At 37.4% G+C, this 40,631-nt stretch carries 36 protein-coding genes and 2 pseudogenes; 28 read left to right on the top strand and 10 right to left on the bottom strand.

Features of this window, described 5'->3' with window-relative positions; translation table 11 throughout:
• Positions 1-42 precede the first annotated feature (42 nt).
• Genes H9631_RS17685 through H9631_RS17675 form a run of 3 tightly spaced genes read right to left on the bottom strand, consistent with a single transcriptional unit; the run spans position 43 to position 1,227 of the window.
• Positions 43-366, bottom strand: coding sequence for a DUF7010 family protein (locus H9631_RS17685; RefSeq protein WP_191815150.1), 324 nt, complete (start codon positions 364-366; stop codon positions 43-45).
• A gap of 10 nt (positions 367-376) precedes the next feature.
• Positions 377-790: a hypothetical protein gene (locus H9631_RS17680; RefSeq protein ID WP_191815148.1), complete on the bottom strand. Its 414-nt coding sequence runs from the start codon at positions 788-790 to the stop codon at positions 377-379.
• Positions 787-1,227, bottom strand: coding sequence for a LytTR family DNA-binding domain-containing protein (locus H9631_RS17675; RefSeq protein ID WP_191815146.1), 441 nt, complete (start codon positions 1,225-1,227; stop codon positions 787-789). Before H9631_RS17675 ends, H9631_RS17680 begins: the two co-directional genes overlap by 4 nt.
• Before the next feature lie 718 nt (positions 1,228-1,945).
• On the opposite strand from H9631_RS17675, the gene H9631_RS17670 reads away from it, so the two are divergent.
• From H9631_RS17670 to H9631_RS17655, 4 genes are read left to right on the top strand one after another with little or no spacing between them, the layout of a single operon-like run.
• A complete protein-coding gene (locus H9631_RS17670) occupies positions 1,946-2,998 on the top strand; it encodes an iron-siderophore ABC transporter substrate-binding protein (RefSeq protein ID WP_191815145.1) in 1,053 nt (350 codons plus the stop codon).
• A complete protein-coding gene (locus tag H9631_RS17665; protein ID WP_191815143.1) occupies positions 2,988-4,031 on the top strand; it encodes a FecCD family ABC transporter permease in 1,044 nt (347 codons plus the stop codon). Before H9631_RS17670 ends, H9631_RS17665 begins: the two co-directional genes overlap by 11 nt.
• Positions 4,028-5,065: a FecCD family ABC transporter permease gene (locus tag H9631_RS17660; protein ID WP_191815141.1), complete on the top strand. Its 1,038-nt coding sequence runs from the start codon at positions 4,028-4,030 to the stop codon at positions 5,063-5,065. Before H9631_RS17665 ends, H9631_RS17660 begins: the two co-directional genes overlap by 4 nt.
• Positions 5,065-5,868, top strand: coding sequence for an ABC transporter ATP-binding protein (locus tag H9631_RS17655; RefSeq protein ID WP_160708466.1), 804 nt, complete (start codon positions 5,065-5,067; stop codon positions 5,866-5,868). The genes H9631_RS17660 and H9631_RS17655 overlap by 1 nt, the downstream gene beginning before the upstream one ends.
• A 486-nt stretch (positions 5,869-6,354) precedes the next feature.
• Here H9631_RS17655 and H9631_RS17650 read toward each other — a convergent pair whose 3' ends face one another.
• Complete coding sequence (locus H9631_RS17650; RefSeq protein WP_191815140.1) at positions 6,355-6,822, bottom strand: GNAT family N-acetyltransferase; 468 nt, start codon at positions 6,820-6,822, stop codon at positions 6,355-6,357.
• Between the two features lie 267 nt (positions 6,823-7,089).
• On the opposite strand from H9631_RS17650, the gene H9631_RS17645 reads away from it, so the two are divergent.
• Together H9631_RS17645 and H9631_RS17640 are read left to right on the top strand one after the other, a co-directional pair.
• Positions 7,090-7,674 carry a winged helix-turn-helix domain-containing protein gene (locus H9631_RS17645; protein WP_160708470.1) on the top strand — a complete coding sequence of 195 codons (585 nt, stop codon included), beginning with the start codon at positions 7,090-7,092 and terminating at the stop codon, positions 7,672-7,674.
• A 16-nt stretch (positions 7,675-7,690) separates the two neighbouring features.
• Positions 7,691-8,974, top strand: a complete 1,284-nt coding sequence (locus H9631_RS17640; RefSeq protein ID WP_191815138.1) for an MFS transporter — start codon at positions 7,691-7,693, stop codon at positions 8,972-8,974.
• 441 nt (positions 8,975-9,415) lie between these two features.
• Here the strand turns inward: H9631_RS17640 and H9631_RS17635 are convergent, their stop codons facing one another.
• Entirely contained in the window at positions 9,416-10,948 is a 1,533-nt protein-coding gene (locus H9631_RS17635) for a multicopper oxidase family protein (protein ID WP_191815152.1), read from the bottom strand.
• A 1,160-nt stretch (positions 10,949-12,108) separates the two neighbouring features.
• Between H9631_RS17635 and H9631_RS17630 the strand changes: the two genes are divergently transcribed.
• The 8 genes from H9631_RS17630 to H9631_RS17595 all read left to right on the top strand — a co-directional run bounded on the left by H9631_RS17630 (position 12,109) and on the right by H9631_RS17595 (position 22,672).
• A complete protein-coding gene (locus tag H9631_RS17630) occupies positions 12,109-12,330 on the top strand; it encodes a heterocycloanthracin/sonorensin family bacteriocin (RefSeq protein WP_160708474.1) in 222 nt (73 codons plus the stop codon).
• Positions 12,331-12,671: 341 nt separating this feature from the next.
• On the top strand, positions 12,672-14,627 hold the full coding sequence (locus H9631_RS17625) for a putative thiazole-containing bacteriocin maturation protein (RefSeq protein ID WP_191815137.1): 1,956 nt from the start codon (positions 12,672-12,674) through the stop codon (positions 14,625-14,627).
• The gene (locus tag H9631_RS17620; protein WP_191815135.1) at positions 14,627-16,570 is read left to right on the top strand and encodes a TOMM precursor leader peptide-binding protein; all 1,944 of its coding nucleotides are present in this window, start codon (positions 14,627-14,629) and stop codon (positions 16,568-16,570) included. The genes H9631_RS17625 and H9631_RS17620 overlap by 1 nt, the downstream gene beginning before the upstream one ends.
• A gap of 22 nt (positions 16,571-16,592) precedes the next feature.
• Positions 16,593-18,155: a SagB family peptide dehydrogenase gene (locus H9631_RS17615; RefSeq protein WP_191815133.1), complete on the top strand. Its 1,563-nt coding sequence runs from the start codon at positions 16,593-16,595 to the stop codon at positions 18,153-18,155.
• 911 nt (positions 18,156-19,066) lie between these two features.
• The gene (locus tag H9631_RS17610) at positions 19,067-19,765 is read left to right on the top strand and encodes a response regulator transcription factor (protein WP_191815131.1); all 699 of its coding nucleotides are present in this window, start codon (positions 19,067-19,069) and stop codon (positions 19,763-19,765) included.
• Entirely contained in the window at positions 19,766-20,704 is a 939-nt protein-coding gene (locus H9631_RS17605) for a sensor histidine kinase (RefSeq protein WP_191815129.1), read from the top strand. It abuts the gene before it with no gap.
• Positions 20,705-20,800: 96 nt separating this feature from the next.
• Positions 20,801-21,724 (top strand): ABC transporter ATP-binding protein, encoded by a 924-nt coding sequence (locus tag H9631_RS17600; RefSeq protein ID WP_191815127.1) that lies wholly within the window; start codon positions 20,801-20,803, stop codon positions 21,722-21,724.
• Positions 21,725-21,973: 249 nt separating this feature from the next.
• The gene (locus tag H9631_RS17595) at positions 21,974-22,672 is read left to right on the top strand and encodes an ABC transporter permease (RefSeq protein ID WP_191815125.1); all 699 of its coding nucleotides are present in this window, start codon (positions 21,974-21,976) and stop codon (positions 22,670-22,672) included.
• Positions 22,673-22,986: 314 nt separating this feature from the next.
• Here H9631_RS17595 and H9631_RS17590 read toward each other — a convergent pair whose 3' ends face one another.
• Complete coding sequence (locus H9631_RS17590) at positions 22,987-23,334, bottom strand: winged helix-turn-helix transcriptional regulator (protein ID WP_191815123.1); 348 nt, start codon at positions 23,332-23,334, stop codon at positions 22,987-22,989.
• A gap of 255 nt (positions 23,335-23,589) precedes the next feature.
• Here H9631_RS17590 and H9631_RS17585 point away from each other — a divergent pair, with 255 nt between their 5' ends.
• The 10 genes and pseudogenes from H9631_RS17585 to H9631_RS22450 form a co-directional block, all read left to right on the top strand.
• Positions 23,590-24,327, top strand: a complete 738-nt coding sequence (locus tag H9631_RS17585; RefSeq protein ID WP_191815121.1) for a 3-oxoacyl-ACP reductase family protein — start codon at positions 23,590-23,592, stop codon at positions 24,325-24,327.
• A gap of 582 nt (positions 24,328-24,909) precedes the next feature.
• Positions 24,910-25,026: a MerR family DNA-binding transcriptional regulator gene (locus tag H9631_RS17580; RefSeq protein ID WP_191815119.1), complete on the top strand. Its 117-nt coding sequence runs from the start codon at positions 24,910-24,912 to the stop codon at positions 25,024-25,026.
• Positions 25,027-25,041: 15 nt separating this feature from the next.
• The gene (locus tag H9631_RS17575; protein WP_404801755.1) at positions 25,042-25,662 is read left to right on the top strand and encodes a MerR family DNA-binding protein; all 621 of its coding nucleotides are present in this window, start codon (positions 25,042-25,044) and stop codon (positions 25,660-25,662) included.
• A gap of 620 nt (positions 25,663-26,282) precedes the next feature.
• Positions 26,283-26,855: an HAAS signaling domain-containing protein gene (locus tag H9631_RS17570; protein ID WP_191815115.1), complete on the top strand. Its 573-nt coding sequence runs from the start codon at positions 26,283-26,285 to the stop codon at positions 26,853-26,855.
• Positions 26,856-26,857: 2 nt separating this feature from the next.
• Positions 26,858-27,451, top strand: coding sequence for an NDxxF motif lipoprotein (locus H9631_RS17565; RefSeq protein WP_191815113.1), 594 nt, complete (start codon positions 26,858-26,860; stop codon positions 27,449-27,451).
• Between the two features lie 422 nt (positions 27,452-27,873).
• Positions 27,874-28,245, top strand: coding sequence for a GntR family transcriptional regulator (locus H9631_RS17560; protein WP_191815111.1), 372 nt, complete (start codon positions 27,874-27,876; stop codon positions 28,243-28,245).
• A gap of 5 nt (positions 28,246-28,250) precedes the next feature.
• A complete protein-coding gene (locus tag H9631_RS17555) occupies positions 28,251-29,111 on the top strand; it encodes an ABC transporter ATP-binding protein (protein ID WP_191815109.1) in 861 nt (286 codons plus the stop codon).
• A 574-nt stretch (positions 29,112-29,685) separates the two neighbouring features.
• A complete protein-coding gene (locus H9631_RS17550) occupies positions 29,686-30,555 on the top strand; it encodes an ABC transporter ATP-binding protein (RefSeq protein ID WP_191815107.1) in 870 nt (289 codons plus the stop codon).
• Complete coding sequence (locus H9631_RS17545) at positions 30,548-31,159, top strand: ABC-2 transporter permease (RefSeq protein WP_191815105.1); 612 nt, start codon at positions 30,548-30,550, stop codon at positions 31,157-31,159. Before H9631_RS17550 ends, H9631_RS17545 begins: the two co-directional genes overlap by 8 nt.
• A 415-nt stretch (positions 31,160-31,574) precedes the next feature.
• Positions 31,575-31,749 (top strand): annotated as a pseudogene (locus tag H9631_RS22450) (IS110 family transposase); the annotation flags it as partial.
• A 264-nt stretch (positions 31,750-32,013) separates the two neighbouring features.
• Here the strand turns inward: H9631_RS22450 and H9631_RS17540 are convergent.
• The 3 genes from H9631_RS17540 to H9631_RS17530 all read right to left on the bottom strand — a co-directional run bounded on the left by H9631_RS17540 (position 32,014) and on the right by H9631_RS17530 (position 34,826).
• Entirely contained in the window at positions 32,014-33,471 is a 1,458-nt protein-coding gene (locus H9631_RS17540; RefSeq protein WP_191815103.1) for an ABC transporter ATP-binding protein, read from the bottom strand.
• 11 nt (positions 33,472-33,482) lie between these two features.
• The gene (locus tag H9631_RS17535; protein ID WP_191815101.1) at positions 33,483-34,154 is read right to left on the bottom strand and encodes an energy-coupling factor transporter transmembrane component T; all 672 of its coding nucleotides are present in this window, start codon (positions 34,152-34,154) and stop codon (positions 33,483-33,485) included.
• Between the two features lie 66 nt (positions 34,155-34,220).
• Positions 34,221-34,826, bottom strand: coding sequence for an MptD family putative ECF transporter S component (locus H9631_RS17530; RefSeq protein ID WP_191815099.1), 606 nt, complete (start codon positions 34,824-34,826; stop codon positions 34,221-34,223).
• Between the two features lie 314 nt (positions 34,827-35,140).
• Here H9631_RS17530 and H9631_RS17525 point away from each other — a divergent pair, with 314 nt between their 5' ends.
• A complete protein-coding gene (locus tag H9631_RS17525; protein WP_191815097.1) occupies positions 35,141-36,121 on the top strand; it encodes an AraC family transcriptional regulator in 981 nt (326 codons plus the stop codon).
• Here the strand turns inward: H9631_RS17525 and H9631_RS17520 are convergent.
• Positions 36,111-36,335 (bottom strand): annotated as a pseudogene (locus tag H9631_RS17520) (MptD family putative ECF transporter S component); the annotation flags it as partial. The gene H9631_RS17525 and the pseudogene H9631_RS17520 overlap by 11 nt on opposite strands.
• Positions 36,336-36,416: 81 nt before the next feature.
• Here H9631_RS17520 and H9631_RS22920 point away from each other — a divergent pair.
• The 3 genes from H9631_RS22920 (at position 36,417) to H9631_RS17505 (ending at position 40,183) form a co-directional block, all read left to right on the top strand.
• Positions 36,417-36,545, top strand: coding sequence for a helix-turn-helix domain-containing protein (locus H9631_RS22920; protein WP_191815094.1), 129 nt, complete (start codon positions 36,417-36,419; stop codon positions 36,543-36,545).
• A 169-nt stretch (positions 36,546-36,714) separates the two neighbouring features.
• Positions 36,715-38,481 carry an ABC transporter ATP-binding protein gene (locus H9631_RS17510; protein ID WP_191815092.1) on the top strand — a complete coding sequence of 589 codons (1,767 nt, stop codon included), beginning with the start codon at positions 36,715-36,717 and terminating at the stop codon, positions 38,479-38,481.
• Positions 38,453-40,183: an ABC transporter ATP-binding protein gene (locus H9631_RS17505; protein ID WP_191815090.1), complete on the top strand. Its 1,731-nt coding sequence runs from the start codon at positions 38,453-38,455 to the stop codon at positions 40,181-40,183. Before H9631_RS17510 ends, H9631_RS17505 begins: the two co-directional genes overlap by 29 nt.
• Positions 40,184-40,631: the final 448 nt, after the last annotated feature.

Here is a 40,631-nt window from a genome sequence, read left to right as displayed (position 1 = left end):
ACTTGAGCAGTGGTTCTCTGGCCTTCCCAACTACATCAAGGCTTATTTGCCAATTTCTCTCTGCGAAAGTTGAGTAATTAAATATAAAACTTGATTGTTTGTTGCCATCAATAGTCCATTAATTAATGGATTTTCTTTATAAAATAAATCAACATTTAATATTTTGGCACAAAGAATTGAAACTGGAAACAGCAATGCACCACAAGATAAAATGCCTATATTCTTTATTATTAAATCTAAAGGCAGCAAAGTGATTATTGTAATAACTCCCCAAATAAATATCGAGGCCATAATAAAAGGAAGCCCCTTCTTTTGTTTCTTTGCAATGTCATTTAATAGTATTTGTAAGCTAGTATTGATGTTCATTTCCGACTCCTTATTTTTTTAGCGCTTTATTCAAACTATCCGCTATTTTTTTATTTTCATATTTTGAGAAAAAGTAAAATCCGATGATATGACCAATCAACGTTATCACTAAAATTAGCAACAAATAGGGTTTGACAAATTCAAATACTTTCGGTGAGAAAAGATATACGCTTTCTATACCACAGAAAAAATTCAATAAAGTACTAATAATAATTTTAGTTGTTACTTTGAATGTAGAGTAGTTCCACAAATAGGGATAAGCTATACCAAAAACAATCCCCATCAGAATACTGATTCCAATTAAATTCCAAATATAAAGAAATGGGATTTCTTCATGAAGGTTAAAAATAGTAATTAAAAAAACAATCCAAATCATCCCCAAAAATGAACCCTGCAAAAAGCTATTTTTTAGGTCTTTTATCATATCAATCTCTCCTTAATAGACTTTGCATAGTGTCTACTGACAATATACTTATTTTGTTGTTTTGTAATAACTTCCAATCTCGCATGGCTTCCCGAAGCAAACGAGCGTATTTGATTCAAATTCAAAATCATCGAATTGTTGATTCTAACTAATCCGAATGACTCCAGGTGAGCTAATTCTTTTAAAATTTTATTGAGAAATAGTTCTGTACCATCTATTAAAAAGATTTTGGTGAAATGGCCTGATGCTTCAATTACTTCGATGTCATTTAGTTCAATCATAACCTGACGATTTGTTTTGAGATCTGTTGCGAATAATGTCATAGGTTGAAAAAAACGTTGTTCAAACGTCGAAAGCAATTCTTTATTCGATGGATTACTAGTAATTTCAATTTCAGAAGATGGTTGATTGTTTTTCCAAATATAGTTGAATTTCATGTTGATCTCCTTTCTGTTTATAGCGTAGCAACACTTCTCAGAACTTACGATGATTTTTCGTTTTGTTGCAAAAAAAATAGACTTTGTTGCAACATTGAATCAGTAAATTGAAAACGACAGTATCCGACCATCAAAAGCCCCAAAGATATTCAGTTAGTGCTAAAGTCAATGATTATTAAAACTGAAGTATTTTTGCGAAATGTTTAATGCTTTGGATAGTGCTATATAAATTTCTCTGTAGATATTTGATTAGAAGATACCTTCTGCTTTATAAGCTACCTCAAAATTACTAACTATCCATATGCGACTATTGTTGTTTAAATATCTTCACGTCCTAGTCGCTCTTCGATAACCTGCGAGTTTTCATCCATACGGACAAACGGGAGAATAATGATAAACCCCAGCACTTTTGAATAGAGTGTAACAGCACTCTATAACTTTCCAAGATGCAGTACTTGTAGTCAATAAAACTAAAATGTATATCAATCAGTAAGCCGATAAATATGCTGTGGTCTCTTCATAATAATAAAAAATCCAAGGAGAAAAATAAGCACTTTTAAAAGAGGTATTTAATCTAGTAATCATATAAATAGCATTGACAGTTCATTATATGTGGGGTAAACTTTCGATAATGATAATCATTATCAATATATGGTGTTAATGGATTTTATCATGACTGATGCACCTCAAATACATATAGAAATAGGAAGGATTATATATGCAAAACAAAAAAACGTTTTTATTAATGTTGATGTTGATTATTACAGTTTCCCTTGCATTATTAGGTTGTTCTAGCCAGTCTTCAAAAGATGATGTAGAAAAACCAAAGACAGCTGCATCAAAGGAAACAGACTCTCAATATCCAATTACTATTACCCATGCTTTAGGTGAGGCTGTTATCAAAAGCAAACCAGAACGAGTTGTAACAATTCAATGGGCAAACCATGATATTGCTTTAGCATTAGGTGTAGTGCCAGTTGGTTTTTCAGCTGCAAACTTTGGTGTTCAAGATGATAGTGGATTATTACCATGGACAAAAGAAAAGTTGGATGAACTTGGAGAAACTAATCCTAATGTATTTCAAGATACGGATGGTTTAGATTTTGAAGCAATTGCTGATGCTAATCCAGACGTCATCCTTGCTGCATATTCTGGTATTACAGAAGAAGAATATGAAACATTATCTGAAATTGCCCCTGTTGTTGCCTACCCAATTGCCCCATGGGCAACTACATGGCGTGAGCAAGTTGAGCTCAATGCTACAGGTATGGGTATGAAAGAAGAAGGTGAGCAACTTATTAAAGATACAGAGCAATTAATTGCTGAAAAACTAAGTGCTTACCCTCAAATTGATGGTAAAAAAGTCGTATGGGTTAACTTTTCAGCGAAAGATTTATCTCAATTACACATTTATACTCCAGTTGATTCACGTGCAGCGTTTTTAGAAGAGTTGGGTTTGACTTATCCAGAAAGTGTGACTGCACTAATTAAAGATCCAAAGAGCTACTCATTAGAATTGAGTGCTGAGAATACAGAAGCTTTATTTGATGCAGATTTAATTGTTGGTTATGGTGATGATGCGCTTTATGAAACAATTAAAGCAGATCCAATACTAGGAAAAATTCCAGCAATTGAAAGAGGTTCTGTGGCATTTATTACAAGCGAGTCACCATTAGTAGCAGCAGGAACTCCAAATCCACTGTCCATAGCTTATACAATTGATGAATATCTAAAATTAATCGGTGGAGCTATTGATAAAATTGAAGAATAGCACTTCGGCTTCTAAAACAAAGCAACTTGAATTACAAGTACCAAAGCATTTTTCACTTATTTTAGTGGTGGGACTAATTTTATTAATAGTCACAATCATAGCTTCTTTTGTCTTAGGGGCTAGGGTGGTCAGCGTTCAGGAATTAATCGATGGGTTGTTTTATCAAAATCATGATTCCTATGGTGCAAACGTAGTGCAAAAGCGAATTTCGCGTACGATTTTTAGTTTGTGCTGCGGTGCAGCGTTAGGTATTGCGGGTGTACTTATGCAATCTGTGACACGTAATCCATTAGCTGACCCGAGTATTTTAGGTGTTAATACAGGTGCAGCTCTGTTTGTAGTGGGTGGTATTACATTTATAAATATTACTACAGCCAGTGAGTATATTTGGTTAGCTTTAATCGGAGCAGCCGTAACAACAGTTTTCGTTTTTGGAATAGGCTCTATGGGGCGTGGTGGCGCAACGCCAATAAAATTAGTTTTAGCTGGAGCTGCAACCACTGCAGCTCTTTCTTCACTTGTAACTGCAATTATGATTCCAAGTCAATATGCGATGGATCAATTTAGGTTTTGGCAAGTAGGAAGTGTTGGTTCAGGGTCATGGAATTCAATCACTATTTTTATTCCTTTTTTACTAATAGGGATGATACTAGCGTTCGTATCAGCGCCAGCACTAAATGCATTAGCATTAGGTGACGATGTTGCAAGAGGTCTAGGTGTACGACCTGGTTTATTGAGAGTATTTGCAGTTTGCGCAGGGGTTATTTTATGTGGAGTAACTACTGCTTTAGCCGGTCCAATCGGTTTTATCGGTCTTTTAGCTACTCATGCAATGCGTTTAGTTATTGGGCCAGATTTACGCTTTTTAATTCCTATGTCAGCATTAGCAGGAGCGATTATTTTAACATTTTCTGATGTGGTAGGCAGGCTCTTGGGAAGTCCAGGGGAACTTGAAGTAGGTATTATTACAGCGTTTATTGGTGCACCAATCCTCATCTTATTAGCAAAGAAATCGAAGGTGAGGTCATTATGAGAAACCAATCTGGTGAAGTAATTTTTATGATGGTAGGTATGCGTAAAAGAAAAAGACGCTGGGTTTTTGTTACCTCTTTATTAGCCATTTTAGCTGTCGTACTTTGTTGTGCGATGTTATTGTTAGGAAACACGATTTATCCGGCGAATGTGGTTATTCGATCTTTAATGGGAGAAGAAATTGCTGGAGCTAATTTTGCAGTTAATACGATTCGACTTCCAAGAATGATTACAGGACTATTTGCAGGGTTTGCTTTTGGCGTGGCAGGTTATATTTTTCAAACCATTTTACGAAATCCATTAGCCAATCCAAATATTTTAGGCATTACATCAGGTTCTAGTGCGGCAGCAGTATTTTGTATTACAGTATTACATTTAAGCAATACAGCTATATCTATTGCGGCGGTTATGGCAGGATTAATTATTGTAATCGCCATGTATTTTTTATCTCGTGGTCGATCATTTTCGATTGGACGTTTAATTATTATCGGGATTGGGATGCAAGCGATGTTAGATGCGGTCATTTCATATTTGATGCTAAAAAGTGCGCAACAAGATATTGCAGGGGTACTTAGATGGTTAAGTGGTAGTTTAAATGGTTCAAAAATGAGTGAAGTACTTCCTTTAATTATCATAGTAGCTGTATGTACGCCTATTATGCTATTACTTGGCAAACAGTTAAGTATGCTAGAATTAGGTGACCAAATGGCAGCATCACTTGGTGTAGCGACCGATAAAATACGAATCATTTTAATTGGAAGTTCCGTATTTATAATTGCAATTGCTACAGCAACGACTGGGCCAATTGCCTTCATATCTTTTTTAGCAGGACCAATTGCAAATCGCCTAGTTGGTGTCAGTGCGTCAAATATTCTTCCAGCAGGTTTAGTCGGAGCCAATCTTGTATTATTTGCAGATTTAATTGGACAGTTTGCATTTGAATATAGGTTCCCAGTAGGTGTTATTACGGGATTACTTGGAGCACCATATTTAATTTACTTACTAATCCGAATGAACCGAAAAGGAGAATTGTAATGAGCAATACACATGTTTTTCGAGTAGAGCAGCTTGTTGCTGGCTATGATGATAAAACTATTCTTCAAGGAATAGATCTTGAAGTACCCAAAAATAAAATTAGCGTTATTATAGGTGCAAATGGTTGCGGAAAATCAACACTTTTAAAAACAATGGCAAAACTTATTAAACCAACGGAAGGTAATGTCACACTTGATGGCAAAGCTATCAACAAATACCCGCCAAAGCAACTGGCACGTTTATTAGGAATCCTTCCTCAGTCTCCTGTAGTACCTGATGGAATTACTGTCGCCGACTTAGTTGGTCGAGGAAGGTTTCCACACCAGTCTTTATTCAGTGGATGGTCGAAAAAAGATTATGAAGCTGTAGAAGAAGCTATGGAGTTTATGAATATCCAAGAATTTGCGAATCACGATATTGATGAGCTTTCAGGTGGCCAACGCCAGCGTGTATGGATTGCAATGGCACTTGCGCAACAAACAGATATTTTACTTCTAGATGAACCAACGACTTTTTTAGATATAACTTATCAGGTAGAAATACTGGACTTACTTACAAATTTAAATCGTAAGTACGGTACAACTATTGTTATGGTATTGCATGATATTAATTTATCAGCACGTTATGCGGACTGTATTTTTGCAGTGAAAAAAGGACAGCTTATAGCAGAAGGAACACCTACTGAAGTTCTAACAAGTGATCTAGTAAAATCAGTCTTTGATTTAAATTGTGTTGTCATTTCAGATCCAATTTCCAATACTCCATTAGTTATTCCAAAAGGGCGGTATCATGTAGTTGATTGAGAAATATCTGAACGGTTCTCGAGTCTATAATAATAAAGTTTCTCTAGGTTATCCGATAAGTTGCAAAAGCATAAGCACGCAAACCCAAAATCATATCTCAATTTAGGGTTCAGATAGCCTGAAAAGGAAGTTATAGGATGTGAAATCATTTTAAATAGCCTTTTAATTTCAATTACAATAGATTTAACCAGACGAAGCAACATGTGGTAAGTGATTAACTAACCTTTCAGCAATGCCCCCATTAATCAAATTTACAGTTTCTTAATTCCTACTAGGTTAAAGGATCTGGGGGGGCAGGATGTAATGGAATATGGAAATTCAAAGGAGGTATAGGCGATTTAAGAGAACAAAGGAATAGAGGGAATCGGCTTTCCAGCAGCCATCCCAACTGCATTTGCTCTCTTTTTAATTAGAAAAATAGTGTAGAGATGTTCTTTTTAGCCCCTTGTTGCACTAACGCTTCGTCTTCCTACATTAATTGAAAATCTAAAGAAGTTTCTTCATAGAACCAACTTTAATACTTGTACCATTAGGTTTATGTACGACTTCCTCGTCATAATGGATGTAGCCTATCGATCTATATAGCTTTATATTTTTCGGAACCGTCAAACGCACTTTGCACAGTACTGTAGTTACTCCTATTTTGGTTGCATAATCCTCTAGTGATTTTAATATTTTTTTCGCAATACCTTGCCCTTGCTTCTCTGGAATAACGGAAAGCCTGTAAAAATATAATCCCTCGTCTTTTACCTGAAAACGTACCATCCCAACCGGTTCAGTATTGTCAAATCCAATTAAAGCTCTTTCTCCGTTTTTTAACGCATTGGATATTGATTGCACGGTCTCCTCTAAGGCACTTGAAGGAGGATTTTCATCTCTATATTCCATAAAAGCTTGAATCATTAAATCATGTATTAATGGTGCATCAGAAACATTTGCGATTTTTACTTTCATAATATTCCTCCTTCCTATCAATAAATATAGATCATATTAATCAACCTGTCCCGTTTGACCTTATTCAGCCGAAATCTCTCACTCCCGTAAATGCATATCGGTATTCCATTCAGTGGGGGTAAATTCGCCTTGGAGAATTTAATTAATAACAATTTATGTTAATTTCCACAATAATCCGAAATACCTTTACAACTATTTTATTATGTGCTAATATACCGTCAAATAAAACTGACCGTTTGATTTTTTTAAACGTCAGGAGGTCTTTATATGAAAAATAATATGATTATTGATAATCTCCAACAGCTTAAGGCATTAAGTGACCCGCTTCGTGCAAAAATCATGATGCAGTTAGTAATGCGTCCTTATACTGGGAAACAGCTATCAGAAATACTAGATATCCCTCGGGGAAAGGTACATTACCATCTCAAAGATTTGGAAAAAAATAAGTTAATAGAAATCGTTAAAACAGAAGAAAAAAATGGGATTGTACAGAAATTTTATCAGGCAGTGGCTTCTGATTTTCAAATTTCTGAGGAACTTCTTCCCCAAAGAACGGAAGTCGGTAATGCAACAAAACAATTAATGTATGGGATTCTAGAAAGAGCAAAGCAAGCAGTTAAAACTGCACCTCTTGATGCATTTGAAACAAAGAAACCGAATGAAGATCCTCTAGAACGAAGCTTTATTTCAACTACTTGGGAGCTTGAAGCGACGGAAGAACAATTTAAACAATGGAAAAAGAAATATGAAGCCTTGATAAAAGAATTAGATCATATGGGAAAGAATACCAGCTCAGTTAAGAACAGCTATTATATCACCACCATTGGCTTTCAGACAGATAAAAAAGAATAGAGTGGGAGGCGTTGAGATGCCCCTTTTCAAAAATAGGAACTACCTGTTTTTGCTATTTGGCAGGGTGGTCACAAACATTGGGGATAGCCTGTATTATGTCGCAACGATGTGGCTTGTCTATAAACTGGGGGGAAATGCCTTTTACTCTGGTCTCGCTGGATTTTTAACTCTTTTGCCTTCATCTCTACAATTTATTACTGGTCCGTTTGTTGATACCTGGCCAGTCAAGAAAACATTAATTACAACCCAAATTCTGCAGACGTTGCTTATCCTCATCATCCCTATAACCTATCATTTTGATTTGTTAACGGTCCAACTTGTATTATGTATTATGCCTATCGCTTCATTTATTCAGCAATTTGCATATCCATCTCAAACAAAGGCACTGCCGATGATCTTAGAAAAAAAAGAACTTATCAAAGGGAATTCTTATTTTGCATTTGCCTATCAGGGAATCGATTTAGTCTTTAATGCCATCTCAGGTATACTTGTTGCTTTTTTAGGAGTTACCTTCTTATATATATCAGATTCCATTATTTTTGCCATTGCAGCAATGTTGTTTAGCTTATTAAAATTTCCTTCTATAAAGGATGAACAAAAGGAATATAAAACTGGTAAGATTCCTAAATACTTGACTGACTTAAAAGAGGGGTTCGCCATCGTCTTTCGCTCATTAATTGCAACATTTTTAATTGCAACATTTTTAATTGGATCGATTGTGGCAAACTTTTGTATTGGAGCCGCAATGGCTATATTGCCATCTCTTGCAGATGCTCAGGGTGGTCCAATCTATTATGGTTTTTATTTGGCGGCTATGTCTGTAGGCGGATTAATAGGTGCATTGTGCGGAGCTTGGATGGGGAAATTCCGACTAGGTTTTTTTGTAATAATTTCCTTTTGCATTAGTGCAGTATTTTGGATACTTGCCGCTTTGGTTCCATCAACATATATTGCTATAATATGCTTCGCCCTTGCCTGGATACCAATTGGTGGCACGAATGTCATTTTTGCAACAACAATGCAAACCGTTGTCCCACAACACCTGCTAGGACGATTAAATACAGTATCTGGCAGTATGAGTGCAGTTGCGATGCCAATTGGTTCACTTGCAGGTGGCTATGTATCTAGTATAACAAGCAGTACACTAACATTCTCCTTGACCGGAATTGGTTTATTAATTGTTTCTATTGTTTGGATGCTTCATCCGCGCTTAAGAGACTTACCGGAAGTAAAATTGCTGTCTGGGGATATTATGGGAATTGATTTACCTAAATCCTCTAGAACAGCAGAAGCAGAATAAAAGGGATTAAAAACTTAACAAGTCAAACATAAAAAGTCGATTCCTTAGCGTGCAGGAATCCGATTTTTTTAGGCTGAAATTCACTAAGCTTACAAAGTTTCTGAAACTTGCTCGTTGTCCAATATCAAGTGTTAGCCAGTTTCAAACCATAGGAAGAAAATATCCTTTGATAAGCAATATGAAGGTAAGGAAATAATTAAATGGAGAAATAGAGTATTACTGGAAAACGGTTGAGGCATAGATAAGGCTGCGAATGATTGTTTTTTTCAAGAGTTATTTAATCCAATTTTCTCCATCGAAGGTTGGTTTGAAATGCATCAAGACATAAAAAATAAGAGATGTTCCATATTATACAAGACTACTATGGGACATCTCTTTCTCCTCCTGTTTCACAATCTCGCTATATCGAAGAGAGAACCTTCTATAAGTTTGCCTGTTTTGTCAACGGACAACAATATACGGTCTCATCATTTCATAATCCTCATGCTCCAAGATGTGACAGTGCCAAACATATAGTCCTGTAAAAGGACCAAACTTCATAATAATTCGAGTGACTTGTTTGGGATTGGCTCTTACGGTATCCTTCCATCCTCGTTCTTGCGGCTCGGGAGGCATCGCTGGACTCGTATAATGGATCACTCCCTCTTTGTTAAACTTGTCTACGTCGAAATTTCTCCGATCTATTATTTGGAAATCGATTAAGTGAAGATGGATAGGATGTGTATCGCTAGTTAAATTAATAAGATACCATATTTCGGTCGATCCCAGTTTTGGATTTTCAGATATGGGGGCTCTCCACTCCTTATTATCGAGCAGCATGAATTCCCGATCATAACGGTCTCTGTTGTCATTTAATGTAAGGTACCTTGACTTTGAAGATAACTGTTCATTTATCTTAGGAAAAGGAGCCATATTAGTCGGAATAGTGCTGGTATCGACACTAGAAAGGGGAAGAGTTACTGCAAACTTCATGACTGTTCCAGTGTTTTCATCCGGTGGAGTTCCTGTAGGGAAAGGGGTAGGAGCATCGTTTTTCATAATAATATGTTTGTCCTCGAGATTTGTAAAATCAACTATTATCTCCGCTCGTTCTGCAGGTGCTAATAAGATTTCTTTGACACCTATCGGATATTCCATGAACCCTGAATCTGTTGCAATTTGATATAGAAGCTGTCCCGAATCGAGCTTAATCCTAAAGAATCGGCTGTTGGATCCGTTTAGCAGTCTGAAGCGATATTTGCGCGGTTCAACTTTTAAAAACGGATGTACTTTGCCGTTTACTACAATTGTATTCCCAAAAAATTCAGGAATAATCGATGTTTCTAATTCTGGAACAGGTGGGTCCGGTTGTTTCGGATAAAAAAGAGAGCCATCTTTATTTAAAGATTTATCTTGCAGCATAAGAGGAATCTCATACTTGGCGCACGGTAAATTTAATAATCGCTCACGTTGGTCCCTAATAAAATAAAACCCTGCTAATCCCGCATAAATATTGAGCCTGGTGATACCGAGAGTATGATCATGATACCAAAGTGTGCAAGCCGAGTTGCAATTATCATATCGATAAATTTGTTTTCTGAAATAGGGACCGACTTGCTGAAATCCTTTTGTAAACCAAGCCTCTGGATAGCCGTCGCTTTCCCACTCCACACAAGCACCGTGGAGGTGAACTACTGTGCGGACTTCCGGTACATCCATACCAGCGCCATGTACTGTATAGTCTACAGGGAGCAAGTGCTTATCTGGAAGGTTGTTCATCCATTTAATAAACACGATTTCTCCACTGTTTACTTCAATTGTAGGCCCTGGATAATTGCCTTCATATCCCCAAACTGTTGTATCATTTAATTCCTTGTGAAGTGATTGCTTGAACTCAGTCATATTTACTTCGTAATAAGTATAAAATTTATTTTTCTCGCGGGGTTGTAAAACAGGTGGGATGGGAAGTTCGTCTACAAATTTAGTAAGACCTATTTGGAGAGAATGGTCATCCATTGCGCTACATTGGTTATCAGATGTGCATTTACATTGTTCACCGCATCGACAATTTGGATTATTACAGTATGGATTGCTGCAGTTCCTCCTGAAATTGGGTGAAATATCATCATTTATACTCATCCAGATTCCCCCATTTTTTGTATTTCCCCACAGATTTTCAAATAGATGAAAAACTAAGACATTCCCACCACAAGTTCCAGCTTTCGTGCCAATTCCTCTTATCTTGAACTATTCTTAAATTATGCATATGGGGCTTGGACAAATACGAACACTGGGGAAAAAGAAAAATGTCAATCCCAACCCCAACTCTTACGGCATACTGACTAAAAACAGCAAAAAAAGGTCGGATTTCATGGGGAATAATACGCGTAATTTCATATATATGGCTTGAACAAAAGAGTTGCACTTTACAGAGGATGATTTTGAAACAAGTGCAGTAGGATTTCCTGGTTTCAGACAGTATTTTGGGATCCCGGATAGTATTTTTGATTTCTGGATTATATTCTTGAATCCTGGACAGTATTTTTGAATCCCGGATAGTATCCTCCAATCTTTGGACAGTATATGCCTAAATTCAGACAGTATTTTTATATGCTGTGTCTTTTTGACTGAAAAATCTTTAATTGTACGGAACTGAACCCAAATATGGGCAGTAGAAGAAGAAAACTTCAGTTCAACTTATATAGATGAAAAAAGTTTATTTTCCCCACAACATGTTGATCTATTTACTTTGTTCAACAGAAGTCTTCGACTTCTGTAAGTGGTGCGATGAAAGCATAATGGTATCCATTCAGTAGGGTTTCAAAACCAGGCTGAATACGGTTAAAGCTTCCAACGGATGCCATAGATTTTCAGAGGGAAAATTTATTGAGCGGAGCTCGATAAAACCTGGGTGCAAATATACCAAGGCGCAGTTGATTAAAAATTATTTGGAATAGCTAATGCCCCGTTATTAAGAATTAAAACGGCCTTTTTTAATACGGTCAACGGGAAATAGGCTCTTACATTAGTAACAACAACCTAAAAGCATCATATTTTGTTGAAGAGATAGACGTTAATTAATTACGCAAAACACTCTATTATTTAAGTCAACTCTCCGGTTTGCCCTAATTTTTAAATACAAAGGGGGGAAACAAATGCAGCAGTTTCAAAATGATTTACAGGGATTGCCAATGGGTAATTACCATGTCGGTGAATTAATTCCTATGGATTATTACAGCCAAGTTCCGCTTCAGTTTGACAGTAGGCAATTTGGTCGTTGTGGTGGTTGTTTTCGTTGTGGCGGTTGTTTTCGCTGCGGTGGTTGTTTTGGTTGCTTTGGTTTTGGTCTTGGCTGTTTTGGAGGATTCTTTATTTAGGTCAAAAGAAAAAAATGGTTATTTTATGAAAAGAAATTGCCTTTGCATGATCTCGTGCAAGGCATTTCTTTTCTGAAGTGTATGGGAAACTGAAAAGTTTACTACTGTGCATAACTTTTCCCTGTGTAGTTCCAGCACTCAGCGACTGGTAAACTTCGTGTTTTCTTCTTACAACAAGTCAACATCGGCAGCTTTGTCCATGTTTCCTTTATCTCGTCGGAGTTACTTCAGTATACATCGCTAATCGGGCGCTTGCACTTTTCCTTTATCATATTGGACAGCTAAAAGTACATAAAATGATAGTGAACAATTCGTAATGATGAGGAATAAGGAGGAGCTGAATGTCAAAACTTAACTCGTTCACACGGTTGAAGGTGAAAAGGGATACATTTTTCCTCCCTGATTCTAAGGGCGGTGTGTATTTTCGAAATAATTTAAGCTCATTCAGGTTAGAAGGAAATACAATTTATCAGTGGATTGAAAAGTTGATACCGATGTTTAACGGAGAGAAAACAATGGGAGAATTAACAGATGGACTAACGTCACCATATCGGAACAGGGTTTATGAAATTGGGGAAACTCTGTATAAAAATGGTTTTGTTGGGGATGTAAGCAAAGATACTCCCCATCAATTAAATAGTTCTGTTCTTGAAAAGTATGCATCGCAAATTGAGTTTATAGAAAGTTTCGTGGAATCCGCTCCGTATCGTTTTCAAAAATACCGTCAGGCTAAAGTGCTGACTGTTGGATCAGGCCCTTTTCTAGTTTCATTGGTTTCAGCATTATTAGAATCAGGAATTCCTAAAGTGAATGTCATGGTAACGGATTCCATTCCTACAAATCGTCTGCGGCTGAACGAACTGGTGCAGAATGCCAAGAAGACGGATTCAGATGTAGAGTTAACGGAGGTGCAATGTCAAAAAAAGGCGGGAAATTGCTCTTGGAGGGAAGTTGTGCAGCCTTATGATTGGATTGTGTACGTTTCGCAGAATGAAAATGTAAATGAATTAAGGGAACTTAACCTAGTTTGTAAAGAGGAAGGGAAGTCGTTTATCCCGGCCATATATTTACAGCAGGTGGGGCTCAGTGGTCCAATAGTTCACCCGGAATTGGAAGGGTGTTGGGAGTCCTCATGGCGTCGAATCCATCAATCTTCATTGCGTGGAGAACAGCGGTCTCAGCCATACTCTCCAACAACGGGATCCATCCTAGCGAATGTCACTGTCTTCGAATTATTTAAGAATGCTATAGGAATGGCTGATTCAAATAAGAGTAATCAAATTTACCTGCTTGATCTCGAGACGCTGGAAGGTGATTGGTTTTCATTCCTCACACATCCGTTGGTTACATCTAGAAGTTTTACTCCCGAACTTGTTGAAGATCTTGGTGTAAGGCTTAAACAGGAATCGCACAGGGATAACCCGCGGAGTAACCTCCTGGGACATTTCGCCCAATTAACATCCGAAAAGACGGGCATTTTCCATACATGGGAGGAACGAAATCTGCCACAGCTTCCACTTGCACTGTGCTCTGTTCAACCTGTTAATCCAATGTCTGAGGGACCGGCAGAGCTCCTGCCAGAAGTTGTTTGTGCCGGCCTAACACATGAAGAAACAAAAAGAGAAGCGGGCTTAATTGGCATTGAAATGTATGTTTCACAAATAATCGATTCGTTGGAATTCAAAAAACAGAATGATCGGATTAGCATGAGTATAACTGAGAGATTTGTAGGGATCGGAGCAGGGGAAACAATAGAAGAGGCGGTTTGTCGAGGGCTGCAAGTCTATTTAAATGAAGAATTGAGAAAAAGAAAAAGTGATCAACTGAATACGATATTTCATATGCAAATAGGATCAATAAAAGATAAATCATGCAGATTTTATTTAAATACCCTGACTACCTTGAACAGTTCCCCAACAATCGGCTTGAAAGAGGATATATTAGGCTTCCCGGTGATAAGTGTAAGATCGAATGGCCGTTGGTATTCAAGTGTAGGTTTAAATACGACAATAGCTATGCGAAATACACTAAAACAAGCACTTTTGGACTTTCAAAGCCAGGAGCATTCCATCATGAGGCAAGAGATAGAGTCAGCGGTTTTTCTGAAAAATAAGGAGAGCAAACTGGATATCCCTTCTTCTGATCAATTGTCGCAATCTGAGCTATTGCAATCTTCCATTCAGATCCTGAACCAAAACAACAAACGTTTATTAGTTTATGATCTTACATTCGAACCTTTTTTAAAACAGAAAATGGCAGGGGTGTTTGGTGTGCAGGTAAGAGAGGGGGTATCCTAATGGCTACCCAGATTTTAATTAAAGGACAGGGATTATTGGCGGATTTTGTTCAGGATCAATTGTCTGAAAGCTTCATCGTTAAGCGTCAAAAAAGCATAGTGGAAGAGGTTCCCGAAGACACAAAACTAGTTCTGGTGCTGCACGATGCCTGGCATCCATCAGTTCATCAACAGGCGGAAGAAAGATTCCGATCCATGGGCATCCCGTGGTTTCGGGGTTTCGTTTTGTTTGGCGAAGGGATCATAGGTCCATTCGTACACCCGAATAAACCGGGATGTTCCCGCTGTGCTGACTTACGGCGCATGATAGCTGGAGCAGATAGCCAAGAAATGTGGGAGCTTCAGATGGGAATGGCAGCAAAAGAAAGTGCGATGCGGGATGCATGGGCATCACGGCTGGGATTATCGCAAATGGCAACTTTGATATGTGACGAAGTGCAGAGGTTTTTTCAAAGACAAACCAGCTATTTGGAAGAAAAGGTCTTCATTACTAACTTGAGAACATTAACGAACTCTAGTCACCTTTTTTTGCCTGACCCACTATGTCCGATCTGTAGTCAATTACCTGATGACACACCAGATATAGCCCAAATTCGCTTAAAATCTAGTCCTAAAATTCCCGCTAGTGGCTATCGCTGCCGTTCGATGGATGAATTAAAAGAAGGGTTAGTCAGAGATTATCTTGATCATCGTACAGGTATTATGAATAGAAAAATACAGGATTTCACGTTGCCGTTTGCTGATGTTATAGTCAACATGCCGCTATTTGGAGCGGATGAGGGAGTGGCAGGAAGGTCTAATTCTTATGAAATGAGTGAGCTGACTGCAATCTTAGAAGGTCTAGAGCGATATTGTGGGCTTGGGCCCAAAGGAAAAAGGACGGTAGTACGTGAGAGTTATCAGCAATTAGAGAATCAAGCGCTAAATCCTACAAGAGTAGGCTTACATGATAAGGAACAATATGAAAAACCTCATTTTCCATTTAAGCTGTTTCAGCCTGATATCCCAATAAATTGGGTCTGGGGCTACTCGTTTTTACAAGAACGCCCTATTTTGGTGCCAGAGTTGCTTGCCTATTACAGTTTGGGCTATGGAGAGGGCTTTGTTTATGAAACTTCAAATGGGTGTGCGGTGGGAGGGAGTTTGGAGGAAGCCATATTCCATGCCATTATGGAGGTCGTCGAACGTGACTCATTCTTGTTAACCTGGTATGCTCAGCTTCCCCTTCCACGCATTGATCTTAGCTCTGCGGGTGACAAGGAATTACAGCTCATGGTCAATCGGGTGCATGAGGTGGCGGGATATGACCTTCATTTATATAATTCGACGATGGAACATGGGATTCCGAGCGTTTGGGGACTGGCAAAAAACAGAAAAACAAAAGGGTTAAACCTCATTTGTGCAGGAGGAGCTAATCCTGATCCTGTAAGGGCTATAAAAAGCACGATTTACGAGCTCGCAGGAATGATGTCTAGGCATGACAAAAAACTGGAGGAGAGCCGACAAAAGTATGAAGGGATGCTGAAGGATCCATTTGCTGTGCGGACGATGGAAGACCATGGCTTGCTGTATGGTCTCCCGGAAGCAGAGGAACATCTGAATTTTTTATTGCATGACCAACGTCCTTTACGTACATTTGCTGAGGAATTCAAGCAACCACCGATAAATAATGATTTAAAGGATGATCTCCAGGATATTCTTAATAGGTTCCGTCGATTAAATCTTGAAGTCATTGTGGTTGACCAAACAAGCCCAATAACAGAACGGAACGGGTTATTCTGTGTAAAGGTATTGATTCCTGGAATGTTACCAATGACATTTGGACATCATCTAACCCGTGTGAAAGGGCTCGAGAGGGTGCTCAGGGTACCAATGCAACTAGGATTTATGAAGGAACCGTTATCGTACGAACAGTTAAATCCAAATCCCCATCCATTCCCATAATGGTAGAGCAGGAGGCTAAATAGTGGAGCTGGAAACGTATCTGCATTATCTGCATTTTGACACGGAAAAAGTCTCTCCGCCAGATTGGCAAGTGGATTGGGAAGACGCACCGCTCCCCTATAAACTGTACCGGGGATTATCAGAGATTCCGCTTACCGCAGATATGCCTTTGACACTTGAGAGAAGGGGAGAATATCTAAAGCCTGGACTAGAGGAGGTTGGTCATTTTCTATGGTATGTATACGGGCTTACTCAATACTCTCAATCCGCTTTGTATGAGGGAAAAGCCCAGTCGGTACGGAGGTTTGTTCCCTCTGGAGGGGCACTGTACCCTAATGAATTATACGTGTATATTAAGCTGGAAGAAGCTCCAGAGGGAATTTACCATTACGATGTTGCACATCACCGCCTTATATTAGTGCGCGAAGGAAATTACGATTTCTACTTATCCAGAAGTTTGGAGAATGGCTTTGGTATTGCTGACTGTTTTTGCACCGTTTTTGTCTCGACGGTTTTTTGGAAAAATTTCTATAAATACAATAATTTTTCTTACAGGCTTCAAGGGCTGGACGCAGGTGTGGTAATTGGGCAATCGTTAGAAGTTGCCAGTCGGATGGGCTTCTCTTCACAGGTATGCTACCAATTTCTTGATCGGGCGATCAATCATTTGCTCGGGCTGTCCGATCAGGATGAAAGTGTATATGCGGTGGTCCCATTGTCTATAAAACAGCTGAACGATTGTCTGGACGCCGATTATCACAGAGAAGAAGCTTCTTTAGCCAATGAACTGTGCCGGGAAATACCACCATTGAAGCATGTTACCTATAATCGTTCAAAGAGAGTCATTGATTATCCGATGCTGAGGAAAATTAATGAAGCTTCACTGATTGAAACAACGGAGTCATTTGTGAAGATTAGGAAAGATAATAGTCCGAGACATATCTTTGGTACAGAGATGATCTTGCTACCGTTTACGGAGAGCTTTTCATACGATTTCGCATCCATTTGCAGGAAACGGCATTCACCAGATATCGATTTTATGATGGGGAAAGTGAGTCAAACACAATTATCCACTTTATTGAAAGAAACACTTTCTTTCTCGTATCAGAATGACCTTGATGAAACGGATGGAAATATTGAGACTCGTATTTCTTTGTACGGCAGTTTTTATAACGTAGAGGGAGTTCCAGATGGTGCCTACTCTTATGACAATAACACTCACACACTTCGAAAAATAAACCAAGGGGATCACCGGGGGTTTTTTCAAAATGGATTAACAATGCCCAATGTGAATTTGTATCAAGTTCCGCTTTGTTTGCATGTTGTTGGAGAAAGGAATCATCTCAGGGAAGAATGGGGATATAGAGGATATCGTATTCAACAGATGGAAGCAGGCATCCTCGTACAACGCTTGCTCTTGGTATCGTGTGCTTTAGGGATGGGAGGGCATCCACTGCTAGGATTTGACGTGAACCATTGTGATGAACTTTACAGGATTGATTCGAAAGGAAAAACCTGCTTGATCCAAATCCCGGTAGGACCATACCGTCCACGCGCCTGGTTGAAAGGGAGTTTGCATAGCTAGAAAGGGATTTAGAGTGGAATGTGGGCGCGCGTCCCCCAATCTATATGGTTCTTTGGAGTATAACACCGCTTTTTACGGCTTTGCCCTATTGGATATGCTGAAAAACTCACGAGAGTTTTCATACTTTCCCAATGCTGTTTCATTAAAGGAAATGACAAAAGATTGTTCTATCATAACATCTTTATAAAAATGAACGGCCCTTAAAAAAACATAATGTTTTAAACCCGAAGGTTCTTCTTGTTTGTTCTCCGACATGCCTTCGGTTTTTTTATGGAAAAATAGGAAGGCATCCTATCGGCATTATTCATCCAATATCCATTTATCCTTTGTCCGGTAAGTTCCATGTCTTTTTCTCTTGTGTTCGGTATTTTTCCAAATATTTTAGGATGGAAAAAGAAGAAATAGAATCGGAGGTCATCCGACCATCATTCTAAAATGAACGTCATTATATCAAAAACCATGTAAGTAGGTAAAATAACCTATTTTACAAATATTATATAGTATGGTAGTTTCACTATGATTCCGTCAGAAGAAATAAATACGATGACCAATACAAATAGACCGCCGAATGCTGATTTGTATGCAATTTGTACCCATAAAGTAAGTTATTTTTAGTTATATTAATAAAAAACTAGTGAATATATGAAGCGAAACGATGCTGTTGATTGAATTTGGAAATTAAGAATATAACTTCATTCAGCAGAAGTCTCCCACATGTGTAAGGAGTGGTGAGATGAATGCACATTGGTATTCCATTCAGTGGGGGTTCAAACCCTGGCTGAATAAAGTTGAGGCCTCCGGCGGATGACACAGATTTTCAGAGGGAATTTATCGAGCTTAAGTTCGATAACATCTGGGCGCAAATCGTCAAGGTGCATTTGATAGTATTACAGGAAAGGCGTTGCTTTTGGATGCAGAAAACTATTTTACTTGTTGAAGACGATCCGGCTATTAGTAATATGGTAAAAACATATTTAAATAATGAGGCTTTTCATGTTAAATGTGTTTTTGATGGAGAGGAAGCTGTGAATGCCTTTCAGCATGAGCATTATGACTTGGTTTTATTAGACCTAATGTTGCCAAAGTTAAATGGTATGGACTTTCTTCAAATGGTGCGGACTAAGAGTTACATTCCCGTCATTATTATGTCAGCAAAAGATAGCGAAGTAGATAAAGCCCTAGGACTAGGTTTAGGAGCAGATGATTATATCACTAAACCATTTTCAATGGTTGAGCTTGTGGCAAGAGTGAAAGCAGCTATAAGAAGATCCACGCAGTACATAGTTCCTCAAATAGAACGAAATACAACAATAATCAAAGTTCATGAGATTGAATTGGACACCGAGAGTCATTGTGTGACAAAGAACGGCATTGAGATCAACTTAACATCAAAGGAATGGAAGATTCTTTGTTTGTTCTTTGAAAATCAAAAGAAAGTTTTTACAAAAGAGCAGATTTATCGTTCCGTCTGGGAGGACGATTACTATGGTGATGAAAATATTATTAATGTTCACATAAGCCGACTAAGAGAAAAAATCGAGGATACCCCATCGAAACCAGCCTATATCAAAACAATATGGGGGATCGGGTACAAGCTGGGAGATTTTTAAATGACTACTACTATATTAAGCTGTGTCATAATTGCCCTTCTTATTTGTATAATCTATCAATATCAATCAAAGAAGGCAAGAAACAAGAATCTCGCTTATATAACAAATAAACTTGGACAGATGAAAGCCTCACAATCAAGTGAGAGAATTCTCATCGTCACAGATGATAGGCAACTTATCGAGATGCTAGATCAGTTAAATCAAATGGTCGATGATTATCAAGAAAATGTACGTCAGTATAAAAAAATGAAAGCCTCTATGAAACGGATGCTGGCGAATGTCTCCCATGATCTTAAAACACCGCTAACAGTGATCGCAGGCTATATTGAAATGCTTCAGAATCAGCCTCACATTAATGAACAAGAAAGAGTCCGTTTGCTGCAACAAGTACAAAGTAAAACATTAGAACTCATTACGTTAATGAATACATTTTTTGACTTGGCTAAGTTAGAATCCGGTGATAAAGGTATTCCGCTTGAAAAAGTTAATCTAACTGAGATTTGTAAAAATAATATCCTATTGTTCTATGAATGGATCCAAATCAAAGGGTTGGAAGTGGTCATTGAGATACCAGAAAATCCCGTTTTTGCTCTCGGCAATGAGGAAGCTTTAAACCGGGTATTAAATAACTTGATTTCAAATAGTCTTCGCTATGGTGCGGATGGCAAGATGATCGGTTTAAAGGTGTTTCATGATGAAACGAGGGTCTATGTCGAGGTTTCCGATAAAGGAAAAGGAATTATTGAAACTGAGCAGGAGCGTGTATTTGAACGTATGTTCACGCTTGAAGAATCAAGAAATAAATCCTTCCAGGGAAGTGGTCTAGGTTTAACTATTACAAAAAGACTGGTTGAAGAAATGCAAGGAGACATTTCCATACAATCCATTCCATTTGAAAAAACGTCATTTACATTTTCTTTGAAACGACTTAATAAGTAGCTCACAGTTTTCTTAAGATTTTCGTAAGAATTAAGACAGAAAAAAGCAAGGGCCGCTTGCTAAACTGAAACCAGTTAGAAAACAAGGAGGGGCATCATGGACTATGTTGTACAGACAAGAAATGTAACAAAAACTTTCCAAGGGCATAATGCTGTATCGAATGTAACGATGAATATTAGACAAGGTGAGATTTATGGATTTCTTGGACCGAATGGTTCAGGTAAATCAACAATAATGAAGATGTTAACTAATATGATTAAGCCATCACATGGCGAGATTACCATCTTCGGAAAACCACTCGAACATGATTCTTTCGATTACTTGAAGAGAATAGGCAGTATGATCGAATACCCGATTTTTTATGAGAAAATGACTGCGCGCGAAAATTTAGAGCTGCATTGTGCTTATATGGGATACCATAACAAGCAGGCGATTCGTGATGCTTTGGATCGGGTTGGGCTTGAAAATGTTGAGAATAAACTGCCAAAAGACCTTTCACTAGGGATGAGACAGCGTCTTTGTGTTGCCAGAGCGATCATCACAAAGCCGGAATTCTTGATTCTAGATGAGCCCATTAATGGGCTAGATCCTGCAGGGATTAAGGCCATGAGAAAATTATTCAAGATGCTTAATCAAGAATACGGTATGACCTTGCTACTTTCCAGCCACATTATTGGTGAGATTGAGCAGATTGCAGACACAATCGGTGTCATTAAAGACGGTAAACTGATGGAGGAGGCGTCTATGGATTCGATAAAGGCAAGTAATACAGAGTACATAGAATTGGTGACGAGCAATCAAAGAAAAGCGGCTATGGTGCTGCATGATAAATTAGGTATTAATAACTTTAAGGTGGTTGATGATCAAACCATTCGCATCTATGCTACAGAAGTGCCTCAATCTTCCATTTCTAAGACATTAATACTTGAAGATATCAATATTGAGTCTATTGATAAAAAACGGACAACATTAGAAGAGTATTTTATAAAAAAAGTTGAGTTAGATCAGGCTACTTGTTAACTTTTGGCTAAAGAGAACAAGGATCAATGGTAACATATTAACTTCATTCAAGAAGTCTTTCACTTCTGTAAGCGTTGAGATAAATGCATATTGGTAATCCATTCAGTAGGGGTTCAAACCCCAGCTGAATAAAGTTAAAGCCTCCGGCGGATGCCACAGATTTTCTGAGGAAATTTATCGAGCTTAAGCCCGATAAAATCTGGAGCAAATAGGCCAAGGCGCATTTGATAAGTCAAGGAGTCGATTATTTTGTTTCATTTAATAAAACTTGAAATAAAAAAGAATAAGTTAGGATGGTTTGTCAAAGGTGCTATTCTTGCAAATATATTGATTCTGGGTTTATTATGTATGATTTCTGTAATTGAAAAAAGCGAAGGCACCGAAATGATGAAAGATGTGACAGGAATTTTAACGATAAGTGGAGCAAGTGTTAGAGGTGTTTTTATCGTATTTGCCGCAGTACTTATTTCAAAAATGATTATTCAGGAGTTTAAGAATCGAACGATTCACATTATGTTTTCCTACCCAATCAATCGTAAAAAAATCCTTAGCGCAAAATTAATTCTTATCGTTTGTATAATATTCATAGCAATGACAATTTCTCATATAGTGGTGATGATTGGTTTTATTGGGTTAAATCAAATCTTTCACTTTACTTCTACAATAAGTTTAACTTCAAGCGATTTATTGACAGGAATAATAAAAATAATCATGTTTAGCCTGACGACTACAGTAGCAGCACTCGTACCGCTATATTTCGGGATGAGAAAATATTCGACACCAGCAACGATTATTTCTTCACTTTTCATCGTTAGTGTGACAAGTCAATCGATGGGTCCGAATTTCTCATTGGCTAATATTATTTATATTCCGCTGGCCTTGGCAGTAATTGCTCTTGTTATTGTTGCGTTTTCTATTCGGAATATTGAACATATTGAATTAAATTAAGATCTGGTTGTTCGGTAGTCGGAAGTATTGTTACCCCAAATGTGAGGCGCCTTCTCAGAAATCAATCAAATCTTTTTATTCGCTTTTTCCATAACCTAATTAACAATGCTCTTCCAATTACTTCTTATGATAATTTGCAGTACATCTACTCTAGTATTTAAGTTAAATGATTAGCAAACATATAATATGGAAGCGATAAAGTGAAACGGCAAGATATATGACACAAAATATATGCTTGAAAGAGAAGATTACTAGAGGGATTAAATTAGTCCAGGTCACCAAATATAATAGCCTTCAGAGCAGGTGTTATTTACTTACATATCATCCGCAGAGTTTTTATTTCTTTCTATAAATTCCTCATGCGTGAAACCCCATGCACACATATTTGTTAATACATGTTTTAAAGTTTTCCCATGTGTGGACAAAGAATATTCCACTCTCGGTGGAATTTCCTGATAAACAACACGATCCACGAGCTTATCTTTTTCCAATTCTCTAAGTTGTTGGGTTAATACACCTTGAGTTATTTCGGGCATTAAACGTCTCAATTCTCCAAATCGTTTTGTTCCATCTTCTAAAAGAATAAATAAAATAAGGGGCTTCCATTTACCACCAATTGCCTGAAGGGTTGTGAGAATTCCTTGTGTTGTAGGCTGGCCCAATTAGATACCTCCTATGACAGTTATCACTCGTACTTAATACTTTAATCATACTAAAGAAAACTAACAAAAAGTAATGAATCTGCCTATAACTTTGTGTTGTATGGATCATTTTATAAAAAGTTGAAACTTCTACACCTGACGGGGCTTAATTTGTACCTTTTACCATACTAAGTATGAAATTAATGAGTACTTTTCAAGATGAATTTTGCTCTCCATAATGACTATAAAGTAGTAGTAATCAAAGGAGGAGACAAAATGACATTGAAAAATAAAGTCGCATTGGTTACTGGTGGAAGTCGAGGCATTGGAGCTGCAATTGTAAAAAAGCTCGTACAGGAAGGCGCGCATGTTGCATCCACCTATGTTAATTCGGAGGACAAAGCGCAAGAGGTATTGTCAGAAATTACAGATCTAGGGCAGCGGGGATTTGCTATCCGAGCAGATAGTGGTGATCCAAAAGAAATCATGGAAGCAGTTGAACAAACCGTAGCTGAATTTAATCAGCTTGATATTTTAGTCAATAATGCAGGGATTTTTCCAGCGGGCCCACTTGATGATGTCACATTGCAAGAACTGGATCGTACACTCGCAGTGAATGTCCGAGGCGTTTTTTTAGCTTCACAAGCAGCGTTAAAATACTTAGGGGCAGGTGGACGAATTATTTCGATAGGCTCTTGTTTTGCTCATCATGTTCCTAAGCCAGGTATCAGCCTTTATGCGATGAGCAAATCAGCTTTAATTGGGTTTACGAAAGGACTTGCGCGTGATGTAGGATCTCGTCAAATAACAGTCAACATTGTGGATCCTGGCTCGACAAATACTGATATGAACCCAGTTGATAGTCCGAATGCAGAGGAAAAAATAAAATTGTTGGCATTGGACCATTTTGGAGAAGGAAAGGATATTGCAGGAATGGTTTCTTTCCTAGCAGGGGAAGGTGGGCGATTTATTACAGGAACATGCATTGCAGTTGATGGAGGATTTGGAGCATAAAAAAGTGCTGTTCAATTAAGGGGCTTTCAGCGGTGGCATACGTTTCGTCTATATGTAGATTTCAATAATTTTTTTGAAAATTACAGGCGTAGGATTTGAACGGATGCCACATGCTGTTTATCGTCCCACTTGGTCGAGATCGCTCCAAATAGTCTGATAGTGAAAAAATCCCCCTGTATAATTTCTGAAAACATGATTGGTGCTCAGGCATTCTTCGCTGATTCTTTTCATGTTTTTCTTAATAACTTCGTACTATCCATCGTAAAGACTTTCATTTTCAGCCATGTTAACATGCAGAATAAGAAGTACTTGGTTAGTCATTTGGAATATCCAGCATGAAAAAACACGCTCCCACTTCACTCCCTTCACGCTCTTTCTGAAAAATAAGGAATAAATTTTCTTGATATATCACAAATAAATGCAGTTGACCGGGTAGTTAAATCGTCACAATCTATATTGAATCATTGCTTGCTAAAGTCTTGCAAATTTATGTGCGAAGTTCAAAGAAAAAGTTAAATGAACATGTTGACTCTTACCTTAGAGGATATTTTAGTATAAAGAACATGGAAAGGAGGGAAGGAAATGTACACCGTTCACGAAGTTGCAAAGCTAGCTCATACAACAGTAAAGACACTGCACCATTATCACAAAATAGGTCTTTTGATACCAGAGCAAACGACAGAAGTCGGCTATCGTTGATACGGAAAAAAAGGTATAGAACGACTCCAGCAAATCCTTTTTTACAGGGAACTGGATATCCCTCTCAAAGAAATTAAAAAGTTACTGGACGGAGAAATTGACAGAGAAAATACGTTGATACAGCAAAAATATTTATTAGAACAAAAAATCGATCGATTTAAGGGGTTGATTAATACTATCAATACTTCTATTAGAAGTGTTAAAGAAGGAGTTGATTTAGATATGGAAAAAATGTTTAAAGGTTTTAAAACGGAAGGGGAATGGCAAGAAGCTTTAAAAGACCAAAAAGAGCATTTGAAAAAAGAATATGATTTTGATTTATCAACTCAAACAATTAGTGTGGAATCAATGAACGATTCTGCTATGGAAGCACAGTCATTTAATGAAGATATGATTAGGTTCTTACAAGAAGGCTTTTCTGTAAATGCTCCCAAAATCTTGGAGCGTGTACAAGAACACCTATCTTTTTTGGAGAAAAAAGGTCATCCATCAACACCTCAAGATTTTCTAAATCAGACAGAGCTTTTTATCGTTGACGATTTCCATAGAAGTATGCTAGAGCAATGGCAAGTGGGTTACACTTATTTTCTAAACAAAGTTGCAGGTAATTATTTGGCAAATAGTAAAGAGAAATAGGCACTCAACAGCGCTTCGGAAGGTGTATTAGTTTTTCCATATTTCAGGGTACAGCGGTATCTAATTATTATCACTCAAATTGCTCCCTGCTATTTGGCAAATTCTTTCTCTAAGTTATATTTTAATCTACCTATCTCATTCTTTACCGAAATAAACATTGCGGTTATCCGTAATGTGTATTTCGGTATGGGGAAATCCAGATCAAAATCATTAAATATTCGTATTTTTTAAAGTGTAATATCTTAAGAGCTCGCCGATTATGAAAGCCTGATTGGTATCAAAAGGGTTATCAGGCCTATAGCTTTTGCGGGCAATTCGTACAAGTGTTTTGCGGTAACCCGCAAATTGATTCACGGTGTAATCCGTCGAAAAGTATGACAAAATTGTAGTGTGACGAATAATTTTTTATAAAGTAAATGCCTCAGACGGATACCATAGATTTTCAGAGGAAATGTATCGAGCGGATCCCCTTCGATAAAATCGGGGCGCTCATAAGCCAAGGCGCGTTTGAAAAAGTTATCTTGCCAGTTATCAAAATTGAAAGAAGGATCGTACAGAAAAGCAATAAGACTAAAACCTAACACTTTAAAAATGTGAATGGAATTGCTTTGTCAAGGAGTATGATACAATTGAATAAGAATAGTTTTTTGAAATTATTGGAAAGCAATTTAAAGCATATGTCTGAAAAGGAAAAAGAAGATATTATAGAAGAATATTATATGCATTTTGCTGATGGAAGCAATGAGAATAAAAGTGAGGAGGAAATATCTAAAGAGTTAGGAGAGCCTGAAAAGATTGCCAAAGAATTAAACGCTGTTTATTCTATTGATAAAGTAGAAGAGAATAAAAGCATAAAAGAGATGTTTACAGCACTGTTGTCAATTATGAGATTAAGTATTGTAAATTGCATCATCATTATAGTGAGTTTATTTATGCTGCTATTATGTATCCCCATTATATTGGCTTATATAATTGCTGTACCCATTATGATTCTATCTCCAGTTATCTTAATTGTAATGGGCTTTGTTAATGGATTTGATACAATTGGAGCAACGGAAATTTTTCAGGTCATAAAAGGCCTTACCTTAGGTTCTTTATTAATAATATTGGGATATTATATCAGGAAACCCTTGGTTAGATTATTCCTGAAACATATGAAATGGAACATCCCTATTTCAAGGGAGAGAAATTAATTATGAGAAAAATTTTTTATAGCATCTTCATTATTTTTGTATTGAGTGCATGTTCTGGGGAAGAAAATATTGACACTACAGAAGAAGATGAAACTCCTCTTACAACGAACATAGAAATCCCTAGTACTATTTTCACTTCTGAAAAAAACAATAGTACAATTGAGGAAGAGGAAATGAAGTTAAGCATTAAAACATACTTAGACAGCAGTGAAGAGCTAGATAATGCTATTTATCCATTCGAGGAAATCCTCGATGCAGATGAGGAATTAAATAAAAGTGAATTAGAGAAATTTCACGGAATAAATAAGCTTATAAAAGAGAATGATGAAAATTTCTCTAACTATATTTTAAACAATACCTTGCCTGAAGGCTATCAAGAAGAGTCTGAGAGAATTAGTCGTTATATTACAGCTTCAAATGAGTATATTCAAGAATTAAATCAAATGCTCGATAACGTAAGTGAAGGAAATTTTTCCGAAATAGACGTTGGATCACTCATTGATAAAAGTGGTGTGGTCAATGGAAAGGAACAGAAAAAAATAGAAGATTTCCTTGATAAGAAGAAAATTCAAACGAAAGCATTTGGACGAGAATAAGAAGTAAAGGAAAAAACTGATATTCAAAAAGGTGCCCCGATTTAGATGGGGGCACCTTTTTTTAACCTCATTCCGAAGCAGTCTCCCATCTCTGTAAGTGGTGAGATGAATGCATGGAAGGGGCAAACCTCGGCTGAATAAAGTTAAAGCCTTCCGCAGATGCCACAGATGCTCAAAGGAAATTTTTCGAGTGGAAATTATTTATAATGATAACAGTTTCCTAATAACCTAAGTAACATAGGGTTTTTAGGACTTTATTGATTGTGACACATCATATTTAATTATCCCAAAAAGGTTTCTGAGTAGAATATAATGACCTTGCTTCTTTATAAAAAGACATGAAGCTTATCTTGATGAAATTATTCAACCCTTTCTATACTGTGTATAATAGAGATATACAATGATAAAAAAGAGGTATCGGCATGCAAATTATTATATCAAACAGTTCGAAAGAGCCAATTTATGAGCAGATTGTGAAGCAAATTCAAACGTCAATCTTATCAGGAGAACTGGAGGAAGGAGCCACATTGCCTTCCATGAGACAGCTGGCTAAGGATTTAAAAATAAGTGTAATTACCACGAAACGGGCATATGAAGAATTGGAGAAATCAGGATTTATCTATTCGATTGTTGGGAAAGGTTCGTTTGTAGCAGAACAAAATTTAGATGTCATTCGTGAGAAAAAGTTAAGAGTCATCGAAGAGCAATTAAGTGCGGTTATCTTCAATAGTCGAGAAATTGGACTATCTTATGAAGAACTGCAGGAATTGTTAAAGTTGTTGTACGAGGAGTGATTGGGTTGGAAAATGTGATAGAATTCCGTAGTGTTTCTAAAGCGTTTAAGGCATTCTCTTTAGAAAATCTGGATTTAGAAATAAAACAAGGATTTGTAACAGGATTTATTGGAGCAAATGGAGCGGGAAAATCAACCATAATAAAGCTGATAATGAATCTTTTACAGCCGGATAAAGGAGAAGTGAACGTATTTGGATTGGACTATGCGAGTCATGAGAAAGAAATAAAAGAACGCATAGGCTTTGTTTACGATAACAATATATTTTATGAATCATTGAGCCTGAAGGATATTACCAGAATCGTTGGGCCAGCTTATCAACGCTGGAATAATAATCAATTCAAAGCTTATACTGATCAATTTGAGCTGCCTATGAATAAACCGATTAAAAAGTTTTCTAAAGGCATGCAGATGAAGGCATCTTTAGCGATTGCTTTATCTCATGATGCGGAATTAATCATAATGGATGAGCCTACAGCGGGATTAGACCCGACTTTTCGCAGAGAGTTATTAGACATTTTTCAAGAAGTAATGGTAGATGAAAAAAGGAGTATTTTCTTTTCAACGCATATTACAAGCGACTTGGATCGTTTTGCGGACTACATTGTACTGGTTGATAAAGGGGAAGTTCTCTTTAATCAATCCATTGACGAACTGCAGGAGCGGTATGCTTTGGTGAAAGGTAGTATCGATTTGCTTGACCGAGATACGGAAGAGAATTTTATTAAAATAGATCGATCCCAAAGCGGATTTCAAGCTTTAACAAATGATGTGAAAAAAGTAAAAGGAGTCTTTGGTAATCATGTTGTGATTGAGAATGCTTCCTTAGAAGAAATTATGTTTTATGTGAAAGGAGCACGTAGGTAAAGTAATAGGGCCATTTTATTACAAAAGATACCAATGATATATTTATTTAATACATAAACTTATGATAGGAACAAAGTAAATTAAGAAGACTGAAAGAATTTTACTATTGAATATTCCGGGAGAGATCTTAAACATTTCGTTAAGGTCTCTCTTTTTGCTTATCAAGAAAGATAAGGAAATGGTTGATAAAATGATAAAATCATGTTTCAATAATGTGTATAGTGTTTATATAGTATATAATGTTATTATATACTATGCGCTGTATTGAGATGGAGTATTTGAAATTATAAAAGGAATAGGGTTGGTGACAGAAAGAATAGCTTGTTTTAATTTCATTCAGAAGAAGCCTATCACTTTTGTAAGTGGTGAGATGAAAGCATATAGGTATTCCATTCTGTGGGGGGAAATCCTGGCTGAATAACGTTAAAACCTTCGGCGGATGCCACGGAATTTCAGAGGAAATTGAACGAGCGGAGCTTGATACAATCTGGGCGCAAATGCGCAAAGAGCATTTGATAGAGCCGATTTGCAGCGAAACAATTACTGAAAACTATTTTATGTGAGGAATGGTAGTATGGAAAATATAGTGGAGTTCAAAGGCGTAACGAAGCGATTTCAAGGTTTTTCCCTAGAAAGTATCAATCTACAAATTAAGCAAGGCTATGTGACTGGGTTTATCGGGGCAAATGGAGCAGGAAAATCGACAACAATGAAGTTAATAATGAATCTTTTACAAGCAGATGCAGGTGAAATAAAAGTATTTGGATTAGATTATGCAAGACATGAGAAAGAGATTAAGGAGCGCATAGGATTTGTATACGATAGTAATGTGTTTTATGAAAGCTTAAACATAAAGGATATTCGCCAAATTGTTGCACCAAGTTATAAAAATTGGAGTGACGAGCAATTTTATGATTATGTCAAGAAGTTTGAACTACCACTAAATAAAGCAGTTAAAACGTTTTCGAAAGGGATGCTGATGAAAGTTTCTCTGGCAATGGCTTTATCTCATGATGCCGAATTTATTATGATGGATGAGCCTACAGCCGGACTAGATCCAGTTTTCCGGAGAGAACTGTTAGATATTTTAAAAGATATTATGAGGGATGGAAAGAGAACACTTTTCTTTTCCACACATATCACTAGTGATTTAGATCATATTGCTAATTATATTACATTCATTCAAAAGGGAAAAATTCTTTTCAATGATTCTATAGACGAAGTGCGGGAGCGTTATGCTTTAGTCAAGGGAAGTACAGATTTAATCAATCGTGATACAGAAAAGAGTTTTATAAAGGTAGAGCATTCTTCTACTGGATTTCAAGCTCTGACAGATGATGTAAAGAAAGTGAAGGAGCTATTTGGGGATCGTGTCTCTATTGAAGAAGCTTCCCTGGAGGATATTATGTTTTATGTGAAAGGAGCGAGTCATCAACATGTTTAATTTGATAAAAAAAGATGTCATTATACAAAAATCACAAATTTTACTGTTTATTCCATTTATTATTTTCTTTGCTCTTTTTGGCAAGCATATGAGCCCAGCCTTCATTTTTTTGATAGCTAGTACTTATATACCGATAAATGGATACATATATGATGAACGGGTAGAATCAAATATTCTTCTTAATTCTTTACCGTATACACGAAAAGAGATTGTTGCTGCAAAATATATTGGAGCAATTGTCTATATGATTTTATCAATTGGTGTAGCTGGTATTATTCTATATTTATTTAATTATGACTATATGATAAGGGATATAGCCATTGCTGCTGGTCTGTTCTTCGTATTTGTGGCTTTAGCTTTTCCGTTATTTTATATATTAAAACCTGGTTATATAGGAATGGCGGTTTTAATCGGGTTTATAGTCTCAGCATTGATTCTGCCTCCGATTGTCCAATTCTTAGCAAAACATTTCACAGCTATTACAGAGTTTCTTACAAGTTTGTCCACAGCGACTCTTTACCTTAGTGGTGCAGGAATTGCTATTGGTCTGTATTTTATTTCTTGGATGGTAAGTCAATTTATTTATCAACACAAAGCATTGTGACTCTAATTGTAACTCATCACACATAATAGAAAGGGGCGATTGTCATGCTTTTGTTTGCGGGACGGCTTTTCTTGCTGTTGGGTAAAAATCAATAAACCATACTGATGGGGAATGTCATCATAGGATTCCTGTTAAATTGGGGCTTTGATAAAAATAGAGCTCCTCAGTAAGATGAGAATAGATAGCACTCTAACACTCAAATTACAGGAGGAAGCTCTACTATGAAGTTTAACTTCATTCAGCAAAAGTCTCCCACTTCAGTAAGTGGTGAGATGAATGCATATTGGTATCCATTCAGTGGGGATTCAAACCCCGGCTGAATAACGTTAACGCCTTGGGCGGATGCCACAGATTTTCAGATTAAATTTATCGAGCGGAGCTCATAAAATCTGGGCGCAAATACGCCAAGGCGCATTTGATAATACAAGATAAACAAAATCAACTTATTAAAAGGGTTTCTGATCGTCGCCTCATTGTAGGAATTGATATAGCTCAACAATTTCCGTTGCACGAGCTGTCAATTTCCGTGAAATTGTGGTTGGGGACCTCTATCATTTGAAAATAATGAAGAAGGTTTTGATAGATTACTAAATTTGTGATTTTTTCATAGTATGCCAAATAGTCATTGCGTATAAATACGTGCGAAGCATGCCAGCTTTTGTCGTTGTCAAACCGAGGTCGGTTTGCATGAATGGTAGAATACGACATATGCCATTCGTCCAAAGCCTGTTGTTGTAATCAGTAATCCCATTCCAAGAAAAAAATAAATGTATATAAATATCTTTTATCTGTTCGTGTTTGAGGATTATTCACGCATATGAAAAGAGATTCGTTAATTGACGAATCTCCCTTTTTTATAATTCTTCCATTAAGTGAACAATGTCTTGAAAGTTTAGTTCGTTTGTTGCTATGTCTTTTGTAATTGATCCATCTTCAAGTTTGAGGACTCGCTGACATGCTCCTGCGACAAGCTCGTGATCATGTGTAATGACAAAGACGCAGCAGGGGCGTCGGCTCAGCTGATGAATCATGTCAATAATGCGTTGGAGATTCTTTCCATCTAGTCCTGTTGTTGGTTCGTCTAATATGAAGACAGTGGCCTTTTGCATTAAGCCGATGGCAAGGACGAGTCGTTGCTTTTCACCCCCTGATAATGTAGCGGGGTGGTGGTCTTTTAGATCCCATAAATCAAGTTTATTCAGCAGACGGGAAGCCTCTTTTTCGTTACCTTGTTGATGTAGCATTACTTCGTTCCAAACACTGTCAGTAAACAGCTGATAGACTGTATCCTGCATAACAAACCAAATATGATTCATCCGCTGTTTACGATGTAGCACGCGGTTATCTACAAAAATTTTCCCGGATTTTTCCTTTGTAAGTCCGATTAATGTACGGGCAAGCGATGTTTTACCAGCACCATTTTTACCAATCAGTGCAGTTACCTCGTGTGTATTTAAGGTGAGACTTACATTTTTCAATACAAAGCTTTTAGATTTAGAGTGGCGCACCGAGAGATTGTCTATTCTTATTTTGGGTTTCGGCTCTGGGAGTGTCCAGGTGTTCATCTCACCTGCTTGAAGAGAAGGCAAGCGCAGCCCAAGTTGCTGAATGTGATGATAGGGCATCCTTCGCAGTTCAGTAGGTGTGAAAACTTTTGTAATTTGACCATTTTCCATATAAATGATGCGATCCACTATGTCCATAAGGTAGTAGAGCCGATGTTCGATAACAACAATCGTTTTACCTTGTCTTTTCAATGATACAAGCTCATCTTGAAGCATTTGTGTAGCCGGCAAATCAAGGTTGGCAGAGGGTTCATCCATAACAAAGATAGGCGGCTCAATGAGCTGAGTAGCCGCGATGGCTACTTTTTGCTTTTGACCACTGGATAGACTCATGACATGTTGGTAACGGATCGGCTGTAAGTTTGCTTGGTCAATCACTTCCTTCAAGCGCTGTTGAATAAGCGAACGTTCAATTCCGTAGTTTTCCAGTTCAAAGACCAACTCGTCTTGAACAATGGACGTAAAAAATTGTGACTTCGGATCTTGAAAGACGCTGCCAATCTTTTTGCTCCATTCCCAAATGGGCAAAGCTTGTGTCGTTTGTCCGTCGATTGCTACACTCCCTGTAACATGTCCATCATAAAAATGAGGAATTAGCCCGTTAATGATGCGGCCAAGTGTCGTTTTGCCAGAACCAGATGGACCTGTAATACAAACACATTCACCTTTTTCGATATGGAGATTAATATTTTGTAAAAGAGTCTTTCCTGGTTGATAGTCAAATTGAACATTTTCAAGTGTAATCATAGTTATTCTCCCTAGACAATCCACAATGTACTAAGCATTCCAAGTCCTGCTGCCAATCCAACAGCATCCTTTGGTTGAAAAGCAATTTCATAATGACTTGTTTTTTTACAAGGAGCGTCAATACCTCGTGTTGTTGCAGAAGCGCTTAAATCATCTGCTAATCGAATGGTTCGCATGAGAAGTGGAACCATTGAATACTCGAACATTTGCAGAGGATGTCGCCAGTTCTTGGATTGCTTGAATGAAATACCTCGAACCTTCGCGTTTTCACCGATTATTTTAGATTCTGCGCGCAAAATTGGAAAAAATCGCAATGCTACAGTAAAAGTAAGCAGAATACTTTCAGGGACCTTCAATTTTTGCAGGCTTGCAATGAGTTTCCCAGAAGGGACTTTTGCTAAGCCAGAAGCGATGATGATTGTCGGTAAGGTTTTAAGTGCAATTAATAACATTAATAAAAAGACATTCAAAAATGTATCGCTCAAATAATTTGTAATAAGGTACCTTGCAAGTAAGAAAACGCAGTACATGAAAAACCAATTAATTCCTAATTGGTATTGATTTTGACAGACGAGTAGAAGGATGGCAGTCGCAGCCAAGACAAGTGAGCTTGTCTCATTGACGAAAATTGCCAAACATCCACAAATGAGTAACAAACCAAACTGTAAACGAACATCAAACATAAAAATTCTCCTAATGATTCCTTCGCAAAGTCTCTTTATGGAAAGAGAGAGGATGTCGGAAGTGTGTTAGTGATATTGAATATAACCTGATTTGATGAAATGTTTGTTGAGTAATTTCTTTGATAAATGACAACCAATCATCGCCATCATGAAGGAAAAGGCAATTCCGATGGAAAGCCATATTGGCGAATAAGCATAATTCACCATTCGATCAATTGTTTCAGGTGAAAATTGCATTTTATCTAAACTTTCCCTCCCGAAGAGATAAATGTTCATCAAGCCACCTGTTCCATAAATAGCACCGTATAAACCGAATGCCAATCCTTGGCGTGAGACATTGCGGTACTGCGAACCATTTCCCTTGATAAGTGTAAGCTCCCCAAGTAAACCGGCAATAGCGAAGAATGGCAGCATTAGTGGTGCCCCCATAAGCGTATAAATGAGACCTTGAACAATCGCCATAAAAAATAACGTGCCACCTTTACCAACGCGGATCGCCATCAACATATACACTAAACTCGTAACGAAAAGGCTCGTGCCAGAAATATAGGGCATTGCGACGGCCGTGAATGGAGTCATAATCATATTGACAATGGTTTGAAGGATAAAGATCAAAATCGTATATAGACCAATCGTAATGAAATCTTTTGCAAGTAGTTTCTTAGCTTTCATCATGTTTAGCTCCTTTTCTTCTATTGCTAAACCAAATGATAACGATTATCATTACTATTAACTACTCCATTAATTTTGAAATAATCCAATCGGATCGCAAAGTTTAAATTCATCAGCAGAAATCTCCCACTTCTATAAGTGGTGAGATGAGTGCATATGGATGTTCCATTCAGTGTGGGGGAAAATCCCAGCTGAATAAAGTCAAAGCCTCCGACGGATGCCACAGATTTTTAAAGGAATTTTATTGAGCAGAGCTTGATAAAATCTGGGCGCAAATACGCCAAGGCGCATTTGATTTAGAAAGGATGTTTCACTTGACGAATGATATTTTAAATCGGAGCTATGAAACGCTCGAAAGTGTATACATTCAAAAAATACGCGATGTATGGTTAGGTGAGATATACGAATATTCACCTCGTTATGGTGAGGGAACGCTTGAACGCTATGTTTTAGAGCCTGGAATTGAACTAGCGATATTCCGTCAATGCACGCATGAAAGACTAGCAGAATCATTGCCTTATCACCAAAAGAATATGATTGAGATTACGTCACTTGCCAAAGGTGAGCTATATGTACGCTATGGTCCAGCGGATGAATGGACGAAATGCGATAATCAGCAGCTCGTTTATTTTAGTTGGTCAAAGCCTCTGAAGTACTATGATCTTCGTTGTAAACAAGCAGACGGTATTGGACTGTATTTAAATATGGACTTGTTGACGAATGGAATTTCAAGCAGTCAAAGTTGGGTGCAATTATTGGAGCGGTTGTTTAGGACAAATGTACGCGTTTATTCGAGAAAAAGCTCCCCTATCCATCGTTCCATTACAAATCAGCTTATGGTGCCGTATGAGGAAAATGTGATGAATCATTTCCTATTGAAATCAAAAGCTTTGGAATTTTTATCTCATTGTGTGAATGAGGAGTTGGGGGAAGAGATTCCTTTTTGCCCTGATGCCCGCATACGAAAAGTAAAAGAAAAAATAAATGCATCCTACGACTCACGACTGCAAGTGAATCAATTGGCGAAAGAATTTAATATTCCACCGATGGCGCTTCAAAAACAATTTAAACAAAGCTATGGTTGTACAGTTTACCGATATATTCAAAAAAGACGAATGGAAGCCGCGATGGATGCGTTACTTACAACAGACCAAAGCATCACAGACATTTCAATCAAAGTTGGTTATGATAATCCAAGCAAGTTTGCAACAGTATTTAAAAAACAGTACGGTGAGACACCTCTTCATTATAGAAGAAAGTATCGTCACCCTTTTTTACATGATTTTACCCCTTAAATTGAATGTATCCAGCTTTCACAAAATGTTTTTTGAGCAGGGCTGCTGCTACATAACACCCAGTCCAGGCTGCTAAAAAGGTAACGAGCATTCCAGTTAAAACAAAAAATGGCGAATAGGCAAAGCCTACAATTTGGTCAATCATAGATTGTGGATATTGCATTTTTCCAAATTGTTCTGTTCCTAGTACGTAAATCTTCATGAATCCTCCTAAACTATAAAATGTAGGAGATTTACAAAATTATTTTAAACGCCATTATCAAATGACGGCTTATCAGTACATTCAAAAAAACGTATGGAGGAAGCATCGCGTCAGCTCATTGAAACCTTTGCCTCAGTGACAGAGATTGCTTGTAATGTCGGATATGATAACCCAAGTAAATTCATACATGTTTTTAAAAAAATAAATGCAGAGACTCCCTAAAGTTATCGCAAAAAGCATTTTATGGGTTCAACTCATTAAGTAAAAGACCTTTTCAAAAGCAAAATACTTTTGAAAAGGTCTTTTTGGATTGTTTTTATTTTTTTAGAGTGGCGACTAATAATTATTTTCAATTATAAAGGAGGTAGGTTATGAAAAAGGGGAGTTGGAGATGAAAGAGCAAACGAATTTCGCATTTTTATGGGGCGAAACGAAAGGCGAGCGCGGTAAACTGTTAGCGGCAGTCATATTTAGCGCGCTAAGTACGATATTGACGTATGCGCCATTTTTAGTGGCGTACTTTATTTTAAATGAATTATTACAACCTAATCCTCGTCTCCAAGAAGTGAAATCATGGGCATTCATCGTTGCAGGGCTCATTCTCTTGCGATTTTTATTCTTAGGTTTGTCAGGGGTGTACTCACATATTGCTGCTTACAATGTTTTATACCAATTGCGTGCTAAAACGGTAGCGCATCTAGGGAAACTGCCACTAGGTTACTTTACAAAAACGACATCAGGTGATTTGAAAAAAACAATTAATGAGGACATTGAAAAAGTAGAAAATTCATTGGCACATCAATTGCCTGATTTATCAGCTGCATTTATTGCACCAGTTGTTATTTTTATCTACCTATTAACAGTGGACTGGAAGTTGAGTTTAGTATTGCTTTTGCCTCTGATTTTAAGTTATGGGACCCAAATGTTAATGTTCCGAAATGTTAAAGAAAACATGAAGCTCTATCATCGTCATTTGGTTGAGATGAACTCTTCTTTTATTGAATACATTCGGGGGATGGCCGTCTTTAAAGCATTCAATATGACAGGAGCCTCTTTTCAAAAACTGCGTCAAGCCATTTTGAATTATGAAAAAATGTGGATCAAGATGACAAAAGAACAATCATTTCTTTATTCATTATTCATTGTGATGACTGATGCAGCACCATTATTTGTTATTCCTGTAGGGGGATATCGTGTCCTTCAAGGTACATTAGATGTAAGTGCGTATTTATTATTCCTTATATTGAGTATGACATTTTTATCTACTCTGAAACAGTTGCTCGATTTGGGAAGAGGATTATCAATGATATTAGAAGGGGTGTCGCGACTGAAGTTGATTTGGTCAACACCTGCCCAAACAGTAGGAAATGTTAAATTGAGAAAGGAAGAGGTTCAATCATTCCGGTTTGATAATGTATCTTTTAAGTATGATGAACAATATGTCCTACGAAATATTTCACTTCAGGTTAAACGTGGAGAAACTATTGCATTTGTTGGGCCTTCTGGTGCGGGAAAGTCAACGGCAGCTGAATTAGCCGCGCGTTTTTTTGATATTGAAGAAGGTGCTATTTATATAAATAATACGAGGCTACAAGAGATGGATCAACGATCACTAATGGACAATATTGCTTTTGTTTTTCAAGATACATTTTTAATGGATGACACTATGTGGAATAACGTTTCAATGGGCGGCGATTATTCGAAAGAAGAGATAGAGCATGCATGCAAGGCCGCAGAAATTCATGAGTTTATTGAATCCTTGCCAAAAGGGTATGGTACGAGGTTAGGAGAAGCAGGCGTAAAAGTGAGTGGTGGTCAAAAACAACGAATTGCGATTGCAAGGGCGATTTTAAAAGATGCGCCGATTATCATTTTGGATGAAGCTACGTCTCACGCGGATGTCGAAAACGAGCGCAAAATTCAAAAAGCGTTGGACAACTTATTGCAAGATAAGATGGTGATTATTATTGCACATCGTTTGCATACGATTCAACATGCAACACGAATCTATGTATTTGAGGACGGATGTATTATAGAAGAAGGAACAGATGAAGAGTTAATAGCTCAACCTGGTCGTTATCGAAGTATGTGGGCTGCGTATACAAAATTTGAGGAAGGAGGAGATCTCAATGTATCAAAAACTGCAACTCGTCTTTAATCAACAATTGAATCGCCTCTACTTTCCGATTCTGTTAACTATTTTGGATACATTCGGGACAGCAAGCATCTTCGGCAGTGTATATTATGTTCTCCTTCATTTGATTGAAGGGCAATTTACATCAGGTACATTGAAAACTGCCATGTTGATTCTTGGGATTGGTTATGTCATTCGTCTCCTGGCAGTAGGTTTTTCACAATATTTATTCCAAATAAGAGGAGCCAAGTTAATCCGTGATGCACGTCTTAACATTTCCAACCATTTGAAAGAGTTGCCGCTCGGATATTTTTCAAAAGAAAGTATCGGCACCATTATTAATACGTGTACTGTTGATATGACACATGCTGAGCGTGTCATTACCCATTTGATCGGCGATATGCTCAAAGTAATTTTTGTTACAGGATACATTTTAAGTGCGTCCTTTGTGGTTGAGCCCAAGCTTGCGCTCCTTCAATTGATATTGGTAGTACTATCGTTGCCGCTCATCGTGTGGATTGGAAAATTAGGTGAAAAAGGCGGGCATCAGAAAAAAGTTGTTGTGAATGATGTATTAGCACGTGTGATGGAATATATTGATGGGATTCGCATTTTCCGCTCGTATAATCAAACGGGAGTGGCTTTTGGAAGGTTAAATGAGTCATTCAAGCGTTATCGTGATGAAAGTATTCGACTTGAAGTTAAGTTAGTACCGCTTAACTTTATATTTTTCATTATCATTGACTTCATTGTACCGATTATTTTTATTGCAGGTTCATATATGTTGTTGGCTGGCGAGATTCAAGTGGAAACGATGGTAATCTTCGTTATCATTTCGTTAGGGGTCTCGACTTTATTTCGCCCGTTTAGCGTGTTGTATACGGAGTATAAAGTATTATCTGTAACGATTGACCATATTGTGTCGCTCTATAAAATGGATACAGCGTCTTATACAAAAGAGACCGCAGACTTCCCGCATTACGAAATTGAATTTGATCATGTACAGTTTGCATATGAAAAAGGCCAGTCAGTGTTGCAGGATATGTCCTTTACTATGCTGCAGAATACGATGACTGCATTAATCGGCCCATCAGGATCAGGAAAAAGTACGATTCTGAATGTATTAGCGCGCTTTTGGGATATCGACGGCGGTACAATCCGCATTGGTGGGGAGAATATTCAAGAGATTAAACCAGACGCCTTGTTGGAAAAGATAAGTATTATGTTCCAAAATGTATATGTGTTGAATGATACAATACTTCAAAACATTATTATTGGTAAGCCTAACGCCACGTTAGAAGAAGTAGAGCAAGCTTGCCGACGTGCCAATTGTCATGAATTTATTATGAAATTAGAGCATGGATATGAAACTGTCGTTGGAGAAGGCGGTTCGACTTTATCGGGTGGAGAGAAGCAGAGGATTTCGCTTGCGCGTGCATTTTTAAAAGATGCGCCCATTATTTTGCTTGATGAAGCGACTGCATCACTAGACCCTGATAACGAAATGGAAATTAAAGAATCCGTAGATAAATTAGTAGAAGGAAAGACCGTTGTCGTCATTGCCCATAAATTGAATACAATACAACATGCGGATCAAATTCTATTCCTAGAAAATGGAACGATCCGAGAGAGCGGGACGCATGAAGAGTTGATGGCATTAAATGACCGCTACGCGGCGATGTATTATGAACAGCTGGAAGCAAAAGGGTGGAGACTTCAAGTATAGAAAAATTATTTATTAACGTCTTTGATTGGATCTGAGAGAGATAAAACAGCAGCAATAACAATAATCAAAACATTGTTTTCGGACAGTGTTTTTTCTTTTTAATGAGAAGACTGTTTTTAAAATGAAATAATAGAAAAGAAGGGATTGACGTAAAGAATATATGGTGATAATATATTTCTACTGGCCAATACTTAATTTTAATTATTTTTTAATCGAAGAAATAATTTTTAAAAAAGTGTTGACGATAGAATGATAAAATGATATATTTAAAAAGTCGCCTCAAACGAGATGAAAAACAATTCAAAAAAGTTGTTGACAATCAAGTGCGAACGCGATACAATAGAAAAGCTGCTCGAGAGAGAGCGATTTCGAGTTTGATCTTTGAAAACTGAACGAAACGAACGTCAATAATTTGATGTAACAATGGTTTTAAACCATTGCCAGCTAG

The sequence above is a fragment of the Bacillus norwichensis genome (assembly GCF_014836955.1).
GTDB classification, from domain to species: domain Bacteria; phylum Bacillota; class Bacilli; order Bacillales; family Bacillaceae_C; genus Siminovitchia; species Siminovitchia norwichensis.
The sequence above is the reverse complement of the archived record's forward strand: the minus strand, read 5'-3'. Positions and strand labels throughout refer to the sequence as shown.

Bases quoted from the DNA above. Each gene is read 5' to 3' on its own strand.
- H9631_RS17685 (WP_191815150.1), bottom strand. From the start codon at position 366: ATGAACATCAATACTAGCTTACAAATACTATTAAATGACATTGCAAAG.
- H9631_RS17680 (WP_191815148.1), bottom strand. From the start codon at position 790: ATGATAAAAGACCTAAAAAATAGCTTTTTGCAGGGTTCATTTTTGGGG.
- H9631_RS17675 (WP_191815146.1), bottom strand. From the start codon at position 1,227: ATGAAATTCAACTATATTTGGAAAAACAATCAACCATCTTCTGAAATT.
- H9631_RS17670 (WP_191815145.1), top strand. From the start codon at position 1,946: ATGCAAAACAAAAAAACGTTTTTATTAATGTTGATGTTGATTATTACA.
- H9631_RS17660 (WP_191815141.1), top strand. From the start codon at position 4,028: ATGAGAAACCAATCTGGTGAAGTAATTTTTATGATGGTAGGTATGCGT.
- H9631_RS17655 (WP_160708466.1), top strand. From the start codon at position 5,065: ATGAGCAATACACATGTTTTTCGAGTAGAGCAGCTTGTTGCTGGCTAT.
- H9631_RS17650 (WP_191815140.1), bottom strand. From the start codon at position 6,822: ATGAAAGTAAAAATCGCAAATGTTTCTGATGCACCATTAATACATGAT.
- H9631_RS17645 (WP_160708470.1), top strand. From the start codon at position 7,090: ATGAAAAATAATATGATTATTGATAATCTCCAACAGCTTAAGGCATTA.
- H9631_RS17640 (WP_191815138.1), top strand. From the start codon at position 7,691: ATGCCCCTTTTCAAAAATAGGAACTACCTGTTTTTGCTATTTGGCAGG.
- H9631_RS17630 (WP_160708474.1), top strand. From the start codon at position 12,109: ATGCAGCAGTTTCAAAATGATTTACAGGGATTGCCAATGGGTAATTAC.
- H9631_RS17625 (WP_191815137.1), top strand. From the start codon at position 12,672: ATGTCAAAACTTAACTCGTTCACACGGTTGAAGGTGAAAAGGGATACA.
- H9631_RS17620 (WP_191815135.1), top strand. From the start codon at position 14,627: ATGGCTACCCAGATTTTAATTAAAGGACAGGGATTATTGGCGGATTTT.
- H9631_RS17610 (WP_191815131.1), top strand. From the start codon at position 19,067: ATGCAGAAAACTATTTTACTTGTTGAAGACGATCCGGCTATTAGTAAT.
- H9631_RS17605 (WP_191815129.1), top strand. From the start codon at position 19,766: ATGACTACTACTATATTAAGCTGTGTCATAATTGCCCTTCTTATTTGT.
- H9631_RS17600 (WP_191815127.1), top strand. From the start codon at position 20,801: ATGGACTATGTTGTACAGACAAGAAATGTAACAAAAACTTTCCAAGGG.
- H9631_RS17585 (WP_191815121.1), top strand. From the start codon at position 23,590: ATGACATTGAAAAATAAAGTCGCATTGGTTACTGGTGGAAGTCGAGGC.
- H9631_RS17580 (WP_191815119.1), top strand. From the start codon at position 24,910: ATGTACACCGTTCACGAAGTTGCAAAGCTAGCTCATACAACAGTAAAG.
- H9631_RS17570 (WP_191815115.1), top strand. From the start codon at position 26,283: ATGATACAATTGAATAAGAATAGTTTTTTGAAATTATTGGAAAGCAAT.
- H9631_RS17565 (WP_191815113.1), top strand. From the start codon at position 26,858: ATGAGAAAAATTTTTTATAGCATCTTCATTATTTTTGTATTGAGTGCA.
- H9631_RS17560 (WP_191815111.1), top strand. From the start codon at position 27,874: ATGCAAATTATTATATCAAACAGTTCGAAAGAGCCAATTTATGAGCAG.
- H9631_RS17550 (WP_191815107.1), top strand. From the start codon at position 29,686: ATGGAAAATATAGTGGAGTTCAAAGGCGTAACGAAGCGATTTCAAGGT.
- H9631_RS17545 (WP_191815105.1), top strand. From the start codon at position 30,548: ATGTTTAATTTGATAAAAAAAGATGTCATTATACAAAAATCACAAATT.
- H9631_RS17540 (WP_191815103.1), bottom strand. From the start codon at position 33,471: ATGATTACACTTGAAAATGTTCAATTTGACTATCAACCAGGAAAGACT.
- H9631_RS17535 (WP_191815101.1), bottom strand. From the start codon at position 34,154: ATGTTTGATGTTCGTTTACAGTTTGGTTTGTTACTCATTTGTGGATGT.
- H9631_RS17530 (WP_191815099.1), bottom strand. From the start codon at position 34,826: ATGAAAGCTAAGAAACTACTTGCAAAAGATTTCATTACGATTGGTCTA.
- H9631_RS22920 (WP_191815094.1), top strand. From the start codon at position 36,417: ATGGAGGAAGCATCGCGTCAGCTCATTGAAACCTTTGCCTCAGTGACA.
- H9631_RS17510 (WP_191815092.1), top strand. From the start codon at position 36,715: ATGAAAGAGCAAACGAATTTCGCATTTTTATGGGGCGAAACGAAAGGC.
- H9631_RS17505 (WP_191815090.1), top strand. From the start codon at position 38,453: ATGTATCAAAAACTGCAACTCGTCTTTAATCAACAATTGAATCGCCTC.